Source organism: Microbacterium sp. NRRL B-14842, assembly GCF_050470785.1.
This window is the reverse complement of the sequence record NZ_JBFLUM010000048.1, coordinates 1-55,846: the sequence shown is the minus strand read 5'-3', so window position 1 is coordinate 55,846 and position 55,846 is coordinate 1. Positions and strand designations below refer to the sequence as shown.

63 protein-coding genes (1 of these 63 cut by a window edge) are annotated in these 55,846 nt (G+C 67.5%); 47 read left to right on the top strand and 16 right to left on the bottom strand.

Annotation, left to right across the window (positions count from 1 at the left end):
* Positions 1-41, bottom strand: the beginning of a protein-coding gene (locus AB1285_RS21890; RefSeq protein WP_061682430.1) for a MerR family transcriptional regulator. The gene continues 340 nt to the left of window position 1, outside the view; only the first 41 of its 381 coding nucleotides appear in the window; it begins with the start codon at positions 39-41; its stop codon lies beyond the left edge, outside the window.
* A gap of 159 nt (positions 42-200) precedes the next feature.
* Between AB1285_RS21890 and AB1285_RS21885 the strand changes: the two genes are divergently transcribed.
* Positions 201-1,724 carry a SulP family inorganic anion transporter gene (locus tag AB1285_RS21885; protein WP_061682431.1) on the top strand — a complete coding sequence of 508 codons (1,524 nt, stop codon included), beginning with the start codon at positions 201-203 and terminating at the stop codon, positions 1,722-1,724.
* On the opposite strand, the gene AB1285_RS21880 is transcribed toward AB1285_RS21885, so the two are convergent.
* On the bottom strand, positions 1,721-2,188 hold the full coding sequence (locus AB1285_RS21880; RefSeq protein ID WP_061682440.1) for a hypothetical protein: 468 nt from the start codon (positions 2,186-2,188) through the stop codon (positions 1,721-1,723). The genes AB1285_RS21885 and AB1285_RS21880 overlap by 4 nt on opposite strands.
* 99 nt (positions 2,189-2,287) lie before the next feature.
* Between AB1285_RS21880 and AB1285_RS21875 the strand changes: the two genes are divergently transcribed.
* From AB1285_RS21875 to AB1285_RS21840, 8 genes are all read left to right on the top strand, one after another.
* Positions 2,288-2,533, top strand: coding sequence for a hypothetical protein (locus AB1285_RS21875; RefSeq protein ID WP_217585032.1), 246 nt, complete (start codon positions 2,288-2,290; stop codon positions 2,531-2,533).
* Between the two features lie 455 nt (positions 2,534-2,988).
* A complete protein-coding gene (locus tag AB1285_RS21870) occupies positions 2,989-3,864 on the top strand; it encodes an ArdC-like ssDNA-binding domain-containing protein (RefSeq protein WP_193599309.1) in 876 nt (291 codons plus the stop codon).
* A 105-nt stretch (positions 3,865-3,969) separates the two neighbouring features.
* Positions 3,970-4,173, top strand: coding sequence for a hypothetical protein (locus tag AB1285_RS21865; RefSeq protein ID WP_193599308.1), 204 nt, complete (start codon positions 3,970-3,972; stop codon positions 4,171-4,173).
* A 10-nt stretch (positions 4,174-4,183) separates the two neighbouring features.
* The gene (locus tag AB1285_RS21860; protein WP_193599307.1) at positions 4,184-4,924 is read left to right on the top strand and encodes an HNH endonuclease family protein; all 741 of its coding nucleotides are present in this window, start codon (positions 4,184-4,186) and stop codon (positions 4,922-4,924) included.
* A 27-nt stretch (positions 4,925-4,951) separates the two neighbouring features.
* Complete coding sequence (locus AB1285_RS21855; protein WP_251448554.1) at positions 4,952-5,362, top strand: hypothetical protein; 411 nt, start codon at positions 4,952-4,954, stop codon at positions 5,360-5,362.
* 10 nt (positions 5,363-5,372) lie between these two features.
* Positions 5,373-5,615: a hypothetical protein gene (locus tag AB1285_RS21850; protein WP_370428834.1), complete on the top strand. Its 243-nt coding sequence runs from the start codon at positions 5,373-5,375 to the stop codon at positions 5,613-5,615.
* Positions 5,612-5,896 (top strand): hypothetical protein, encoded by a 285-nt coding sequence (locus AB1285_RS21845; RefSeq protein ID WP_251448551.1) that lies wholly within the window; start codon positions 5,612-5,614, stop codon positions 5,894-5,896. The genes AB1285_RS21850 and AB1285_RS21845 overlap by 4 nt, the downstream gene beginning before the upstream one ends.
* A complete protein-coding gene (locus AB1285_RS21840; RefSeq protein ID WP_251448548.1) occupies positions 5,893-6,168 on the top strand; it encodes a hypothetical protein in 276 nt (91 codons plus the stop codon). The genes AB1285_RS21845 and AB1285_RS21840 overlap by 4 nt, the downstream gene beginning before the upstream one ends.
* Positions 6,169-6,647: 479 nt before the next feature.
* Here AB1285_RS21840 and AB1285_RS21835 read toward each other — a convergent pair whose 3' ends face one another.
* Positions 6,648-6,983 (bottom strand): hypothetical protein, encoded by a 336-nt coding sequence (locus tag AB1285_RS21835; RefSeq protein ID WP_251448546.1) that lies wholly within the window; start codon positions 6,981-6,983, stop codon positions 6,648-6,650.
* Positions 6,980-9,784, bottom strand: a complete 2,805-nt coding sequence (locus tag AB1285_RS21830) for a DNA methyltransferase (protein ID WP_251448543.1) — start codon at positions 9,782-9,784, stop codon at positions 6,980-6,982. The genes AB1285_RS21835 and AB1285_RS21830 overlap by 4 nt, the downstream gene beginning before the upstream one ends.
* Before the next feature lie 168 nt (positions 9,785-9,952).
* On the opposite strand from AB1285_RS21830, the gene AB1285_RS21825 reads away from it, so the two are divergent.
* The 4 genes from AB1285_RS21825 to AB1285_RS21810 are packed head-to-tail and all read left to right on the top strand — an operon-like array spanning position 9,953 to position 11,877.
* Entirely contained in the window at positions 9,953-10,468 is a 516-nt protein-coding gene (locus tag AB1285_RS21825; protein ID WP_193599299.1) for a hypothetical protein, read from the top strand.
* Entirely contained in the window at positions 10,465-11,418 is a 954-nt protein-coding gene (locus AB1285_RS21820) for a DUF3560 domain-containing protein (RefSeq protein WP_251448541.1), read from the top strand. Before AB1285_RS21825 ends, AB1285_RS21820 begins: the two co-directional genes overlap by 4 nt.
* Positions 11,415-11,636: a hypothetical protein gene (locus AB1285_RS21815; protein ID WP_251448539.1), complete on the top strand. Its 222-nt coding sequence runs from the start codon at positions 11,415-11,417 to the stop codon at positions 11,634-11,636. The genes AB1285_RS21820 and AB1285_RS21815 overlap by 4 nt, the downstream gene beginning before the upstream one ends.
* A 7-nt stretch (positions 11,637-11,643) precedes the next feature.
* Positions 11,644-11,877 (top strand): hypothetical protein, encoded by a 234-nt coding sequence (locus AB1285_RS21810; protein WP_251448537.1) that lies wholly within the window; start codon positions 11,644-11,646, stop codon positions 11,875-11,877.
* A gap of 69 nt (positions 11,878-11,946) precedes the next feature.
* Here the strand turns inward: AB1285_RS21810 and nrdH are convergent, their stop codons facing one another.
* From nrdH to AB1285_RS21755, 11 genes are all read right to left on the bottom strand, one after another.
* Positions 11,947-12,207 carry a glutaredoxin-like protein NrdH gene (nrdH, locus tag AB1285_RS21805; protein WP_193599295.1) on the bottom strand — a complete coding sequence of 87 codons (261 nt, stop codon included), beginning with the start codon at positions 12,205-12,207 and terminating at the stop codon, positions 11,947-11,949.
* 51 nt (positions 12,208-12,258) lie between these two features.
* Positions 12,259-12,537 carry a hypothetical protein gene (locus AB1285_RS21800; protein WP_193599294.1) on the bottom strand — a complete coding sequence of 93 codons (279 nt, stop codon included), beginning with the start codon at positions 12,535-12,537 and terminating at the stop codon, positions 12,259-12,261.
* A gap of 55 nt (positions 12,538-12,592) precedes the next feature.
* Positions 12,593-14,698, bottom strand: coding sequence for an FtsK/SpoIIIE domain-containing protein (locus tag AB1285_RS21795; protein WP_193599293.1), 2,106 nt, complete (start codon positions 14,696-14,698; stop codon positions 12,593-12,595).
* 416 nt (positions 14,699-15,114) lie between these two features.
* Positions 15,115-15,708, bottom strand: coding sequence for a hypothetical protein (locus tag AB1285_RS21790; protein ID WP_193599394.1), 594 nt, complete (start codon positions 15,706-15,708; stop codon positions 15,115-15,117).
* A 125-nt stretch (positions 15,709-15,833) separates the two neighbouring features.
* Positions 15,834-17,081 carry a M23 family metallopeptidase gene (locus tag AB1285_RS21785; RefSeq protein WP_251448531.1) on the bottom strand — a complete coding sequence of 416 codons (1,248 nt, stop codon included), beginning with the start codon at positions 17,079-17,081 and terminating at the stop codon, positions 15,834-15,836.
* Positions 17,082-17,086: 5 nt separating this feature from the next.
* Positions 17,087-19,123, bottom strand: coding sequence for a hypothetical protein (locus AB1285_RS21780; RefSeq protein WP_251448528.1), 2,037 nt, complete (start codon positions 19,121-19,123; stop codon positions 17,087-17,089).
* A complete protein-coding gene (locus AB1285_RS21775) occupies positions 19,120-21,648 on the bottom strand; it encodes an ATP-binding protein (RefSeq protein ID WP_251448523.1) in 2,529 nt (842 codons plus the stop codon). Before AB1285_RS21775 ends, AB1285_RS21780 begins: the two co-directional genes overlap by 4 nt.
* Positions 21,649-21,763: 115 nt before the next feature.
* The gene (locus tag AB1285_RS21770; protein WP_062635269.1) at positions 21,764-22,339 is read right to left on the bottom strand and encodes a hypothetical protein; all 576 of its coding nucleotides are present in this window, start codon (positions 22,337-22,339) and stop codon (positions 21,764-21,766) included.
* A 9-nt stretch (positions 22,340-22,348) separates the two neighbouring features.
* The gene (locus tag AB1285_RS21765) at positions 22,349-22,672 is read right to left on the bottom strand and encodes a hypothetical protein (protein ID WP_062635271.1); all 324 of its coding nucleotides are present in this window, start codon (positions 22,670-22,672) and stop codon (positions 22,349-22,351) included.
* Positions 22,673-22,688: 16 nt separating this feature from the next.
* Positions 22,689-23,678: a conjugal transfer protein gene (locus tag AB1285_RS21760; RefSeq protein WP_062635273.1), complete on the bottom strand. Its 990-nt coding sequence runs from the start codon at positions 23,676-23,678 to the stop codon at positions 22,689-22,691.
* Positions 23,678-23,914 carry a hypothetical protein gene (locus tag AB1285_RS21755; RefSeq protein WP_005052720.1) on the bottom strand — a complete coding sequence of 79 codons (237 nt, stop codon included), beginning with the start codon at positions 23,912-23,914 and terminating at the stop codon, positions 23,678-23,680. The genes AB1285_RS21760 and AB1285_RS21755 overlap by 1 nt, the downstream gene beginning before the upstream one ends.
* 312 nt (positions 23,915-24,226) lie before the next feature.
* Between AB1285_RS21755 and AB1285_RS21750 the strand changes: the two genes are divergently transcribed.
* The 19 genes from AB1285_RS21750 (at position 24,227) to AB1285_RS21660 (ending at position 41,542) form a co-directional block, all read left to right on the top strand.
* Positions 24,227-24,991 (top strand): hypothetical protein, encoded by a 765-nt coding sequence (locus AB1285_RS21750; RefSeq protein ID WP_251448520.1) that lies wholly within the window; start codon positions 24,227-24,229, stop codon positions 24,989-24,991.
* 855 nt (positions 24,992-25,846) lie between these two features.
* The gene (locus AB1285_RS21745; RefSeq protein WP_062635277.1) at positions 25,847-26,521 is read left to right on the top strand and encodes a ParA family protein; all 675 of its coding nucleotides are present in this window, start codon (positions 25,847-25,849) and stop codon (positions 26,519-26,521) included.
* A 1-nt stretch (position 26,522) separates the two neighbouring features.
* Positions 26,523-27,122: a hypothetical protein gene (locus AB1285_RS21740; protein ID WP_062635279.1), complete on the top strand. Its 600-nt coding sequence runs from the start codon at positions 26,523-26,525 to the stop codon at positions 27,120-27,122.
* Positions 27,123-27,241: 119 nt separating this feature from the next.
* A complete protein-coding gene (locus AB1285_RS21735; protein ID WP_062635282.1) occupies positions 27,242-27,934 on the top strand; it encodes an SAF domain-containing protein in 693 nt (230 codons plus the stop codon).
* 6 nt (positions 27,935-27,940) lie between these two features.
* Positions 27,941-28,768 (top strand): hypothetical protein, encoded by an 828-nt coding sequence (locus tag AB1285_RS21730; RefSeq protein WP_062635289.1) that lies wholly within the window; start codon positions 27,941-27,943, stop codon positions 28,766-28,768.
* A complete protein-coding gene (locus AB1285_RS21725; protein WP_062635291.1) occupies positions 28,765-30,372 on the top strand; it encodes a CpaF family protein in 1,608 nt (535 codons plus the stop codon). Before AB1285_RS21730 ends, AB1285_RS21725 begins: the two co-directional genes overlap by 4 nt.
* 1 nt (position 30,373) lies before the next feature.
* On the top strand, positions 30,374-31,240 hold the full coding sequence (locus tag AB1285_RS21720) for a type II secretion system F family protein (RefSeq protein ID WP_062635294.1): 867 nt from the start codon (positions 30,374-30,376) through the stop codon (positions 31,238-31,240).
* Entirely contained in the window at positions 31,237-32,118 is an 882-nt protein-coding gene (locus tag AB1285_RS21715; protein ID WP_062635296.1) for a type II secretion system F family protein, read from the top strand. The genes AB1285_RS21720 and AB1285_RS21715 overlap by 4 nt, the downstream gene beginning before the upstream one ends.
* A 98-nt stretch (positions 32,119-32,216) precedes the next feature.
* A complete protein-coding gene (locus tag AB1285_RS21710; RefSeq protein WP_005052697.1) occupies positions 32,217-32,411 on the top strand; it encodes a hypothetical protein in 195 nt (64 codons plus the stop codon).
* Between the two features lie 15 nt (positions 32,412-32,426).
* Positions 32,427-32,840 (top strand): TadE/TadG family type IV pilus assembly protein, encoded by a 414-nt coding sequence (locus AB1285_RS21705; RefSeq protein WP_062635298.1) that lies wholly within the window; start codon positions 32,427-32,429, stop codon positions 32,838-32,840.
* Positions 32,841-32,842: 2 nt separating this feature from the next.
* Complete coding sequence (locus AB1285_RS21700; RefSeq protein ID WP_062635300.1) at positions 32,843-33,292, top strand: hypothetical protein; 450 nt, start codon at positions 32,843-32,845, stop codon at positions 33,290-33,292.
* Entirely contained in the window at positions 33,289-33,699 is a 411-nt protein-coding gene (locus AB1285_RS21695; protein WP_062635302.1) for a pilus assembly protein TadG-related protein, read from the top strand. Before AB1285_RS21700 ends, AB1285_RS21695 begins: the two co-directional genes overlap by 4 nt.
* A gap of 11 nt (positions 33,700-33,710) precedes the next feature.
* The gene (locus AB1285_RS21690; RefSeq protein ID WP_062635304.1) at positions 33,711-34,325 is read left to right on the top strand and encodes a hypothetical protein; all 615 of its coding nucleotides are present in this window, start codon (positions 33,711-33,713) and stop codon (positions 34,323-34,325) included.
* On the top strand, positions 34,319-35,332 hold the full coding sequence (locus AB1285_RS21685) for a hypothetical protein (protein WP_062635306.1): 1,014 nt from the start codon (positions 34,319-34,321) through the stop codon (positions 35,330-35,332). The genes AB1285_RS21690 and AB1285_RS21685 overlap by 7 nt, the downstream gene beginning before the upstream one ends.
* A gap of 16 nt (positions 35,333-35,348) precedes the next feature.
* Positions 35,349-38,672 (top strand): LysM peptidoglycan-binding domain-containing protein, encoded by a 3,324-nt coding sequence (locus AB1285_RS21680; protein ID WP_251448570.1) that lies wholly within the window; start codon positions 35,349-35,351, stop codon positions 38,670-38,672.
* A gap of 2 nt (positions 38,673-38,674) precedes the next feature.
* Positions 38,675-39,277 (top strand): prepilin peptidase, encoded by a 603-nt coding sequence (locus AB1285_RS21675; protein WP_062635310.1) that lies wholly within the window; start codon positions 38,675-38,677, stop codon positions 39,275-39,277.
* A 115-nt stretch (positions 39,278-39,392) separates the two neighbouring features.
* On the top strand, positions 39,393-40,148 hold the full coding sequence (locus AB1285_RS21670; protein WP_251448573.1) for a hypothetical protein: 756 nt from the start codon (positions 39,393-39,395) through the stop codon (positions 40,146-40,148).
* A complete protein-coding gene (locus AB1285_RS21665; protein ID WP_062635313.1) occupies positions 40,142-40,642 on the top strand; it encodes a hypothetical protein in 501 nt (166 codons plus the stop codon). Before AB1285_RS21670 ends, AB1285_RS21665 begins: the two co-directional genes overlap by 7 nt.
* Before the next feature lie 18 nt (positions 40,643-40,660).
* The gene (locus AB1285_RS21660) at positions 40,661-41,542 is read left to right on the top strand and encodes a hypothetical protein (RefSeq protein WP_062635315.1); all 882 of its coding nucleotides are present in this window, start codon (positions 40,661-40,663) and stop codon (positions 41,540-41,542) included.
* Positions 41,543-41,545: 3 nt separating this feature from the next.
* Here AB1285_RS21660 and AB1285_RS21655 read toward each other — a convergent pair whose 3' ends face one another.
* Positions 41,546-41,710, bottom strand: coding sequence for a hypothetical protein (locus tag AB1285_RS21655; RefSeq protein ID WP_157523972.1), 165 nt, complete (start codon positions 41,708-41,710; stop codon positions 41,546-41,548).
* A 90-nt stretch (positions 41,711-41,800) separates the two neighbouring features.
* On the opposite strand from AB1285_RS21655, the gene AB1285_RS21650 reads away from it, so the two are divergent.
* The 15 genes from AB1285_RS21650 (at position 41,801) to AB1285_RS21580 (ending at position 55,698) form a co-directional block, all read left to right on the top strand.
* Complete coding sequence (locus tag AB1285_RS21650) at positions 41,801-42,079, top strand: hypothetical protein (protein WP_062635317.1); 279 nt, start codon at positions 41,801-41,803, stop codon at positions 42,077-42,079.
* Complete coding sequence (locus AB1285_RS21645) at positions 42,076-42,441, top strand: hypothetical protein (RefSeq protein ID WP_062635320.1); 366 nt, start codon at positions 42,076-42,078, stop codon at positions 42,439-42,441. Before AB1285_RS21650 ends, AB1285_RS21645 begins: the two co-directional genes overlap by 4 nt.
* Positions 42,438-42,596 carry a hypothetical protein gene (locus AB1285_RS21640; protein ID WP_157523974.1) on the top strand — a complete coding sequence of 53 codons (159 nt, stop codon included), beginning with the start codon at positions 42,438-42,440 and terminating at the stop codon, positions 42,594-42,596. Before AB1285_RS21645 ends, AB1285_RS21640 begins: the two co-directional genes overlap by 4 nt.
* 10 nt (positions 42,597-42,606) lie before the next feature.
* On the top strand, positions 42,607-42,759 hold the full coding sequence (locus AB1285_RS21635; RefSeq protein ID WP_197462131.1) for a hypothetical protein: 153 nt from the start codon (positions 42,607-42,609) through the stop codon (positions 42,757-42,759).
* 2 nt (positions 42,760-42,761) lie between these two features.
* Positions 42,762-43,808, top strand: a complete 1,047-nt coding sequence (locus AB1285_RS21630) for a hypothetical protein (RefSeq protein WP_062635321.1) — start codon at positions 42,762-42,764, stop codon at positions 43,806-43,808.
* A gap of 479 nt (positions 43,809-44,287) precedes the next feature.
* Positions 44,288-44,554, top strand: a complete 267-nt coding sequence (locus AB1285_RS21625) for a hypothetical protein (protein WP_157523976.1) — start codon at positions 44,288-44,290, stop codon at positions 44,552-44,554.
* Between the two features lie 223 nt (positions 44,555-44,777).
* On the top strand, positions 44,778-49,805 hold the full coding sequence (locus tag AB1285_RS21620) for a CHC2 zinc finger domain-containing protein (RefSeq protein ID WP_251448576.1): 5,028 nt from the start codon (positions 44,778-44,780) through the stop codon (positions 49,803-49,805).
* Positions 49,805-50,380 carry a DUF1804 family protein gene (locus AB1285_RS21615; protein WP_251448581.1) on the top strand — a complete coding sequence of 192 codons (576 nt, stop codon included), beginning with the start codon at positions 49,805-49,807 and terminating at the stop codon, positions 50,378-50,380. Before AB1285_RS21620 ends, AB1285_RS21615 begins: the two co-directional genes overlap by 1 nt.
* Before the next feature lie 157 nt (positions 50,381-50,537).
* Positions 50,538-50,966, top strand: coding sequence for a hypothetical protein (locus AB1285_RS21610; protein WP_062635328.1), 429 nt, complete (start codon positions 50,538-50,540; stop codon positions 50,964-50,966).
* 96 nt (positions 50,967-51,062) lie between these two features.
* Positions 51,063-51,785, top strand: coding sequence for a hypothetical protein (locus AB1285_RS21605; RefSeq protein ID WP_062635330.1), 723 nt, complete (start codon positions 51,063-51,065; stop codon positions 51,783-51,785).
* A 7-nt stretch (positions 51,786-51,792) separates the two neighbouring features.
* Positions 51,793-52,005, top strand: coding sequence for a hypothetical protein (locus tag AB1285_RS21600; RefSeq protein WP_062635331.1), 213 nt, complete (start codon positions 51,793-51,795; stop codon positions 52,003-52,005).
* Positions 52,002-52,670, top strand: a complete 669-nt coding sequence (locus AB1285_RS21595; protein ID WP_370428835.1) for a hypothetical protein — start codon at positions 52,002-52,004, stop codon at positions 52,668-52,670. The genes AB1285_RS21600 and AB1285_RS21595 overlap by 4 nt, the downstream gene beginning before the upstream one ends.
* The gene (locus tag AB1285_RS21590; RefSeq protein WP_251448585.1) at positions 52,667-54,367 is read left to right on the top strand and encodes an ATP-binding protein; all 1,701 of its coding nucleotides are present in this window, start codon (positions 52,667-52,669) and stop codon (positions 54,365-54,367) included. The genes AB1285_RS21595 and AB1285_RS21590 overlap by 4 nt, the downstream gene beginning before the upstream one ends.
* A gap of 21 nt (positions 54,368-54,388) precedes the next feature.
* On the top strand, positions 54,389-55,105 hold the full coding sequence (locus tag AB1285_RS21585) for an SOS response-associated peptidase (protein WP_285814521.1): 717 nt from the start codon (positions 54,389-54,391) through the stop codon (positions 55,103-55,105).
* Between the two features lie 5 nt (positions 55,106-55,110).
* Positions 55,111-55,698, top strand: a complete 588-nt coding sequence (locus AB1285_RS21580; protein ID WP_251448588.1) for a hypothetical protein — start codon at positions 55,111-55,113, stop codon at positions 55,696-55,698.
* Positions 55,699-55,846 lie beyond the last annotated feature (148 nt).

Here is a 55,846-nt window from a genome sequence, read left to right as displayed (position 1 = left end):
CGCTCGGCCAGTTCACCGATGTGCATCGCCGCGTCAGTCATGATCCCCGATTTCCTTCAACCCTCACGTTACGTTAGAGTCTCGTTGTTCGCTCGCACCCTGTCGTGCAGCATCCATCCTCTCCCGAATCTCTGAGACTTCCCGGCGCAACGGAGCGCCTTCCTGCGGGCTTACATCCCCGCCGACCACGAAGGAGCACCGTGACCGCCGTCGTGCCCACGCAAGATCCCGCCGCCCGCTACCGGATCGAACCGACCGTTCTGCAAGCGCTGCGCAGCCCCCGCATTCTCACCCGCGAAGTCCTCGCCGGACTGGTCGTCGCGATCGCGCTGATCCCCGAAGCGATCGCGTTCTCGATCATCGCCGGGGTCGACCCCCGGGTGGGGCTGTTCTCGTCGTTCGTGATGGCGGTCGCCATCGCATTCCTCGGCGGCCGGCCCGCGATGATCACCGCCGCAACCGGCGCCATCGCGCTGGTCATCGCCCCTGTTGCCCGCGAGTACGGGATGGACTACTTCATCGCCACCGTGATCCTCGGTGGGCTCATCCAGATCGTGCTGGCACTTCTCGGGGTGGCGAAGCTAATGCGGTTCATACCCCGCAGCGTCATGGTCGGGTTCGTCAACGCCCTCGCCATCCTCATCTTCATCTCGCAGATCCCGCAGCTGCTCGGGGTGCCCTGGATGGTCTACCCGCTCGTGGTCGCGGGCCTGCTCATCATGTATCTGATGCCGCTGCTGACCCGTGTCGTCCCGGCACCGCTGGTCGCGATCGTTCTGCTCACTGCCGCCGCTGTCGTGTTCGGTATCAGCGTCCCCACCGTCGGCGATCAGGGCCAACTCCCGCAGAGCCTGCCCGAACTGTTCATCCCGAACGTTCCGCTCACCCTGGACACCCTCGGCATCATCTTCCCGTTCGCCGCCGCGATGGCCATCGTCGGGCTCCTCGAATCCCTCATGACCGCGAAACTGGTCGATGACATCACCGACACCCACTCCCGAAAGACCCGCGAAGCGTGGGCTCAGGGGGCGGCGAACATCCTCTCCGGCGCGTTCGGTGGCATGGGCGGCTGCGCGATGATCGGGCAGACGATGATCAACGTGAAGGCATCCGGAGCCCGCACCCGCATCTCCACCTTCCTCGCCGGCGTGTTCCTCCTCGTCTTGGTGCTTGTGCTCGGCGACATCGTCGCCGTCATCCCCATGGCCGCCCTCGTCGCCGTGATGATCGTCGTCTCCGTCGCCACGTTCGACTGGCACAGCATCCGCCCCACCACCCTCAAGCGCATGCCGCTCAGCGAAACCCTCGTCATGGTCGTCACCGTCGGCATCACCGTGTGGACCCACAACCTCGCCATCGGCGTCGGCGTCGGCGTCATCGCCGCGATGATCCTCTTCGCCCGCCGCGTCGCGCACTTCACCACCGTCACCCGCGAGATCACCGACCAAGACGGCCAGCCCACCGCCCGTTACACCGTCGACGGAGAACTGTTCTTCGCCTCCAGCAACGACCTCACCACGCAGTTCGAATACACCCACGACCCCGACCGCGTTGTCGTCGACCTGACCCGCTCCCACGTCTGGGACGCATCCACCGTCGCCGCGCTCGACGCCATCCACACCAAATACGAACACCTCGGCAAGACCGTCACCTTCACCGGCATGAACGACGCCACCGCCCGATTCCACGGCCGCCTCACTGGCGGACTCGGCAACGCGCACTAACTGGACTCCAGCGACCCCGGCACTAAATCAACACGCCCTAGGGAGTTCACGGCGGATTGAGGATCGTGTGCGTCGGTAACGGCTGGATGCCCGCTGAACCGCCAGCTTCCGGCATCCTTCATTGAGTGCCTGTCGAACCGGCCGTACACCAGCACGTTCCGGACCGCCTCGCTCAACTGCTCCTTCTCGAGGGCTTCGTGCTCGCCATCTATGTATGCGATCGAGTCCGCATCGTGTCGTGAAGGCTCGCGCTCGTCGGGGAGCCAAGTGTCGGTGATCGCAAACGCAATCCCAGGACCAACAGCCAGCTGAATCGAGATCTCATCCCGATCATCGCGGTAGCCCGAGACTGGCCAGACTGCAGAGCGCCCCGCGGCCATGAAGTCGTGCGCTGCTGTCTGAAAGGTCGAGGCCAACTGATCAGAGATGGCTATAACGATCGAGCCGTAGTGCAGGTGCTTCATGTGTGCACCATATCGGCGCACGGCGACCCGCTTGGCTCGTGGGTCGGCTCGGTAGCCTGGCTCAACAAGCAAGTGCAACCAGAATCGAGCTTCATCTTGATGAGCGACGAACTCATTCGAATCGCGCTGACCTGGCCAGTGAGCACAATCGACGGAGAGCCTTCACTGACAAGCGGCATGCTCGTCGTGCTCCGAGAACCCGGAGGCGACTTCCTCCTGAGCGTCAGTGCTGGGGATGAGAACTTTCCAGACTGCGATGAGATCCAGTTCCCGTTGTCCGCAGAACATGCGCGGCTCGTCCAACGAGCTCTCGCCGGGGAACAACTAGGCGACATCGAGGACTGACTCTGTCAGTCGTAGCTCTTGTTGCTACAGCGAGTGCCGTCGGCGTTGAAATTCTCTCTCGCAGCGGTGATGACGCGGAACCCTGGACACGTCTCGAGTTAACGGCCAGCCCTGACGCGGCATCGGTCTACCCGTCGTACCGTTCCTGCACGGTTCTCACGATTGCGCGTCGAAGCCTTGCTGAATCCGGCTACACCGCAAGTGAGAACTGATGAATAGTGCTCCCTGCAAGAAGGTACTTGCACCAGACGCCTTCCCGCTCGGCAGCAGCACCCAGCGCCGGCGCATACCGATCACGCTGCCTCGCACCGCGTACCCCAAGTCGGCCACCGACATTCTGCAGGGCTGACCGCCTCCCGCTGGCCCGCTCAGAACCGGTGTTGACGCATTGTCCGCCCACCCCTTAGAGTAGTGAATGTCACATTCACTACTTGTCCACTTTGAGGGAGGACTCCATGCCCACCAAGACCCGCCGTTCCAGCACCACCCGGCGCACCCCGGAAGAGCGCCGCGCGCAAGCCGAAGCGCTACACGCCCAGCTCACCGCCCAGGTCACCACACTCGCCGAGAGCGAGAACTGGAAGGCCTGGCTGCGGTTCGCCCGCATTGTCCGGCGCCGCTCATTCTCCAACCAGATGCTCATCCTCGCGCAGGGCGGCACCTACTGCCTCGGCTACCGCCAGTGGGAGAGCCTCGGCCGACACGTCGTCAAGGGCGCGAAGTCGATCAAGATCTTCGGCTACTCCACCAAGCGCATCGTCGAGGTCGACGAGACCACCGGCGAGGAGTCCACCAGCAGCCGGGTGATCTACCCCGTACTCTCCGTCTTCGACGTCACCGACACCGAGGGAGAGCCGCTTCCCGAGCAGCCCGCCGTCTACCTCGAGGGAGACGACGTCGCCGGGCTGTTCGACCAGCTCGCCGTCTACATCACCGGCCAGGGGTGGAACGTCGCGCTCGAGGACATCGAGCAGGACGGACTCAACGGGTACACCGATGGCCTCACCCGACAGATCCGCGTCGACGCGAAGATGGCGCCGGCCATGCGAGTCAAGACCCTCCTGCACGAGATCGGCCACGCACTCCTGCACTTCGACGAGGGCAGCACGCGCGAGCACCGCGGCGTGATCGAGACCGAGGCCGAGTCGGTCGCCTACTGCGCCGGTGGACTCCTCGGACTCGACACCAGCGCGTGGTCGATCGGTTACGTCGCGGGATGGGCCGGCGGCGACGTCGACCTCATCCGCAGCGTCGCCGGCAACGTCCTCCGCGCCGTCAACGCGATCGCCGACGCCATGCTCGGCGAGGAGAGCCAGGAAACGGCCGCGTAGCCGGATCCGGGGACGGGCCCGCCCATGCCCGTCCCCGGATCACCCCTGTCCGCGAACACCCCCAACCGCGGCCTATACCCCTAGACGCACTCACCCGGAGGAACCATGGATCTCGCCCTCAGCACCGCGCGCGACTTCGCTCCCCTGCTGCTGGGCAGTGGTGGTCTCGTCGGCATCCTCGTCACCCTCGACACCATCCGGCGCGCCGAGCGCACCGTGCGGCGCACCCTCAAACTCCTCGCCAGCCTCGCCATCAGTGCAGCCGCGCTCGTCGCGGCCGTCGTCCTCGGCGCCATCCTCTTCCTCTGAACGGACCACCATGACCCGCCGCACCACCCGCACCGCATCCGCCGCCGGCGCCCTGGTCGTCGCACTGCTCGCCGGCGCGATCGCCCTCACCACGCAGGCCGCCAGCAGCAGTCCCGCTGCGACGATCGAGACCCCACCCCCCGCATCCGCCGCACCGCCGGCAACGCCATCGGCTGACCTCACGGCAGAAGCCACCGCGAGCCTCGAGCAGCTCGAGCAGCTGGACATCGCCGAGGCTGACAATCAGGACACCTATCAGCGCGACGCCTTCGGGCAACGCTGGGCCGACATCGACCGCAACGGCTGCGACCAGCGCAACGATGCGCTCGCGGCCGCGCTCGAGGACATCACCACCAAGCCCGGCACCCACGACTGCGTCGTCCTCACCGGAACGCTGCACGACCCGTACACCGGGCTCACGATCACCTTCCAGCGCGGACAGGGCACCAGCGAGCTCGTGCAGATCGACCACATCGTGCCCCTCGCCTGGGTATGGCGCCAGGGCGCCGACGAATGGGACGAGACGCAGCGCGAACACTTCGCCAACGACCCGCTCAACCTGCAGGCCACGGACGGCAGCGCCAATCAGTCCAAGAGCGACCGCGGGCCCGCCGAGTGGATGCCCCCGGCCGCGGACTACGGATGCGTCTACGCATCCCGCTTCGTCGACGTCCTCGCCGCGTACCAGCTGACGGTCAATCCGGCCGACTACACCGCCCTCCGCGCGCAGCTCACCAGCTGCGCCGCTTGACCCACACACCGAGAGGACCAGACACCGATGAGCACGCTCAACAACATCGTCATCACCGACGACACCGGCACCCGATACAACGACCTCTTCACCGACATCCCGCTCGACAGCTACGAGATCACCCGCTCCTCAGTCGGATTCCATTCCGTCGACGCGATCGTGCCGGCAGACCCCTACTCGCCCCGCGCCTCCGAAGAGGGCCCGCTCGGCGCGCTGCTCCTTCGCTGGGCGCAGGCGCACGTCGCCGGCCGCAACTACATCATCAGCTGGCAATACATCGACGCGCACGACGTCCATACCGTCGCTGTCGCCGACACCGCCACCCGCGAGCTGCACTTCGTCAATCTGTTCGGCCACGTCATCGCCGGCCGACGTAGCTATCGTCTCCGCGAGCTCGCCGACGCGCTCGACCTCCTGATCGACGCCACCTTCGACTGAGGAGCCGGCGATGCTATCCGACGAGGTCGCCAAGAGGATCGTCCACGGCAGCCCCGAGGGCTACGACCTCGGATGCCAGACCCGCGCCGGATGCGCCAACCACCACCACCCCACACTCATGACGTGCTTCGCCGCCGCCATAGCCGTCCGGGACGACTGGCTCCTCGCCAAGCTGCCCCGCAACGAACCCATCCCCAAGTCCGCTCGACGACTGCGTCGCCCATCCCCCGCCGCACGGAAGGAAGTCCCATGACCGACCCCGAGCTCGCCCCGTGGCCCGCGCTGCACATCGGAGACCGCACCCTCATCAGGGAACGCGGCACTGCACGAGAGCTCACGGTCGACGTCGTCACCCTCCTCGAACCGATCGAGGGTGAGGGAGCAGGTTTCGTCGACGACCGCGGCCGCGTCATCCGTCACCACTTCTACGACGCCCGCCCCATCGCTCCTGACGCCGACCTTGCCGACCCGCGCGACGTCGACGCGCGCTTTGCCCAACTGACCGCCGAGCTCCTGAACATGAGGACACGATGACCACGCCGTTGACCACCGCCGAGATCCGCCTGCTGCACCAGGCGCTCGAGCTTGCCGCCGGCTACGCGAACAACGAGCGAGACGAAGCCGCGATCCTCGAGCTCAGCGCCCGCATCCGCCGGGCACAGAAGACCATCCCGGCCGCACCGGACGCGCACACCACGATCCTCGCGACGATCGACGCCATCAAGCGCGCCGGCCGGCACGAACAGCTCACCCCGCAGCTGCTCGACAGAGTCGCGGACGAGCTCCTGCAATCCCCCCCGCTCTGACCGCCCCGCGCGGTACACTAAGGCGCGGCACCCGGCTGTTGAGCAGGTTCCCTCCCGCCCCTCGGGGCGATGGCTCCTCCTCAGTTGGATCGTTGGTGAATGTGACAATTTCCACGCTCCGGCCGGGTGCCGTTTCTCTTGCCCCGGCGGCACGCGATCATCGACGATTACTAACCGGAGGGCCGGTCGCCCTCACATACTCAGACCAGGTGCACTCAACCGCGAGACGCATCGCATCGTCCGGGAAGTAGCCGATCAACACTCGCCGATCGGGATCTCGATCAAACGTCACCGACCGCAACAGCCTGCGGCCGCGGATCTCGACATGGCGGATAATCGCGATCCGCTTACTGTGATCGAACACGTACCAGATCCCCGGCTCCGGTGACGCCTGCAGCTGAGACATCGGAGACCAGTGCTGCACCACAACAGCGAACCTTATGCTGACGCACTGACAACCGCGCGCTGAGCCGCTGCCGTCAGCTCGTCAACGGCGCGCCGGATCCGTAGGCATCGTGGTCATACCGTTGTAGCGCAGCAACGACCTTGGCGCTCGTGATCTCATAGCGGGCGACAGCCGCCGCGGCACCCCGGAACAGCGCAGCGTTGGGATACACGCGGCCGCACACCGGGCACACCGCGAACTCGTTCGGATCGGACGAACCCGCCGCATCGAAGGTAAGGCACCCGTGACGATCGGCACTTCGCCAATCCTGGGTAGCCGAATCATTGCCGCAAGCGCAGACCTGATTTTCGCCGTCCTCATCAACCGTCGCGATCCCGTCGACGGGGACGGTCGGGTACGGCCAGTTCACGACGCCGCGCTCACGGCTCTCGCCTTACGGGGACGCTTCTTCGGCATCGCGAGCTCATTCGCTGTAGTGAGCTTCGCGAAGCTGGCGAACAGCGCTCGCAACCGGTCAGCTTCCGTTGCTGCTCCACGCAGCCCCAGAGTCTTGTCGACAGCAGCGTCGAGTTCGCGGTGGGCACGGAGCAGCTCGGGCGACATCGCCAGGGGGTTGTAGTGGTCTGCGAGCGAGCGTTCTGGGCGTAGCGCTCTCGCATCCAGAACGGCTCGGCCGCCGGCGATGATCGCGGCACGCTGTGAATCGGTGATGGCAGGCAGCGGGAAGGTGTTCCACGTCAGGGTGCTCGAGAAGCGCAGACGAGACTCGAGGCGGCCTCCGATGGTGCGCTGCCAGGTGATGAATGCCGAAGACGAGATCACTGCGAACGCGAGGCCGTCCGGGTCATCTGCTTTGAAGTTGGCGTCACCGCAGATCACATCCGGGGTGAACAGGGCTGTCGGGAAGAACTTGCGGGTCTCGCTCGCATGCCGCGGCACGCAGACATAGGGCGTGTCGGGCTGCGACCTTTGACCGAATAGGTGCGGCGTTTCCGCCATCTGCCGAGTGGACTCGGCCCTCGATGCTGCGCGGAACTGGCGCACGGCATCCAGCCGCCGGCGGAGTATCGGTGAGCGGGCAATGTCGCTGGGGTCCAGATCGACGAGCCACAGACACCACCGGGGCTCGTTGTGGATGAGCTGCCGGGCGCCGACGAACGGTCGGACGTACTTCGCGGCGATCGGATCCGCCATGACCTCCGCGTAGTCGCCTGGCTCGATCAGGAGGTTGCCGTCGTCACGAGCCATGTTCCCGAACACCATTGGAGGAAGCGCCGAGGCCAGTGGGCTTCGGCGCTGATCGACCAGGACAATCGGGCCGTCCACCAGGTAGCCGTTGAGCTGATCCACCACGGGGATCTCGACGGGCTCGCCTTTGAGGTTTCCGGAGTAGTCAAACAGCCGCGCCCTCTTCCTCGACGGCCGGTCGAATCCGATCACCGAACAATGCACTGCCGCGGCACCGGGCGCCTCACTGGACCAGGCGAATGTCCGATGTGCGAACTTGACTCGCCACCCTGCGGCGAACACAGGGCCGAAGAGCGCCGGCACAGGCTCCCCCTGCGCGATCGAGTTCGTCGAGACGAAGGCGAACTCGCCCCGGTAGCCGGGACGGCCGAGCAACTCGAGCGCCTTCGCATACCAGCCGGTGACGTAGTCCAGCCGCCCAATGTCGTCCCGCCGCCACACGTCGCGCAGTTCCTGCGCTTGCTCTGACGAGCGGGTGGCGTGGCCGAGGAAGGGTGGGTTTCCCATGATGTACAGGTGCTCGGTCGGTCCTAGGACGGTTGCCCAATCGACGCGCAGCGCGTTGCCGACGACGATGCTCTTGATCTTGTCCAGTGGCAGCGGATCGGGCGCAGATCCTAGCGCCAGCTCCATCGCCTGGTTCGCCTGGTGCTCCACCAGGTGCAGTGCCGTCGCTGCGATCTGGGCAGGCCATTCCTCGAGCTCAATCCCGTGGAAGCTCGATAGCCGCACGGCCAGGTGCTCCTCGGTGAAGAACATCGTGCGGGCCGTCTCGCCGGACAACTCCTGGATCCGCAGCAGAACCTCAAGATCGAGTGCTCGCATCTGCCGGTAACCGACCACCAGAAAGTTGCCGCAGCCGCACGCTGGATCCAGGAACCGCATCAGCCCCATGTCGGCACGCAACTTCTTGAGCTTGGCGGTGTCGTGATATCCGTCCGTGAACCGCTGCCGCAGTTCATCGAGGAACATCGGGCCGATGACCTTCATGATGTTGGTCTCGGTTGTGTAGTGTTCACCGAGCTCACGCCGAGCTGCCTTGTCTTTGACAGCCTGGAAGAGGCTGCCGAAGATGGCCGGCGAGATCGCAGACCAGTTGAACATCGCCGCCGAGATCAGCCGGTCACGCATGCCGGCATCGAACGACGGGATCGACACCGATTCCTCAAAGACCCCGCCGTTGACGTAGGGGAACCGCGAGATTAGCTCGTCGAGGTTCGACTGCCGACGAGACGGCTCGCGCCCCATGACCTGGTACAACAACGACAGCTGAGGCCCGAGGTCGGAACCATCCGTCGCGGTGCGGGTCTCGAGGAACTCGAGGAACAGATCGCGATCCCACACTCCGGCGTCATCAGCGTAGAGGGCGAACAAGGTGCGCACCAGGAACACCGACGCCTCGTGATCGTCGTACCCAGACCCCTCGAGAGCCTCGTAGAGGGACGCCATCAGCTTCGCCGCTTTGATTGACGCCGACTCCTGCGCCTTCGATCCGAAGGTGCGCTCACCGTACCCGGCGAGGAACGCCAGCGCGTCGGCACGATCCCGCATCTGGGTCAGGGTGAACTCCTGCACGCCCTCGCTCTCAGCGTGAAGGTCGAGCAGGCGGAACCGGCGGAAGTCGCTCGTGATGACCCACCGAGGAACCTCCGGGTCGGGAAGGTCGTCGATGTAGTCGAGCGCCTGCTGCTCGGCCGCAACGAGATCTTTGCCGGCCGACTTCATCTCGATAAGTGCGAGACCAGGGATCAGCGCGTCGATGTATCCGCGCGAGCCGGTCGATGAGCGCTTGACGCGCTTCTCGTAGAACGCCGCGCGGGTCTGGGTGATCCCGTACACGCCGAGCAGATCCCGAACGAAAGATTGCGCTTGCTGTCGCTCGTCGCCGGGCTCATCCTGCCAATCGCGGGTGAATTGCGCAGCGCGGGCTCGGATCTCATTCATCGACAGTGACTTCGGCACGATCCCAACGGTATCCGCCCAGGCCCCTCTCGCCTCATACCACCCACCCTGCCCACGGCGTGGCTGGGGATGCTGCGGCGGCATCATCATCATCATGCATTGACATGGGTGACTACCGGCCCTAGGGTAGTGAATGTCACATTCACCACCTACCGAGGGGGTCTCATCATGCGCGCGTTTCCCGTGAACCGCGACACCATCGACCTGCTGGTCACCGCCGCCTACATTTCCACGCCCGCCTACCGCAGCAACACTCCGCGCGAGCTCGCGGAGAACGCCGACCGGATGGGTCAGAGCCTCTGGGACGAGAACTACGCGAGCGTCAGCTACGCGATCAAGCAGCACATCGCCGCACCGCGCTACGAATGGCAGCCGGTCGCCGAGATCGTCCCCATGGCCGATGACGAGCAGGCGTTGCAGATCGAGCGCAGCCGTCTCTTACTCGCCGAAGTCTCCTGCCACCACCCCGGATGGGATCAGTCCCCTGCGCGTGACCTCGTCGAACGCCTCGGCGACGCGATCGCACGTCGGTTCGCCCACCGGACGCTCGTCGACTCCCCCGACCACCTGGGCGTGAAGGAGTACGAGGGCCTGCACCGCGCCGCGGAGGTCTGGGAACGGGAGATCGGGTTCCGTCACCCGCTCGCCCACGACGCGGCCGCGCGGGAAGGGAGCCGGCCATGACGCTCACGATCATCCACGCTGCCGCGGAAGGCACCCTCATCGAAGGGACCAGCCGGGGCGACGGCACGGCCGATGCTCTCAAGGCCAACGGCTGGCGGTGGAGCCGGGCGCTCGGATCCTGGTACATCCCCCACTCCCGCGACCGCGAACCGAAGACCGCGATCATCAACCGCACCGCCGAGCAGCTCACCTCTGCCGGGTTCGTTGTCGAGATTTCGATCGACTATGAACGCCGGGCTGCGGCCGTCGTCGAGGCTGACCTGGTCGACCGCAGGGACGACCGCGCTGCCGCACTGTCGGAGCGCGCCGCTCGGCGCCAACAGGACGCCACAGAGGAGGCGGAGCGCGCAGCACGCGCGCTGCGACGTCTCCCTGAAGGTGGCGAGCCCATCAAGGTCGGACACCACTCGGAGGCCGGCCACCGCCGAGCGATCGCGAAGGCGGACGCGGCGATCCGCCGCTCGATCGACGCCGACGCGGAGGCACGGCGCGCCCAGGTGCGTGCCGACATCGCGGCCGCGTCGAACGATGCGCGGTACGCGCCGATCACTGTGGCGAACCGGATCGAGAAGCTCCGTGCAGACCTTGCCGGGATCCGTCGACGTCTCGACGGTTCCCGACGCACCCTCCCCGGCGGGTATGTCGAGGTCACGGTCGCAGCGACCGGCGCCTACGCCGAGCGGCTCGAGCGGGAGCTGGCCGCGACCGATGATCAGCTCATCTACTGGCAGGAGGTCCGGGCCGAGCAGATCGCGACCGGTGTCGCCACCGACCACAGCAGGGACACCATCGACGTCGGGGACCAGATCAAGTACTTCGGTAGCTGGTGCACCGTCACGCGCACAAACCCGAAGAGCGTCACGATCGTCGACGCCTACGGCCACCGTGGCACCGTCCCGTACACGCATATCCGCGAGCACCGTGCCGGCCAGAGCGGGGCGAGCTCATGACCATCGCCGCCCGTCCCCGCACGATCCCGGAGCCCACGACTCGTTGGCTCCGCCGGCTCGCGATCGCGCTGCTGTACATCGCGGCCGCGGTCCTCGCTGGGTGGCTCGGGATCCTCGCCGCGCCGATCCTTGATCGCATCATCATCACCGCTGTAGCGGTGATCCTCGTCCCCCTCACCATCGCGCTCGTGATCGACTTCTTCCGCAATCCTGATTGAGCGTCCGATGCCCGCCTACAAGGTTCAGTGGCAGCAGCGCGTTGACGTCACCGCCACCGTCACTGTGGAGCTCGACGAGCTCGCAGCATGGGCCTGCGAGCATCTCGGGCTGCGCACGCTCGACGTCGGCACGCCGACGGATGCAGCGCCGGTCGGGGTTCGGCGGATGCTCGAGCTGAACAGGCCTCTCCGGGAGGAGCTGCTGCAGCGGTGGGCAGCGGCGCACATGCCGCACAGATGATGTCCCACTCGGACGAGCAGAGCAGAGGCCCCGCCGGCGAAGAGCTGCCGGCGGGGCCTCTGCTGTCAGTCACGCGAGCCGCTGCGCGAGCTCGTCGATCTTGTCGGGACGGAAGCCCGACCAGTGATCCTCATCCGTGATGACGACCGGCGCCTGCAGATAGCCGAGCGACTTGACCTGCTCGAGCGCCGCGGCGTCCTCGCTGAGGTCGACGACGTCGTAGTCGATGCCCTTCGCATCCAGTGCGCGATACGTCGCGGTGCACTGCACGCACGATGGCTTCGTGAACAGCGTGATCGACTTGTCGCCGTTCGTCAGTGTGGTTGTCATGGGTGATCTCTCCTCCTTTCTGGGTCTCGTTTGCTGAGCATGGCGGACAGCTCAGACACGGGCAGCCGCGCGGCGCTTGAGCCACACGATGAGCGCGATCGCACCGATCAGGATCGCGAGAATGACGAGGATCTGCCCCCAGCCGAGCCCAACGCCGTCGACGACAGCGATCGCCACGGCATCGCCCTGCTCGAGCAAGTGGTACTGCAGCATCCACGCGCGCAGCGGATCGAGGAACATCCCCAGCGACACGGCGCCGCTAGCCAGGACGAGCACGGCGATCAGCAGCAGCGAGATCCAGTCGTCTTCCGACACGCTCTGGTTCGACATCCGGCTCATCCCTTCTCTCGGGGCCAGGTGGCCCGCAGCGTCATGGCGGCCACGATCACGCAGCCTCGGGTCGGCGGTAGCTGACCACCGAGTTGTCGAAGACCGTCAGCAACCCGTCCTCGCCGTTGTCGAGGTCGCGGTACTCGATCGCGAGGTACTCGTCGTCGACGACATCGGGCTCCACACCCTCGATCACGGCCCACAGGCCCAAGGCCGAGTCGACGAGCAGGAGATCTCCGACCTCGAGCTCCACCGCGGGCCCCTCGAGCGATTCGCCGTACCCGTCGCCGTCCGCGGCCGCGTCGACGTCAGGTGTCTCGTCGTCGACATCGGGGACGAACCTGACTCGCTCGCGCGGGTCCAGCGGAGTGACGTTCGCGGGGCGGAGGGGTTCGTGCTTGCTCGTCGACGAGGCCGCGGGATCCCACGGGACGATCTCGGCCGAAGCCCACTGGAAGTAGTCGGGCTCGATCTCCTCGCCCTCGCCATCGTCGGTGAGCTCCGCTTCCGGGTCGCGCACCATCATCCGCTCGTAGTCCGCGACCTCGGGGCGCAGCGCCGCCAGGTGATCCCAGTCGCCCTTGTCGGTGGAGTCGAGCTTCGCTGGATCCGGCGTGTAGAACGCCTGGATCTCAACGGGGAGGGACTCGGCGTTCAGGGTGACGCCACGGCCGCGCTTGTTGCGCGGGATCGCGACACCGACCGCGAAGCTGTCCCACATCATGTTGGCGCCCTGCGGAGAGAGACGGCCGAAGCTGACGCGGGCGCCGAAGTTGTCTCGCATCTCACCGCCGAGGAACTCGACGTCGGGACGCTGCAGGCCCAGCAGGATGTGGATCTTCGCGGATCGCGCCAGGCGGGCGAGGTCGGAGAGCAGATCGAGGACGGGAGCCTGCGCTGGCGCCCCCTTGGGCTTGACCGTCTTGTACCACCGCTGCACGCGCGCCTTGAACGTCGCGTACTCGTCGATGATCAGGGCGAGCGGGTCGAAGTCCTCGAGACGGGCCGTGCCGTTCTCGAGCTGCGAGTACCGCTCCTCCATGAGCTCGTGCGCGGCATGCAGCATCCGCACCTGGTGCTCCACGCGCGCGCCGACGAGCTCGACGTTGGGCCAGTCCCGGAACCCGGCGAACTCGATCCTCTTCCCATCGAGTACCCACACCCGCCAGTGCGCGTGCGCCAGGTGGGTGAGCACCGTGTGCTGAAAGCTGGTCTTGCCCGATCCGGTGCCACCGATGACGAGGCAGTGCGGAGAGACCGCCGGATGCCACGACTGGATCTGGCCGTCCTCGTCGGGGCCGATCGGGATCCTGAACGCCTTGTAGGCGGCATGGGTGAGCGCGGCTGCGGGCTCCACTTCGTGCAGGACCATGTCTGGCATCGTCGGCCGGACCTCGAACGTGATCTTGTCGCCTTCGAGATCCCAGTGCGCCCGCCACCGGCCGGGAAGCATCGAAGAGACCACCTTCTCGACCTGAGAGCGTCGGGCGGCGATGGCCATCTTCGGCCCCACGTTGTGCTTGACCTCGATCTTCGAGACCGATCCGTCCTCGGCGCTCTTCACAGAGACGTTCGCGCTCGGGTCGATGACCAGCTTGACGACCTCGATCGCGCGCTGCTGCTCGCGGGAGATCGGATCGCTGGCTGGGGCGAGCTCGACGACGAGCACGCAGCGCCTCGAGTTGTGCTTGCGCACCCGGTACTCCGCTCCGAGCCGGCGGGCCAGGCCGGCGAGGATCTGATCGACGAAGCGAGGATCGGTGTCGTCGACGTGTGAGGCGTATCGGATCTTGATGCGCTCCGGGAGTCCCACCCATCCGCGGGTCCACTTCACCGGCTCGACGAGCGCGCGCGTCGGCTGCGCCGCGCCGAGCAGTGGAAGCACCGCCTCGATCGCCGGGTCCATCCGACCCTCACGCTGGAAGGTGCGCACACCGGACACGACGGCGGCGGCGGCGAGCAGCACCGCGACGACCCACAGCAGCGGAACCAGATCGGTGAACGGCCGCACCGCGTTCAGCCCCGTCACTGCCGTCGCCAGAGCGATGCACAGCAGCGCCGGGATGATCCCGGTCAGCTGACGTCGGGGAAGAACACCCAACGCCACCGCTGCCGGTGCGGGCGGTCGTGCCGGCGGACGTGATGCCACACGAGTTGCCATTCGAGCCTCCTGAGCGGGCCGAGTACTTCACGACCCTCTTGCGAGGTATAGGCCGGCGATCGGCTCCTTCGCGGACATCGCGGATTCTCCGCGTGCCCTGACGCACTCGTGATGTCCCCTACGCCAGAGTGAGCCCGAGGAGATCGAGACGGTGGACTGGAAACGGGTATTGCGCCACATCGCGGCGCGCATGAGCGCAATACCTCCGCTACACCCGCGCTTGACACGGGTGATAGGATCAAGCCCGATTGGCGTTCTGCCGCAGGCACGGTTGTCGAATCGAGCTTGACCCCCTCCCCCTGGGAAATATTTCCAGCAGCAACCCTCGCGCAGGTATGGCGCAATATCGCGGCGCATATCGGCGGCATACTGCGGCGCATACTCCCTGCAACACCCCGGAGCTCGCCGGGGTGAGGTCAGTCGTCGGTGGCGTCGGGCGGGGTCTGCGCCTGCCGCCGGCGCTCCCATTCGCCGCGGAGCCACTCGCCTTGACGTTGCGCTGCGGCACGACTGATGCCCCGTGCCTTGGCCGGCGCCGGCGGGAACGGGACGCCTTCGTTGTAGAGCTGCTCGAGATGGCTCGCTTCGCGCTCGAAGGCGACCTCGACGAGACCGGCCAACGCTGGGGCGCCCTCCGGCTTATCCTTCGTCGCCCACCACGCAGCCTTGAGCCGCGCATGCAGGGCAACCGGCAGGTAGTAGGTCTGGTGGCGGTACCCGGAAGCCCCCTTGGGGTTGACCCCCTGGGCGCGGGTGGGCGCGGCTTGGAACGGGACGCCCTCGTTGTAGAGCTGCTCGAGACGGTCGGCCTCGTGGCCGATCGCGACCTCGACGAGACCGGCCAACGCCGGCGCGCCCTCCGGTTCGTCTCTCGTCGCCCACCACGCAGCCTTGAGCCGCGAGTGCAGGGCAACCGGGAGGAAGTACGCGATTGAGCGGTAGCCGGTGGCCGAGACTGACCCTGCGGGTCGGTCGGCGTCGCCAGTGGCGCTGACATCTGTTGAGGGCACGAGTCACCGTCTGAATGGGGGAGGCTTCGGCCCCGTTTCGGGCCGGGGCTGATCCCCACACTACAGGCCGGTTTCCAGGTCGTCAGTAGGGCGCAAACCGTGATATCGCGCGGGTTTCCAGGGGGCTAGAGGCGCCGGCAGGTGCCGTCTGTGGGGCAGATCTCGATGCCGTAGAGGCGGAGGAACTCTTCGGGGTCCACGAAGCCGGCGTACTGGGCGGGAGCACCCAGAGCAGGTGCTTCCCGCAGCGCGGCGACGGCCGCGTTGGTCGTCCCGTTCTTGTTGATGCGCAAGTCCAGGTGGCATCCTCCGCTGGGCGGCACGTTCCCGACCGCACCGATCTGCTGGCCGGCAGTGACGGTGTCCCCGACGTCGACGAGGCGCTCGCTCTTGTACATGTGCAGGTAGGAGACCACGAACCCATCGGGGTGTTTGATTGACAGCCACAGCGAGCTGCTGAGGGTCACCGTGCCAGGCAGGATCGCGTAGACGGGGTCGCCGCACGGGTTCGGCCAGTGCTGCAGGTCGATCGCAACATGCCACGAGGAGGCGCCAGGGACCGAGATGTCGCGGGGACCGTAGCCGGACGTCATCTGGTAGCCCGGAGAGAGCGGGAATGCGGCCTGCCCGACGACGGTGCTGCTGTCGCAGCTGACCGACCCGCCGACCGCGGTGATGATCTGCTGAGCGGCGGGCTCCCACTTGTCGTAGGCGGTCGGGTACGCGGAGACCTGCACGGTCTGCGCAGCCTCTCCCAGCCCCATCTCCTCCCAGCCGGGGATGTCGAGCAGTCCTCGAGGAGATCCGCCGTTGGGGCCCTCCTCGCCGCCGAAGAACGCCTTGGCGGCGTAGACGGGGTCCATGAGATCCTCGACGGTGCCCCAGCCCGACACGCGCTGCTGGAAGTAGTTGACCGAGTCGTGGTCGCTGCCAACCGCGTCGTGGGGGTAGTCGAGAGATTCGGGCACCGAGGAGTTGGCATACATTTTCAGGCCGGACTCCTGCAGCGCGGTCATGATCGCGATCTGCTGTCCTCGCGCGGACACACCCAGGGATCGAGCGACCGCGAGGATGGTGGCCGCGTGGCTGAGCTCGGTCGCACCGAGGGTGCGGGTCGATCCTCCGGTGGTCTGGACCTCGAGCTTGTCGGTTGTCAGCGAACCCGCTGTGCACTGCGACGACCCGCCGCCGGAGGCGCCGGCGATCGCCATCATCAGGAACATCGTGTAGCCGGCGAAGATCACCACCGGCACCAGCACGAGCGCGATCACCCAGAGGATGACCTTGCGCGAGCCGCCTCCGTCCCCGTCGTCTCCACCGCTGGCGGCGCCTGCGACGTCAGCGGTGCGCTCGAGCACTCCCGATGCGGACATGCGGACTACTTCTGCGCGATCGCGAGCCGGGCACGCATCTCACCGCTGCGCGGGGATCGAGGGGCGCGCGGTGGCAGCGACGTGATGTCGACGACCCCGGAGGAGGAGGGGCGCCGTTCGATGTGCCCCATGCCCGAAGAGTCCACGACGATGCGGCGCGGGCCGTCCGGGGTGCGCGTCGACGTCGGCGCCGGGTCGACGACCATCGGAACCACCTTCGGGTCACCGGCAGCTCGTGGCGTGCTGCTACCGGCGGACGCGGCCGCGGAGACCGCCTTGGATGCCCCCTTGGTCGCCACCCGGCCACCGACCTCGAGCGCCGCGGCGCCGGCGGCGCCGGCAAGACCGCCAGCTGCGGCGCCCTTACCGATTCGCGCGGCCGTGAACACCAGATCCGCCGTCTTCGATGCCTTGGCGGCGGCACCCGCCGCTGATCCGCCCCCAGGGCCCTTCTGCGGCGACGGGAGCGCCGGACGGCCCGACGAGCCGCCGGATGGCGAAGAGGGCGGCATAGGCGTCGCGGGCGGGCGTGTGGCGGTCATTGTGCCGATGTCCTGCGCGGCCGCAGCGCCGAAGTTGATGGAGCGCGCGTCGACCGTGTTGTCAGGGCGGCGCAGAGCCGCGGCCGCGATCGTCGACACGGCGCCCATCGCCGCGACGGTCTTGACCCCGTCGCGCTGCGTCGGGCCACCCTTGCCGATGCCGTACCGCGAGAGCTGCTCGGCGATCGACTGGCCTGTCTTCTTCGCGATCCGGCGCGCCCGGATGATCAGGAACAGCAGCACGATCATCACCAGCGTTGCGAAGGTCATCTGCGCGACGAGCGGGATCCCCAGGCTGCTGAGCCCGGTGATTGCTGCGACGGTCAGCTTGAGAACGGCAGCCATGACGACCGCCATGAAGACGATCGCGACCAGGCCCATGAAGGTGTCGGCGAGGGACTTCCAAAGCGGGTATCGGTTGACCGGGAGGATCCCGATGTAGACGTTCCACATGGTCTTGATCGCGGAGATCAGGAAGCCGAGCACCGTGACCAGGAACAGCACGGCGAATGCCATCGGGAGGATGAACAGGGTCAACGCGCCGGGGGTCATCGTGACAGCCGTGAGCACCTGGCCGAAGTTGGGGTTCTGGTTGAACGTCTTCGCTTCCTCGTCGCAGCCGCCGACCGCGTCGCGGACCTCGTTGCCGCCGGTCTGGATAGGCGCCGAGCTGGTCATCGTGTCGGTGAAGGTCGTGGCGCACTGCCCCTCGAGGGCGTGGCCGAACGCGATCGTCTGCGCAGGGATCTTCACGAAGATGTCGACCAGCTGCGATGTGACCGCAGCGGACAGCAGGTTCTCGGAGTCGAGCTCCGTGCTGTTGATGTCGTCGGTGACGACGACGGCGGCGATCTGACCGCCGTACTCCTGGGCGGTGTCGAAGGCGCCGCCGGCGGCGGTGAGCGAGGCGATCGGGTTGGCGAGCAGCCCGGTTGCCAGCACTGCGCAGCACGCCGAGATGAACAGCTCCGCCCACCCGGTGGAGTGCCGGCCGAGCATGATCGCCAGGCCTGCGACTCCGCCGGCGATCGTCAGCGCGAACGGGATCCACGCGATCTCGCCGAGGAAGTCCTGCAGGAGGTCGGCCAGCGCACCGAACGGTGCCGCGACGATGTCGACCCACTCGAAGGAGAGCAGCCAGTCGCAGAACCAGATCATCCACGACACCAGACCCAGATGCCCGGTCCAGATCGGGTCGATCCACATGGAGATGAAGAACTTCCCCATCGTGAACACGTCGCCGCGGTCAAGCGGGAGCACCGTGTAGTTGGTCAGGGGGACGCCGTCGCTGTCGGTGATGTCGCCGCCGAGCATGAACGGGGACGAGCCGCCACCGTCAGCGGCGAAGGCCCAGTACGTGTTGCCGAACAGGACCAGGAACAGGTCGATCAGGATCACGGCGAAGACCTTGCTACACCGGGGGTGATCATGCACCCAGAACCGGATCCGCCAGAACGCGCCGCCCAGGGTCTCGAAGGTGTGCCGGTAGAACCCGATCATGGCGTCACCAGAGACGGAGTCGACAGCACCGCTTCGCGTCGGTCGGGGCGCTCGGGGAGCGTCTTGCGGAACTTTCCGATCCGGCCGCGCTGGTCACGGACCAGGCCCTCACCGCGCCGCTCAGGGGCGACCTTGCCGTCCGGGCCGAGCGGCGACAGATCCTCGGTGACCACCTGGACCATCGCCGGGTCTGCAGGCTCGCCGGTCAACCACTCGATCGCGCGGCGCGCCAGATCCTTGTCGGTCTGACGCATCACGTAGCGGGTCTTGAGCAGGCCGCGCGTCTGGGTCTCACCGAAGTCGGCGGGATCGTGGGAGCCAAGGGCGAAGAACGCGCGGTGCTTGCGGCCATCGCGGATGCCGATGCGCAGGTCGCGCTCACCCTCGGGTGACTGGGTGATGTGGTGGCATTCGTCGAAGTAGGCGCCGGCGAGCTCGCCGGGGTTCATGAAGCAGACCTCGCGGGAGATCCCCATGAGCATCGCGTACATCGCGCGGCCGTAGATCTTTTCCAGGGGCATCTCCTCGAACAGGTGCGCGTGCTCGAGCTCGGTCTTGTCCGGCAGCGACAGCCCATGGGTGAGGAAGACCAGGGCACGCGATTTCAGGTCGACAGCGGTCAGCCCGTCGTTGAAGAGGACCTCGCCGATGTCCTTCGACGCGACCAGGTTGATCAGGCCCGACAGCTCATCGCTCTCCGCGGAGGAGATCGTCTTGAGATGTGCCCGCAGGCGACCGAGGCTGGTGATGTCGTGCGCGGCGACGTACTCCGGCTCGAGGAGGCGGGACAGGGCAACGCCTCGGGAGTCGCGAGCCCGGATGCCGAGCATCACCGCGAAGAGCGACTGCACCATGCGTGCGCCGACGAGAGGGCCGAACACCCGCAGCGGGTCCAGCGAGTACTCCGGGGTCATCAGGTCGACGATCGTCGTGGTGTCCGGCCGGAGGCTCTGCGCGAAGACCGCGTACTCCTTGGCCTCTGTGCGGTCGATCGCGACGACGCGGCCGTTGCGGTCGACCGTGTCGCCCATGTCTCCCTTGAGCAGCACACTCTTGCCGGCGCCGAGCTCGGCGACCACGCCGAAGCTGGCGCTGGTGTCGGCCTGGATACTGCCGTCCGCGTCGCGGAGGATCGGGGTGTGGCGTGCGGTGCTGATGTTCTCGCCGAAGCGGGCGCCCTTCTCGTCTCCGAGCTCGTTGCTGGAAAGCGGCACTCCGGTCGCGAACTCCCGGCCGGTCGTGATCTGGGTGAGCTCACGGACGATGCGCCCGGTGGGCGTGCCGGGGATCATCGCCCACCAAAGCTCCTCCTGACCGCCCAGGGGCGCCTCGAGGAGGAAGTCGGCGCGCTTGTACTCGTCTGCCACGAATCGGCCCTTGGCCTTCGCGAGATCGGCGGTATCTGCCCCCACAGCGAACAGCACCGTCGCCTGAACCTCGACCTCCTTGTCGGAGCGGTTGAGGGAGGCGTGGTACGCGGCCAGCGTCTCTGCGATCTCGCCGAGGTCGGATCCGCCGCCGGTGATCGTCGCGGTGCCCTCCTGATGCTTGTACTGCTCCTCGATGGCGGTTTCGGCCTTCTTGTTGCGACGCTTGACCTCGTCGGCGCCGGTGACGGTGAAACGGATCCCCCAGTCGACGTCGAGGGGGAACTGGTCGACGTGTGAGATCCACTCGACGCCGGGCGAGACCCAGCCGGCCTTGGGCGCGGCGACCATGGCCTGCACCACCTGGTAGGACGACGTCTCGTCCGCGTAGGGGCTGTGCACCTTGAGGTAGCGGCGCTTGAACGGGAGGAACTGCTGCCCGGACTTGGGGGCGATGTCACTCTGCCCGCCCTCGTCGAGCCAAGGGTTTGGCATCGCGGAGGGCATCTGGAAGTGCGCGAGCTCGTCGGCGCCGAATCCGTCCTCCGTACCCTCGGCAGGCGGGACAGGGGCGGCGAGGTCTGCGGAGAGGCCGCGCTGCTGCGAGTGAAGGGCGATCCAGATCTGCTCGGCGGGCGTTGCGCGGGTCGGCTGGAACGCGGCGGGGATGCGGACCTCGATCTCCTTGGCCATCCGCGCAGCAGCGGCGATCTCGGAGTCGGTAGGCAGCTGACGGGGAAGAGCCAGCGTGTCACGCAGCTTGGTGTCGGCGGCGCGCAGTGCCGACATCGCGCGCGCCTTCATCGAACCGGCCGCGAGCGGGACCGAGAACCAGAACGCGCGCGTTCCGAGCGGGATCTGCTCGAGCGCGTCCAGGGTCAGCTCGACCTCGCGCGCCCAGTCGGGGCACTCGTCGATGCGAACCCCATCCAGCATCCGCTCCACGATCGACACCGGGTCCAGGTCAGCGCACAGCCCCAGCAGCAGCCCCTCGCCCCGGTGGGCCTGGAAAAGCGCCTGGTGGTGCGCCTTGACGAGCTGCTTTGCGGCCGCGGTGGCGTAGGCATACGGGAGCGGCTGCAGCCGCCACGTCGCCCAGACCACGCCCGAGCGGGTCCACATCAGGTTGCTCGTCATCGCTGTTGCCGGAATCTGCATCGTCGTCTCGTTTCTCAGTCGGTCGGCGTGGCCAGCAGCAGATCGCGACCGCCGCTGAGGGGGACCGTGATCGGCGTGCCGCCGAGGATGGGGAGGAGGGATGAGTAGCTCATGGTCAGTTGCCTCCTCGGGCTTGCTGCAGCAGGCGCTCGACGCCGCTGACCGCGTGTGCGGGTGCGTGCGCCGGCAGCGGCGTCGAGCGCGGCTGCAGGACCGGCTGCGCCACGACGGGCGCTTCCGGTGCGGGTGCGGTGTTCTCGCTATCCGGGCGGGCGAGCGTGGCTCCGACCGGCTCGGCGATCGTTGTTCCGCCGCCTGCGAAGTGGGGCGGGCGAACCCGCATGGTCACTCCGCGGTAGCGGCCGGCTGCGGGGCGGGTCATCGCGGACATGCCGCTAGTGATGATGCTCAGCAGGTTCCGGCGTGTGGCCGGGATCCTTCCGGCTCCCCACGCTGCTCCCCAGGACACGAAGGCAGCGACGGGAATGTCGACGATCGGAGAGCCAGTCCCCCACACGCTCTGCGTCATCAGCGCGACGACCAGGACGATCGCCAGGACGACGCCCTGCGTCAGCGTGTAGGGGCCCCCAGGGATCTTCGTGCCGTCGTGGAGACGGCCGATGAACTTTGGGAACCGGCGGCTGCGCGTGTAGAAGCGCGCAACCTCTCTCTCTTCGTCGCGATCGGCCACGTTCGCCCCTTACGCGACCAGCCGGTAGACCGTGTCGCCGGCCGCGGTGGTGGTCTCGTTGAGCACCAGGACGTCCGCCGGAGCTGCGATCTGGTGGATCGTCACTCCGATGGCGTCGACGGTCTCGGTCTGGATGAGGCCCATGACCCACTCGCCACCGCCGGCGGCGAGGAACATGGCCAGGCCGCACGCGATGCCGGTGATGATGGTCGTCGCCATGGCGAACCGCACCTTGGCGGCGACGACGAAGAAGATCACTGCTGCTGCGAGAAACACGACCGCCCGGAAAGCAGTCGTCGCATCAGCGGTGATCCCGTTGATCCAATCGAACATGGTTGGTGTTCCTTCCTTAGTTGCCGTTACCGGACGGTGTCGGCGTGGGGGTTGTCGATCCCTTGTCGGAGACCGCTTGCGGTGCAAGATCAATGGCGCTGACCTCCCAGCGGGAGGCACGCGCGGTGAGGGTGAGCGTGTACGTCGAGGTCACTTGCTGGTCCAGCGGGCTCAGCAGTGAGACGGTCGCGAGCACCTTGAGGGTGTCGCCATCGCTCGGGGACTCCGTGGGCGTCAGGTCCGACCGCAGCTCCTCGACGTTGACCATCACGTAGGGGGCGGGCGAGATCGCCACGAAGGATGTGTCCGGGGCGCTGTATCGGGACAGGTCGCCCGAGCCGGCAAGGTACGCGCCGAGGAACGCCGACACCGTCTCCGCAGACGGGTCAGAGGATCCGATGGTCTGCTTGTAGACCAGCGACGTTGTCTCGCCCTGGACGGGAGCGGAGATCTGGGCCGGGAGACCGACTGCCCGCACCGTGTCTCCGTTGACCGCGATCGCCACCTGGAAGTAGCGGCGCGGCCAGCTCGTCGTGCTGGTGTCGTCGGAGTCCGTCACCGACAGCTCCTTGATGTTCGCCGCGACGACGACGTTGACGAAGTCCGAGCCGTCGACGGGTGTGATGGAGACCACGGACAGGTCGCGGTACTCCCAGGCCGTGACCGACAGCTGCCGCAGCGCCGCCAGGTCGACGTAGGTAGCCAGGTCACCCGGCGCGTCCTTCGTCGCGCTCAGCCACGAGGAGACGAATCCCTCCGCGTAACCGCCGGCAGCCTGCTGCTGCGTGCTCAGCCCCGCTGCCTGCGCCTCGGGCGCTGCGGCGACGACGGGCGCCGGACGTGCGGCCGCGGCGAAGAGCGCGATGGGCCCACACGCGATCGCGGCGAACAGGAGTGCGGACAGCACCTTGCCGCCCAGCTGCCGACCATGGGTCCAGCTGCTCCCCTGTGCCGGGACGGTCTTCGTCTCCTTGGCTGGCTTCGACGTCTTCTCGCGGCGCGCCATTATGCAGCTCCTCCCACTCGCAGCTGCGCCACCCGCAGAGCTGCCGGCACCGCTGCCGAGAGCTCCTCAACCGCCTTCACCACGCGGCCATGCGTGGAGGGGTCGAAGGGTGCGTCGAGGGTGCTCGCCACCGCTTCCTCGAACCCCTGGCGCGCACGGATCGCGCGTGCAGCGTCGGGCTTGAATCCTTCCCACATGGCGTCGTCGGCGCTGTCTGCGGTGCTGCTCTCGCTCACGTTTCTGTCCCTTCCGCGGAGTCCTGATGCCTCCCGACCAACGGGGGCATATCTGTATAGGCCGGGTTTTCGGCCCTTCGCGGACATCGCGGATCGAAGAAATCTTGCGTGGATATTGCGCCCATGCAGCGAGACATGGAAACCACCCCTGAACGGGCATTTACAGCATCGGATCGCGACTCAGACCCACCGAAGCCAGCATCCGCCGGTCGGGCACTCTCCTGCCCGCCCGGAACTTTCCAGGATCTGAACCAGGGGTGCTGAGGAACGTGGCCCTTCGTCAACCGACGTCACGACGAAGGGCCATTTCTCATGACTGCTTGGGCGAAGACATCACCTCTTGCCGACCAGCTGTTCGACGAGTGGAACAGCTTCCACTCCCACACCACTCACCACTTCGGAACGCTCGGCGAGCTGACCGGCGATGAGGCCGTGAACCTCATCCGGCAGCCGCAAGCTCCCGAACAGCGCGACGCGCTCTTGCTCGAGCTGCTCACCCTCGAGCACGCCGGCGATACCTTCGCCGGCCGCGTCCTGCTCAAGTCGTTCATGCCGCTCGCGCTGCGGCTGCCGAGCAGCTGCAGCAGCATGCGCAGCCTGTGGCAGCACTCCCCCGCCGACGCCCGCACTGCGACGATCGGCGTGCTCTGGGAGGTCATTCACACCTACCCGCTCGAGCGCGTCCACTCCGTCTCCGGAAACATCCGTCTCGAGACGATCAAGAACCTCGGAGTCTGGTTCGGCAGCGAGCACAGCGTCGACGCGATGCCGATCGAGGACGAGCTGCTCGAGAAGATCGCAGGCCCCGACGAGAGCGACGACGTCTTCCGGGATCTGGTGACGATCCTCACCTGGGCGATCGACTCCGGCACCCTCCGCCGCGACGAGGTCCAGCTGCTTGCACGCATCGAGCTCGCAGAGGGTGACCCCGGTGTGGCGCGTGAGGAAGCAGCGGCCGAGCTCGGCGTCAGCCGGGAGACGCTCAACCGCCGAGTGTGCCGAATCCGCACCAAGCTCATGCAGGCCGTCAGTGGCGACATGGAGGCCAAGGTCTCCTACGCCCCGCGCCGCAGCTGAGCCAACCCGCCATCCAGGGGCAAGCGCAGTCGACGAGTCGAGCGCGCCCCACAGGCCGGAGCACACTAACCGCTCCGCCCCCCCAGACAGACAGGGCCTCTGGATGGCCCCCAGGGGCCCTGTCTTCCCCTCCGCCTCACTCGGAGCCCTCCTCATGGCCGAAATCGCCTCAGCAGGCCGCACAGGCCCGCTTACGCCCGCATCCATCGTTTGGATGCCCCGCCACGACTCCCCTACCAGCCCTCGCGACACGCGCACTCCACCATCGCCAGCGCGGCGCCACACACGCGCTACCCCGCCGCGATGCTCTGCGCTGTACCCACGCAGCAACGTCGCGATAGCCTCCCGCCACTCCCCCGCCAGATCACCGCATCACTCGCGCGATACGCTGAGCAACCCCCGCGCCACACCCGCGCTAGTCATCCGCAATAACACTCGCAATACTCGCGCTAGCTCATCGCCCTACCCGCGCATGATGTTGCGCTCTAACATGCGCACTACTAGCGCGAGTCGGTCGCCTGTACTGCTCTTTGATTGCGCATTGCTTGTGCCTGTACGTCGCGACTTTGGCGCGTTACATGTCGCAGATAGAGCGCAAGTACACGCGCACTGCATGCGCCGTCATTGCTCCAATACAGCGCGTCTAGTGCACGGCGCTAGCGCGGTTGCATCGCAACCTCTAGCGCATGCGCCGCGCACGACACGCGCGATTGTTGTTGCATATAGGCGTGAATGTGACGCTATACTGACGCCCATGAACCCGCCACAGTTGCCCCATACCCGCGCCACACATCCGCACATCGCGCGCTCGACTGGCGCGACCGCTGTCAACACCCTCGTCCGTGGAGGCCGATCGTGAGAATCATCGGCGTCTGCAACCAGAAGGGCGGGGTGGGCAAGACCACCACCGTCATGAACCTCGCGGCCGCGCTGTCCCGCGCCAACAATGTGCTCGTGGTCGACGTCGACCCGCAGCAGTCCGCAGCACGCTGGGCCGAGCGAGCGGGGGATGACCTTCCGTTCGACTTCGCAGCCGACGTCGATCCCAACAACATCATGGGATTGCGTGACCTCGACGGCTACGACATCGTCCTCGTCGACACGCCTGGCAGCCATGAGAACACCGGCGTCCTCACCGCAGTCCTGCAGGTCGCCGACTTCATCGTCCTGCCGCTGGAAGCCGCCACCATGGCGATCGAATCGGTCGCGGACACCTTGGTCGAGCACATCATCCCGACCGGGGTGCCCTACCGACTCCTGCTGAACAAGATCGACACCCGCCGCGGCGGTCGGCGACTCGAGGACTGGGAAGAGCAGCTCGACACCGTCGAGTTCATCGAGGGGCAGATCGGACTCCCGCGTTTCCAGCGTCACATTCGTCTGTCCGCGAGCGTCGAGGACGCTCCCTTCGACGGCAAGGTCGTCACGCAGTACACCGATTCCCGCAAGAACCAAGCAGCGATCTCCGACTACACCAGTGTCGCGTTGGAGCTCACGTCGCTGTGGGCCAACCAGATGAAGGAGGCCTGACATGGCTCGTCAGGATCTCGGAAAACTCACCCGCCGCACCGCGCCGACGCCGGCTCCCGCAGAACCCGTGGAGCCCCCCGTCGACCAGGCTCCGCCCCCGGAGCCCGCCCCTGCAGCGGCGGTCGAACCCGCGGCCGCTCCTGCGAAGAAGCAGGCGCCGCGCAAGCAGCCGACTCGCACGACCCGCACGGAGGACGAAGACGGGGGAGAGAGGGAGGAGCGGGAGACCGCGACCAAGGGCGTCCCCGTCCACCTTCCGGTCCCACTGAACGACCGCCTGCAGGCGTACATGGCCAAGACGCGCAAGAGCCACCAGACGGTCCTCCTGGACGCCGTCTCGGCTACCTATAAGCGTCTTCCTGAACTGATCCGCCAAGCCACCGCCGGCGGAGAAGAGACTGACGAGGACTGGACGGATCTGTTCAACAGGCAGAAGCGTCCCGCCCCCGTCTCCGACGCGGGGCCCCGCGTCAAGCACACCGTGCGCGTTGCCCCGTCGTACCGCGCGATCCTCGATCGCGTCACCGCTGAACTCGATGCTCCCTCCCGGAACTTCGTCATCATCACCGCCTACGAGGCATTCCTTCCGCCTCTCGACTAGACGGTGCGGTGTCCAGCTACAGCAGAAGACCAGCTGTCGCTACAGCGGTATATGAGACACTCACCGAACTGCTTAGACACCTACCCCACATCCGCCCCACGATGAAGGATTGACCTCCAATGACCACCACCACTGACCGCAAGAGCAAGCGCACGAAAGAGACCACCGAGCCGGGCGAGCAGAAGCAAGGACTCACTCCTGCAGTCCTGCAGCCGACGAAGTCTCGCCGGCGCCCCGCGATCATCGCCCTCGGCATCGCGCTTGTCCTCCTCGGCGGAATCGGCGTGTGGTGGGTCACCACGAACCTCACCCGCACCGTCAGCGTCATGGCGACCAGCGTCGACGTCTCGCGCGGGGAGACGATCACCACGGACGACCTCACGACCATCCAGCTCGCCGGCGGGCAGCAGGTCGACGCGGTCTCCGCCGCGGATGCCGCCGACCTCGTCGGAACCACCGCGCTGGTCGACCTGCCCGCCGGCACCCTCATCACGTCGGCCAACACCGGCGACACCCTCGCGGTGCCGGCCGGCTCCTCGATCGTGGGCGTCACGCTCACCCAGGCACAGATGCCCGGCTACCAGCTCGCAGCAGGCGACAAGGTCCGTGTCGTCGAGACCCCCGTCACTCAGGGCGACCCGCCCGTCGAGACCCCCAAGAGCTTCAACGCCACGGTGTTCACCGCCACCTACGACACTGAGACCCAGGTGTGGGTTGTCGACCTGGTCGTGCCGAACCGTGAAGCACCCGACATCGCCGCTCGTGCCGCCACCGGCCGCGTCGCGCTGGTCATCGACTCGACGGGGGAGTGACCCCGCATGGCGATCATCTTCCTTGCCAGCGCGTCCGGCGCTCCCGGCGTGACCACCGCCGCCGGCGCCCTGGCCCTCAACTGGTCCAAGCCCGTGATCCTCGTCGAGGCCGACACCACCAAGACCAGCAGCATCATCCCCGGACTCATCCGCGGGCAGGTCTACCACAGCACCGGACTGACCGAAGCGGCCGTCGCCGACCAGTACGGCGCTCTGACCCCTGACAAGCTCTGGGAACAGACCGTCGAGCTCAGCCCCCGCTCAGTGCTCATCCCCGGCTTCAAGAGTCTGCAGGGCGCCGCCGGCGCGGGCCCCCACTTCTGGCGGGCACTGCTCGACGCGCTGCGCCCCTACGAGTCCGCCGGGTACGACATCCTCGTCGACGGCGGGCGCCTCCACGTCAACGACCCTCGACTCCCGCTGCTGCGCGAGGCGGACAGCATCACCCTGTTCACCGATCGCACGCTGCCCTCCGTGGCAGCCGTGCTCGCACACTGGCGCTCCCTCGACGAGAACCGCAACACCGTCCCCGAGTGGCTGCTGAACACGCTCAACGAGATCGGGCACGCCAGCTACGTCGATCTCCTCGTCACCGAACGCCCCACCACGCAGGAGACCTGGCCTCTCAAGACCGTCACCAAGCAGATCGGCATGAACCTGCTGGGCACCATCCCCTGGGATCCGAAGGGCGCCGCCATCTACTCGGTCGGCGCACCCACCCTCGGCGCCCAGCGCACCCCCTACGCGCGGGCCATCGGCGCGCTGCTGCTCAGCTACAGCGATGTCCTCAACACCCGCACTTACACGACCACCGACTGGGAGGGACAGCAGTGAGCGACCCCACGCCCGACCCCGCAGACCTGGGAAACATCCCGTTCTTCACCGCGCCGGCACCGGCCACCCCGCAGGCGCCGACGACCGCACCGGCCGACACGGGCCTGCGCAACCTGGGCCACGCCGCCGCGCACCTGACCCGCGCGGCACAGCGGAACGCCCCGGCCGAGGCAGTCCCCACGGCACCCGCAGCTCCGATCGTGCCGGCACCGCCCACCATCCCCGAGCGGCCGGCACCCGAGGTCACCCCGCCAACCACCCTCGACGCCCGCAGCGATCTGCCCTGGGCCGACATCGCCGCCATTCGCGACGAGGTCTCCCGTGAGCTCGCCGCAGTGTTCAGCGAGTCCATGGACATCACCGCCGAGCAGCGCGAACAGACAGCGCAGGACCACATCGTTGACCGGGTCCGAGCTCGCGTCGACGACCAGACCCGCCGCCCCGGCGAGGGGCGCTGGCCGGCCCCGATGCAGACCGCCATCCGGCAGGCCGTCTTCGACCAGCTGTTCCGCCTGGGTCGGCTGCAGCCGCTCGTCGACGAGCCCGACGTTGAGAACATCCACATCAACGGGTTCGACGACGTCTGGATCTCCTACGCGGACGGCCGCGTGGTCAAGTACCAGTACCCGATCGCCGAGAACGACCGTGAGCTCGAGCGAGAGATCAACCTGCTCGCCGCCCGCTCGGGGGAGGGCGGCCGATCGTTCACGAGCGCCCGGCCGCGACTGCACATGGACCTGCCCGGCGGGGCGCGTCTGGCAGCGATCGCCGAACCCGTCGCCACCCGACCGACGATCGTCATCCGTATCCACCGCCTCGTCGACGTCACCCTCGACCAGCTCGTGGAGCGCGGCACCATCACCCGCCAGGCGGCAGCCTTCCTCCGCGCGGCCGTCATCGCCGGGGTCTCCGTCGTCACCAGCGGCTTCCCCGGCGCAGGCAAGACCACACTGCTGCGCGCACTCGCCGACTGCATCCCGGCCGAAGAGAAGATCGTCACGATCGAGATGGAGCGTGAGCTCTACCTTCACAAGATCAACGACCGCCACCCGCGAGTGGTCTCACTCGAGGCGAAGCCGGGGGAGGGGGAGCGTGGCGCCGATGGTCGGCTGCCCGGTGAGATCACCCCCGAAGACCTGGTCTACGACACCCTCCGACTGGACACCCAGCGCTTCATCGTCGGCGAGGTCCGTGGCCCTGAGATCTACGCCATGATGCAGGCCATGCAGTCCGGTGTCGGGTCGCTGTCCACCCTGCACGCCGCCAGCGCAGACGACTCGATCGACCGCATGTCGGCGCTGATGCTGTCCCGCGGCAACAACACGACCCCCGTGTACGCCTACCGGATGATCGAGCAGAACATCAAGATCGTGGTGCAGATCTCGAAGATCATCGACCCCGCGACCGGCAAGCCCCGCCGCGTCGTCACCGAGATCGCCGAGATCCTGCCCGGCGAGGAGCAGAACAACTCCCGCCCCGTGGCCTCTCAGGTGTTCCGCTTCGACCGATCCAGCGGCAGCCTCATCACCGCTGACATGCCATCGCCGCGGCTCCTCGAGGAGCTCAAGTTCTACGGCTTCGACCCCGCGAACCTGGGAGTGTGAGATGACTACCGCAACCCTCGCCCTGTGCATCATCGTCGCGGTCGCCGGCGCGATCCTGGTCATCCTCGGCGCCGCCCACAAGCCCAGCACCAGCGGACTTCCCACGCGCAGCGCGCTTCGCGGGAAGGCGACACGCGACTTCACCCGCACGCAGCAGATCCAGCTCGTCGGCGGCGCCGCGGTCGGTCTGGTGTTCGCGCTGATCACCGGATGGTGGCTGCTCGTGATCGCCGTGCCCGTCGCCGCTGTCGGCCTGCCATGGCTGCTGCAGAAGGGCCCCGAGGAGAACACGATCGCCAAGCTCGACGCCCTCGAGTCCTGGACCCGCAGCCTCGCCGGCCTCACCGTCTCCGGCGCCGGCCTCGAACGCACCATCGCCGCATCGCTGAGCAGCTGCCCCGAAGCGATCCGCCCGCAGGTCACGCAGCTCGTCGCGCGCATCAACGCCCGGTGGACCACCACCGCGGCGCTGCAGGCGTTTGCCGACGACCTCAACGATGAGACCGCGGACGTGCTCGTGATGCACCTTCTCCGCAAGGCCGAGCTCCGCGGATCCGGCCTCGCCGCCTCGCTCGAGGATCTCGCCAAGAGCATCTTCGAGCGGGTCAAGATGCGCCGCCAGATCGAAGCCGACCGCGCCACCCCGCGCAACGAGGCACGGTTCGTCGTCTACTTCACCGTCGCGCTGCTCGTACTCCTGGTCCTCGCCCAGCAGTACTCCGCCCCCTACGGCACCCCGATCGGTCAACTCCTGTTCGCCGCATATCTCGTCAGCTACGCCCTCGTATTGCTGTGGATGCGACGCATCAGCCGCGGCGTGCCGGCACCCCGTCTGCTCGTTGCCACCGAGAAAGCTGGTGAGAAGTGAACCTCGCACTGATCGTCCTCCCTGGCCTCGTCCTGGGGCTCGGCTTCGCGCTGGTCATCGCCGCACTGGTGCCCACCCAGCCCAGCCTCTCCGCAGCGCTCGATCGGATCGGCACCACCACCGTCGCCGCCGACCCCGCCTACGCCGCCACCCTCGAGAACCGGGTGGGCTCAGCCGTCCTCCGTCGCGTCGGCGACAGCCCCTCTCTCAAGATCCCCACCCGCGATCTGCGCCTGATCGGCATGAGCGTTAACCGGTTCCTGTACCAGAAGGTGCTCTCCGCCGGCCTCGGCCTCATCGCCCCCATCGCGATCGGACTGATCTTCCAAGTCCTCGGCCTGACCGCGTTCTACATCCCCGCGCTGTTCGGCATCCCCCTCGCCATCGGCGGCTGGTACCTGCCCAACCTGCTCGTCCGCGACCAGGCCGAAGCCGCCCGCAAGGAGTTCTCCCGCTCGGTCGCCGTCTACATGGAGCTCGTCGGATCCGAACGCATCAGCGGCGCCCCTCCCGGCAAAGCCCTCGAGTCCGCCGCCCAGGTCGGACGCAACTGGGCATTCGTCCGAATCCGCCAAACCCTCACCGAAGCCCGCTACGCCGGCACCGCACCCTGGGACGCGCTCGAGCAGCTCTCCCTCGAGATCAACGTCCCCGACCTGGGTGAAATCGCCAAGGTGATCAGGCTCTCGGGGGAGCAAGGAGCGTCGGTATATGAGACACTCAGGGCACGGGGGCAGAACCTCCGGGACCGACTTCTGAATGATGAAGTGACGGAGGCGAACAAAGCGACCAACAAGATGACCATCCCGATGACCCTCACCGGCGTCCTCTTCATGCTTCTGCTCGGAACTCCCTTCGTGCTCAACGCATTCTTCTGAGACGTTGGAAGTCGATTGTCCGCGAAGGCCCCAAACCGAGGCCTATACCTAATAGACCAAGCACCACCCACCCAGAGAGAGAAAGGAACCAGGATCCTATGTCGACCCTGAGCCGAGAGTTCCTGTCCCGCATGCGCGGGCGGGCAGCTCGCTTCACCGAAGAGCCCGAACGTGGCTCCATCACCCTCGAGCAGGTCATCTGGACCGCCGGCATCGCGCTCGCCGCCGTGGCCGTCGTGGCGATCATCGTCACCGCGATCAACGCCTACGCCGGCCAGATCCCCACCGGCTGAAAGAGCCACCCGCAGATGGTCCGCACCTCCAACACCGGTCACCGGCAGCGCCTCAGAGAAGCGCTCGCCGGTGATCGGGGTGCGGCCACGCTGCAGAACACGATCATCGCCCCGGTGCTGCTGCTCGTCCTCGCGGTCTTCCTGCACCTGGGCATCATCCTCCACGCCAACAACCTCGCCCACGCCGCCGCCACCAGCGCCTACAACGCCGCCCGCGCCTACAACGCCAGCGGCACAGACGGCTCCACCGCCGGCCTCGCAGTCCTCAACCAGTCCGGCTCACCGATCAGCGGCGCATCCGTCGCGGTCGACCGCGGCGCCAACACCGTGACCGTAACCGTCACCGGCACCGCCCCCTCCTTCGTCCCCGGACTGACCACCAACATCGACGTCACCGTGACCGGCCCCACCGAAAGGTGGGTGAACTGACCATGCGCGCCATCCGAACCCTCATCGCCAAGCTCCGCGACGAACGCGGCTCCGCCGGCCTCGAGATCGCCATCCTCGCCCCGGCGCTCGCCGCGGTGCTCGTGCTGCTCGCAGCTTCCGGACGTCTCGCGCTGGCCGGCAACGCCGTCGAGTCCGCAGCGTCGGCCGCGGCCCGCGAAGCATCGCTCGCGCGCACCACGGCCCAGGCGCAGGAAGCAGCCGAAGACATGGCGCGGATCTCGATGGAACAGTCCGGCGTCAACTGCACCACACTCTCCGTCAACATCGACGCCTCCGGCCTGAGCGCCCCGATCGGCACCACCGGCCGAGTCAGCGCGACCGTCTCCTGCACCGTCGCACTCAGCGACGCCGCCATGATCGGCCTGCCCGGCACCCGCGTCCTCACAGGCACCGCCGCCTCTCCCGTCGACGCCTACAGGGAGCGGCGATGAACACCATGGTCCAGAGGCTCCGAGCCAAGTTCCGCGACGACAAGGGCGTCGCGACGATCTACTTCGTCATCATGACCGTCGCGTTCCTCGCGATCGTCGGACTCGTCGTCGACGGCGCCGGCAAGGTGCAAGCCAACCAGCAGGCCTACACCACCGCCGCCAGCGCCGCCCGCGCCGCAGCGAACGCCGTCAGCGGCCAAGCGATCAGCGACGGCACCACCGCGATCGACAGCAGCCGAGCCGTCAGCGCCGCCAACGGCTACCTCGCCGCCGCCGGCGTCGGCGGAAGCGTCGCCGTCAGCGGCGACCGCATCACCGTCACCGTAGACACCGACTACTCGGCCACCTTCCTCCCCGTGCCGTTCCCCGTCCAAGCCACAGCCACCGCAGAGCTGATCACCCAATAGGAGCCCCCACCATGAGCATCAAGCGCCTCGCCGTCGCCGGCATCATCGCCGCCGCACTGACGCTGACCGCATGCACGGGCACCGGCAACCCGACCCCCACCGGCAGCCCCACCAACACCCCGACCCCCACGCCGACTGTCGCGCCTATCACCGGCGAAGCACCCGCCGACGAGGATGAGGCGATCACCAAGGCACAGCAGACGATCACGCTCCTCCTCGATGTGTGGGAGCAGGTCGACGCCACAGGTGGAAACAGCCCCGAGCTCTTCGACATCGTCGCCACCGGCCGCATGCTGAGCCGGGTTCAGGAAGACGCTTCACGGACCGCCAACGGGCCGATCCTGAACGAGGACGGAGAGAGCATCGAAGGCCAGGCCACCGTTGAAGGTCGCATCGAGTTCGAGCCGACCACGGCCTACGGCCAGGAATACGAGGGCATCGCCAATGGCCTCGTCATCGTCCCCGGTTGCCAGGATGCCTCCGGGCGCATCACCACGACAGCTGATGGCAAGCCTGCAATGCAGAACCCGACCCCGCGCAACGAAGTTGAGTTCCACGTCATCTACGACGCCGAGACCAAGACCTGGCTCGTCAACGATCGAATCGACTTGGGGACCACATGCTGAGACGAGGAATCGCAGCGCTCGCCGCCGTTATCGCCCTCATCGCGGCCTCTCTCGTCGCCGCCCTGCCCGCGCAGGGCGCCAACGGCGTCTACTGCGATGCGGACAACAGGTGCTACCTCACGATCTCGATGCCTTCGGATCCGGCGCCGAACCCGGACAGCAACGGGTGGACCCCTGGCGCACCGACCTGCTACTACGAGAACTCGCAGTCTGGCCTTCTGCAGCTGGGCTGGACGGATGATCAGATCCGCGTTTTCGATGGCGGCACCTACCAGCGCTTCTACGCGATCATCGACTGCGGTGGCTCGACCTCGTACTGGTCGAACACCCGGCAGTGCTACGTCTTCATGAAGGACGGCGTATGGCCGGCCCGCCCGCCGGGCTACTCGCAGGAGGCCGGCTACTACGGCTGCATCATGTTCAACCCGTCGCCGGGTGGATCGCCTGGTCTGGGCACGGAGAGCAACTTCTGGAGCGAGACGGTCCCGCCTGGGCTGCGTGTGCTCACTCCGGGTGCCGCGGCTCAGCAGCTCATCTCCACGTTCGCCCTGCGCGGCATCGACATCGGCATGGCTCCCGAGGTCAACCCCGAATGGGGTCACCGTCGCGGCTACGTCGGGGTTCCGATCTGGCTCTGGGTCAACAACCCCGAACCGCTGACCTGGGGCCCCTACACGGAGACCGCGACGCTGGGTGGGCAGACGATCACGGCGACAGCTCAGGCCACGTCCGTTCGCTGGCAAATGGGCGACGGTGCGTCGACGACCTGCGGCAACACTGGCACTCCGTACAACGTCGGCTACGGCATGACGACGTCGCCGACCTGCGGTTACCAGTACACGTCGACATCGAGCCGGAACCCCGGCGATCGCTTCACGGTCACGGCCACGACGAACTGGACCGTGACGTGGACCTCTCTCGCCGGCCCTGGCGGCACCGTCAACCTGACCACCAACAGCGCAGTCGACCTCGAGGTCAACGAGCTGCAGACCGTCATCGTCCCCTGACCCCCAAGGAGGCATCATGAACCGCATCGGAAAGGGCCTCGGGTCGCTGATACTGCTCGCCGTGCTCCTGGTCGGTATCCCCGCCGGGCTCGTGTTCTTCGCCGGCAACCCGCTGCCGTCGTGGGACGAGCTCGTGGCCGGGTTCACGATGCGCGACTACACCGGATCCTTCCTGATCGGGACGATCATGCCGATCGTCGCGTGGATCGCGTGGGCGACCTTCGCTGTCGGCTTCCTCGCCGAGCTGCCCGCGCAGCTGCGCGGTGTGCCGCGGCCTCGGATCCCCGGCCTCGGCGTCCAGCAGAAGGTCATGGGCGGTCTGCTCGCCGCAGTCATCGCGCTGTTCTCGCCTGCGGCCGCGTTCGCGTCAGAGGTACCCACGCAGCCTTCGGTGTCCATGAGCGCCTCCGTCGTCTCGGTCGCGACCACCGAGGCTGCGGCTGAGGAGGCCCCTGTCGTCGAGGCAGGCCCGCAGTACGTGGTGACGGGTACGGACACACTCGCCCGGATCGCGGAGAACACGCTGGGCGACCGCAGCCGCGCTGCGGAGATCTCCGCGCTCAACCTCGGCGTGCAGCAGGCCGATGGGGGAGCGCTGACCGCGTCGGGATGGCTGCAGGAGGGATGGGTGCTCACCCTGCCGGCAGACGCCGTCGTGCCGGCCGCAGCGGATGCCGCGGCCGCGCCTGCCAGTGCCGAAGCGGAGACGGTCACCGAGATCACCTACGAGCAGCGTGACATCGTCTCCGGCGACACCCTGTGGGACATCGCGGCCGAGGAACTCGGCGACGGTGCCCGCTACCCCGAGATCTTCGAGGCCTCGAAGGACATCGCTCAGCCTGGCGGCGGCACCATCACCGACCCGAACTGGATCTACCCCGGCCAGCAGGTCAACATCCCCGTGGCCACCGTCGTCCCCATCGCTCCGACCGACGACGCGGCGGGCACCACCGGCAGCACTGGCTCGATCGACACGGACGAGGGCGCTGCCGGCGCCGTCGACGTCGACGTCGACGAGGGTGCGGGTGCCGCGGGTGCTGGCGGCGGCGCTGACGAAGGCGCTGGCGCGTCGGGTGCGGATGCCGCGGCCGAGGACGAGGCCACGAGCGGTCTGGGGTTCACCACGGATGCCACCCAGGCGCCCGCCGACGAGGCGCCCGCCGACGAGGCTGCAGCTCCGGCCGCGGCCGTCGACGTCGACGAGGACGACACGAGCGGCATCGAGGACTACTTCCAGGTCGCCACCATCGGAGGCATCGGCGCCACACTCGCCGCCGGCCTCCTCACCCTCCTCGGGTGGCGGCGTCTCAAGCAGCGCCGCGACCGCAAGCCCCGCCAGCGGATCGCGATGCCCGACGAGACCGTGTCCTCCGTGGAGCTCGAGCTGCGCGCCGTGGAGAACCCGCTGGGTGCCGAGGCGGTCGACACAGCCCTGCGCCACCTGGCCGTGTGGGCGCAGGAAACCGGCAGCCGGCTCCCCGCGCTGTACGCCCTCCGCCTCGATGAGAGCTCGGTCGCCGTCTACCTCGACGAGCCGACCGACCTTCCGGCACCGTTCACCCAATACGACCCCGAAGACAAGCTCGCCTGGATGGTCGCGCTGACCGACCTCGAGCCTCTCGACACGGTCCCGTCCGCGCCGTACCCGGCGCTGGTCATGCTCGGCCACGACGACAACAACGGGCACATCTTCGTCGACCTCGAGCGGATCGGTGCGCTCAACGTCACCGGCGCCACCGGAGAGCTGCGCCAGGGCGTGCTCACCGCCATCGCGATCGAGCTCGCCGCGAACACCTGGTCTGAGGACGTCCAGGTCACCCTCGTCGGCGTCGGCGATCGCCTCCCGCTCGCGCTCGGCAGCGGCCGCGTGCGTCACGTCGAGGACACCGACACTCTGCTGCGCAACCTGCACGGACAGGCCGCGGCGGTCGAGGCTGCTCTCGATGAGCTCGGCGTCGACGGGCTCGAGCAGGCACGCACTACCGGAGCGGATGCGGAGGCCTGGGCGCCGGAGATCATCATCCTCGGCGACAACCCGGACGAAGCCACCCGTGAAGCCATCAGCGAGCTGGTCACCCGGATCCCGCGTGTGGGCATCGCAGCTGTCAGCGCCGGCCACCTGACAGGCAGCTGGAACCTGGCACTCACCGAGGACCGCCGAGCCCAGCTCGAGATCCCCGGCACCGGCGTCGCCATCCCGATCACCCCGCAGCTGGTCGGCGCGCGCGAGTACAACGAGATCCTCGCGCTGTTTGACGTCGCCACAGAGGGCGCCGCTACCGGCGTCGCGCTCGACGACGAACTCGAGCTCGACGAGATCCCCGCCGCCGCAGTCGAAGCCGACGAGGTCGAAGCCGAGCAGCTCCCGCTCGTCGACGAGCCCGACGTCGAAATCTCCGAGCCCATCGCCGACGAGACGGAGGCGGAGATCTCCGAGGCGGACGAGGCAGCACCCTCCGCCGTCGACGAGGAGCCGGCGGAGACCGTCACGGTCAACCTGGTCGACGAGGAGGCCGCGGCCGAGCACGACGAGCCGCTCGCGGCGATCACACCGCTGCACCGTGGGCCGTACCTGCAGCTGCTCGGACCCGTCGAGGTTCGCGGCGCGCGCGGAGAGGCGCCGGTGAACCCGAACACCGCCGCGCAGTGGCGATCAGCAATCCGCAAGGGGACCGAGCTGGTCGCGTTCTTGTCGGTGAACCCGAACGCCACCGCCGAGCAGGTACACGCCGTGTTCTGGCCCGGCCAGATCGCCTCGGGCAAGAAGGCAAACGACGACCGCAACGGGCTGACCTCCAAGACCCGCCGCTGGCTCGGACAGAACGATGACGGCGAGCTCTATGTGCCGCTCGTGACGACGGGGGAGTACCGGCTGCACGAGGACGTCCGCTCCGACTGGCAGGACTTCCTCGGTCTCATCGGTGACGAGATCTCCGACACCCCCACCGACCGGCTGCTCGCTGCGCTCGAGCTCGTCAAGGGACAGCCCATCAGCGGCGTCCCCGACAAGCGCTACGTGTTCGCCGACCGGCTGCGCAACGAGATGATCGCGACCATCGGCGACGTCGCCCATGAGGTAGCCACCCGCAGCCTGTCCACCGGCAAGGTCCGCCACGCACGCCTCGCCTCCGCGATCGGCCGGATGGTCGACCCCGTCAACGAGGTCTTCTGGCGCGACGGGCTGCGCGCCGAGCACCAGGCCGGCGACCACGCCGGCGTCGAGCGGCTGATCACCCAGCTCGAGCAGAGCCTTGCCGCCGTCGACGAGGACTACGAGCCCGAACCCGAGACGCAGAAGCTCATCACGCAGCTGCGCCAGCGGCACGCGATGGCCAGCTGATCATGACCACGACCCGCGAGGCTCCCCAGAGCGTGCGTGCGCGACGATACCCGGCGTTGCGGTACCCGCTCGCAGCTCTGGGGGGCTTCGCGCTCTCAGCGGCCCTCACAGCGCCTCTGAGCCCCGATCTGCGTCTCACGGTGGGCGGTTGGGCCATGATCGCCGTCTACGCCGCCTACGGAGCGTTCCTGACGCGCACAGACCTGCAGGAGCGTCGCCTGCCTGACACGCTCACCCTCACCCTCGCCGCGATCCTCACCGGCGCCGTCCTAGCCCTCGCTCTCACCGCCGGCGCCGGCACCGAAGCGATCGCCGCGATCAGCGGCGCGATCGGGCTCGCCATTCTGCTGGCCGCGATCGGACTGGCCGGGCAGGTCGGATTCGGGGACGTCAAGCTCGCCCTCAGCGTCGGACTGCTCACCGGCTGGCACACCTGGTACCTCCCGTTCGTGGCGATCGCGCTCGCGTACGTCCTCGCGTTCCCGCACGCGATCACCGCGGCGATCCTCAAGAGCCGCGGACGCGACACCCACGACCTCCCCTTCGGGCCATATCTGCTCGCTGCCGGCGCGGTCGTCGCGATCGCCGCGATCGTTCCCTCGTGATCTGTCTGGACAGATGCACCGCGACCGCAGAGGCCGCCTCAAGCCCACACTCATGAACCCGAAAGGGCAGCTTGTGAAAACACGGACCCGCACCTGGCGCCTCACACTGTCTGCGGTGGCCGCGGCACTCATAACCGTCAGCTCTCTCCTCGTTGCAACACCGGCGCAAGCTGCAGGCTCGTTCTCTCTGAACAATGGCCATTTCTTCGTCGCTCCGCCGGTCGTCTACCCAGGGCTGATCGCACCCGTCAGCGCGGGCCTGGGTAACAACTCGAACGCCAGCGCAGCCACCGTCACCATCACCTTCGGCATAGTGTGCAACTCCCCGGGTCGGCCAGTGGCGGAAAGCTCAGCGCAGACCATCGTCATCCCGCCGGATCCATCGCGCCCTGCGGGAGGAAGCCAGCTAACTCGGGTAGCAGCTACGGTCGCCGTCCCCACCGCCTGCACCAAACCGACCGGGCCAATTCCGCTCTCGCAGGACGGCTACTTCTGGGTCAAGATGACCCAGGCCGGGATGCCGGACCAAATGAAGATGGTTCCGATCTGGGTCGGCAAGCCGTTCACCGCAGCCAACTTCCGCGAGAACCTAGTCACCCTCACCAAGCAGAACGATCCCGACTATCAGGCCCACCATCAGCTGCCGCAGATGTATCGCGCCACGTTCGAGCAAGCAGGCCTCGCGATCGACGATCCGCGATACGGGCTCTGGTGGTGCTCGAAGGCAGGGGTTCCCACCAACCACTCGAGCCAAGCAGCGAACTACAACGCGAAATGGGAGCAGTTCTTCGCGACCACAGCGAGCCCGTCCCAAGACGAGATATTGGCCTACATGAAGTCACTCGTCGGCTTGTACGTCTACACATGCTGAACTCGGTCCTCATTCAGGCCCCTTCACGCCGGGGCTACGCCTGGGTCAACGTCAAGTCCTCGCCCCGCCTGAGCTCCGTCGATAGATCGGAGATGTTTCGCGCGCTCCAATGGGGACGGCTTGACGAGCTTCCGGTGGAACCCCGGTTCGCTCGCCAGAACAAGGGTCGGAAGTTCGGCGACCTCCTCTGGACGACTGGCCCCACGAAGATCGCCAGTGACCGATTCGTGGCCGTCCTCGAAGAATCGCGCGCCACGGGGTACTCGACGTTCCCGGTGGAGATCGAGAACCCGCCTGGCATCGTCCTGCCGCGGTATCACGGACTGGTGGTGTTCGGGCGCCCCGGTGATGATTGCTTCTCCATCATGCCGGCGGAACAGCATTGGAAGTTCGGCATAACCGGAGCCCTCCTGCGCGACCTGCGAACTGCGGGAGCCGACGACTTCGAGATCTTGGATGAATCCTCAGTCGCCGCGGCTCCCTTGCCCCGTTGACCTCCCCAGGACGAGTGAATGTCAGGCGAGTACTACAGCCCCGAAGGGGAGTACCTACGGCGCGTGCTGGATCGCCGGCGCGCGCGGCGCGAGGTCGCGGCCGCGGGCTGGTGGTCGCGTCGACGAGCGATCGGCCAGCTCCGCGAGCTCGAGCAGAGCGATGGCCTCGAGGAGGTTGCACAGCTGTGGGCGCGCGAGCTGCTGCGCACCGAGATCGCGAACGCCTGGGCCCGAACCTCCCGACACTCCAACGAGTGGCATCCGCGACTGCTCGAGCATCTTCCCGACCTCGCTGAGGAGGCCGCGGCCGAGGCGGTTCTGCAGGCCGGCGATGACGAGTTGCTCCACCCGTTACTCACCGCCGCGGCCGCGGAGCAGATCGCGCGCGAGAACGTCGACCGGGTCAGGCTCGTGGCCGACGACCCCACGATCTACCTGCTGCACACCACGACACCCGAAGGGGGCCCGATGGTCGTGCTGCAGCACGCCGCGAGCGGGCTGCGCGGCCGCTTCGCCGTCGATCCTGTCGACGGCTTCGGCGACGTGTTCTCCAAGCCCTACGACATCCCGTCGATCAACCCCAACAACCCGCACGACGACGGCAACCGATGGGAGCTGTACGCGGGTCTCGGCATCGGCCGACGCCTGTACCTCGCCGCGGGCGAGCTCCACCCGCACATCCGATGGCGCGCCGGCATCCAGAGCCCCTACGCGGCGCCGCTGCGCACCAGGCTGCACAACGCCGATCCGTACCACTGGGCAGGGCACTGCGCCTGGTGCAACGAGCGACGGATCATCTGGCGTGAAGCCGAGCCGGCAGAGTTCAGCGAGCACCCGATCACTCCGGCGCCGGCAGCGATCGAACCCCGTCTCATCGAGGTCACGACGAGCTCGAGGTAGGGGTCACCCTCCATGGATGCTCGCGCCGACGAAGACCGGGGGAGCGGGCACCATTCGCAACACGTCCTCGCGGCCGCACACCACGCACACCAGCACGCCGGGGCGATCGCGCATCACTACGCCGCAGCAGTGCGGCTGAACGCCGATCGCCAATCCGTCGTCGACCATTCCGCGACGCTACGCCTCCGGCCCGATCGCGCGGGCCATCTCTCCACAGATGACCTTTCCTGGGTCTAAGTTTTGTGGCACAATACCTGTATGGGGATCGAGTGGCCGAAGTCAGCTGACAAGCACGACATTCCCCACGCCGATGCGCTCTACGCCATGCAGAACGCGATCTACACGAGCACCAAGGTCAAGATCAACGAGGGCGACTCCCGCAACCAGCGTCGCGTCTTCGTCGGCCCGCAACACGCGCAGACCGATCGGCTGATCGAAGTGCTCATTGAACTCAAGCCCGGCGGCAACTTCGTCGTCTACCACGTCATGCCGCTGGGCGCCTACTACCGCCGACAGATGGAGGAGGAGAACGGATGACCCTCAGCAAGAAGGACCAGGAGCGCTACGCCACCCTCGCCGCGCTCGAGGAACAGCCCACCGGCACGTCGACGCCGGGGGAGAGCGCCCACGGCGCCGACGCCGCAGCCATCGGGCAGCAGATGCTCCTCGACGCCCTCGGAAGCACGCAGGCCGTCGCGCGAGCGGTCGGTGGACGGCCCCGCGTGGGAGGGACGGCAGCAGGCGCCGGCTCCTCCCCGACGATCCGCACCCGCGTCACCCCGACCCGCAAGCGCGAGGTCGACCAGCTGCGCGCCCAACTGGGGATGAAGAGCGACTCCGACGTCGTCCGGGCAGCACTCGACGAGTACGTGCAACGGCATCTGCAGGCCAGCGCATGAGCCGCCGGGGACCGCTCGAGGCCGAGCTGTACGAGCAGTTCATCGACCAAGGCCTGGACGGGATGAGCGCTGAGATCATGTCATCCGAGATCGCGGCCGACTCTGGCGAGCGGGTCTCGGAGTACGAGCGCGTCGATGTCGGAGACACCGACTAAGGTCCGCGCCATGCGTGTCATTGGGACCATCCGCAGCACCGCCACCGAGCGGATCACCGTCGAGGCGAGCAGCTACCAGGAGGCGCGCGAGCTGCTTGAGACACAGATCCCCGAAGGCCACGAGCTCATCGCCATCCGCACAGACACAGACGCCGACACCTGACCATGGACACACTCGCCACCGACCCGATCCCTGCAGCTCACGCGCGAAGCGCCTGGGCCGCAGGGATCGAGCCCCTGCGCGAAGCATTCCCCCTCCACGCCGACAGGCTCATCCGCGCGATCGCCTACTCACACATCGAGCCCCTCCCCACCCCGATCTTCATCGTCGGCGGAACACCATCGACAAGAGACACCCTTGCCGATGCGCTCGCCGAGCTCGCCGGTGAAGTCGAACGACCACGCATCGACCCACTCACGTTCGCCGGGATCCGCCGTGCCGTAGTCCCCAACAAGCCACTCGTCCTCAACAGCGCCCCCCACGTCAGCCCCCGCTCTCCCCTTAGCGGGCTCGACGAGATCGAGGTAGAGAGCTTCATCTCGTTCTCAACCCCACTCAGCAAAGCATCCGCCCTGATCGTCGCCAGCTCTCAGACAATCCAGCCACTCAGCGCGAATCGCTCCATCACGATCGAGCTGCCCCAGAGACCGCGCAGCGTTCAACCGCTACGCGCCATGGCGAGCGAACCTGCAGCCGCCGGCCGACGCATCATCGCGAGCTACCTGCAACAGAGCACACGCCACCTGGACCTCAACGAGCACGCGATCAACATCGCCCGCCATCCCGACTACGACAAGCCCCGCCGCCTCGGCGCAGCGTTCTACCTCGGCGACACGATCCTGCGCTCCCTCGGGCTCGACACCCCAGCTGCCCCGGCGACCTCATGGCTCAGCCCAGACGACCAGATCGTCTGGGCTCTGCGCGATGCCGTCAGGTATCTCCTCGCAAACGGCGGAGAACTCGCCGACAACGCCAGCGACAGCAAGGAATGGGTGATCGGCCGTGCCGATCGCGACTACCTGTACATCCGGCCAACCGAGGCGCTGCCATTCATCCGAGCCGCCCACGGCGACCCGAATCTCAGTATCAAAGCAATCACCGCGGCGCTGCGGCGCCTGTACCTGATCACATCCAAGACCGGGACTGTGAGCGTGCGGATCGGTGGGGAACCGACCCGCGTCTGGAAGATCCCCACCGACCGCGAGCTCTAACGCGACACGCCGAACAGCAGGGCGGGATCTCTCCCCGACGGGGCCAAAGAGCCCCTCTCGAAGCGACGCCGTCGATATCCCCACGGATCCCGTGCGAACGTAGACGTAACGGGAACCTGCCCCGCCACGCGCATCGGTACACTTTTGAGGTGTACCAACGAATAAGCCATTGATCTGGGGTTTTGCTTCTCGCGGTACACCTGTGATCTGGCAAGGTGTACCAGCAATTTTTGACTCTTGACCAGGCTATTTTCCGTCTCCGGTACACCTGGTACACCTTTTCAGCGCAAGCCCTCACACATGCGCGCCCGCGCGAGGCGAGAAAGGTGTACCAACGGCGATGTCGAACTTTTTCCGGGAACCGATGTCCGCGAAGGGTCCGAGGTTGGGCCTATACCTGACATGGGCGAGAAGACACGGCGGCGGGACACTTCGCGGCAATCCGTGATTCTGATTCAGGATCGTGCTAGAACGGGGACATGCCAGCGACAGCTAACAAGCCGGGACGCCGCAACTACGGCCCTCGTGCGACGAGCACCGTGCGGTACCCGCAGGCGTATCAACCGATTCTTGAGCGCCTCGCCGAGGAAGCAGGAATCCCTCTCAGCAGCTGGCTCGCGCTGGCTGTTTCCAAGCAGGCCGGCCTCGAGATCCCTGACTACGTCCAGGACGAGCTCAAGAAGGCCGAGCATGAGCGTGCTATCCGTGCGACAGAACAGGAGCTTGAGTTGCCACGATCGGCATAAACGACTCGACCCCCTCTGGTCTGCAAACCATCGGGGGTCTTGAGTGCTTTTGGGTCACAGCCTCCTGCAAGAGGCTGATCAGATTTCTGATGCTGCATCAGAGTTCGTCAGTTAGGACGTTCATGATTATAGCCGCGATATTGCGGATGTCTAGCGTTGGTGTGGCCGTCGTGTCGCACCCGCTGGGCGATGCAGCGTGCACCCGAGGGGGTGTGCTGCAGCGATGACGCTTGAGTACACCGGCACGGCGACGGCTACGAACTCCATGGACCGCGTTCTCGAGGCGCTCGAGCGCGGTGGGTGGAAGCCTCGCCGCAACGGGAGCCAGCACATGGCGCTGTGCCCCGTGCACGGTGACGCGATGCCGTCGCTGAGCATCCGTTACGACCGGGCCGGCGGCAAGGTGATGATGCACTGCTTCGGCTGCGGTGATGCCTTCGACCTCCGTGACGTGTGCGGCGCGATCGGCCTGACCGTCAGTGACCTGTTCGACGCGCCACTGCCCGCCGACCGCCGCACCAGTCAGCGCACCCCGAGGGCGAAGCGGCCTTCGCTGCCCCCGCGGCTGACGCAGGATGAGCTCGCCCCCAAGACCCCGGACCTGACGGGCGCGACGTGGCGCCAGGTGAAGGTCTACGAGTACGTCGACGACAACGGCGTCGTCCTGCAGCGGGTCCACCGCGAAGAGACCACCCTGGACGGGCAGCGGCACAAGCGGTTCACCCAGAGCTACCGTGGCGCCAATGGCCGATGGGTCAAGCGCAAGCCGGAAGGCTTCGCCCCCCTGCTCTACAACCTCGCCGCGATCCGCGCAGCGGTCGCCGCCGGCGGGGATGTGTGGCTGCTCGAGGGGGAGAAGGACGCCGACAGCGCGATCGCCGAGGGCCTGGCCGCGACCACCAATGCCGGCGGCGCTACGGCTTTCCCCGCCGAGCTGCTCGAGCACTTCCGGGGCGCCTCGGTCAACCTGGTCGTCGACAACGATCCCGCCGGCGCACAGCGTGCTGCGGGTGTCGGTGCGCAGCTGGCCGAGCTCGGCATCCCGGCGCGGATCTTCCTGCCCAACCTCGACGATCGCAAGTCGGACTTCACAGACCACATGGACGCTGGTGGGACGGTCGCGACGCTCGTCGAGATCACCGTCGACGACGCCCGTGCGATCGTCGCCGCGGCCGAGGCCGACAAGCTCGTGCACGGGCGCACCGGCGTTGCGGTGTGCCTCAAGGAAGCGACCGCGCAGCTCGAGCAGAGCCAGCAGGACCGGGCGACTTCCGAGCAGCACGCCGAGGCGTGGGCGCGGGAGTCCCTCAACCGCCTCGAGCGGATCAAAGCGATCGACCCTGTCCTGACCCCGGAGCAGCTCGGCGATCGCGGCCGCACCGCCCTGCAGGAGTACGCGGCCGCGGTCGCCGAGGGTGCGCGGATCTCCCGTGACACCTACATCGTCGCGGGCCTCGACGTGCCCCAGGCGGTCGCTTCGTCGATCGTCGCGATCCGTCCCGACGTCGAGGAGCAGCCGCCGGCTGAGACCGTCGAGATCACCCCTGCCGCACCCCGCACGCAGACCGGCAGCGGAGGCGGCAACGGGGGAGTGTTCTTCGGGAACGACAACCCCGAGGACCAGCCCGAGAAGCGCCCGTTCATCCAGGGCAACCACTACGACGTCGTCGAGGGGCAGACCGTGCTCATCAAGCACACCCCTGGCGACGAGGACGACAAGTACTTCCGAGTCATGCGCGGGTGGGCGGAGGTTCAGACCGTCGCCATCGAGGACGACGGCACCGACAATGAGATCGCCCGACCCCCGCACCTGTACGTGATCAAGTTCTCCCGGTGGGTTCCGAACGACCGCGGCTACCCGACCCGCGACCCGGACACGGGCCAGTTCAAGACCGAGTCGGTCACCCTGAAGTACACCGAAGACCAGATCCGCGACGGGTCATGGTCAAAGGCGATGCCCTGGCCGGGGTTCCTCGAGTCGAACAGCCGCCGCGGCGCGGATCAGGCGTGGGATGCGATGAACGCGATCAAACCGCCGCGGAACAACAGCATCGTCCACACCACGGTCGGATGGCGCACCGCCGAAACCGGCGACTACTTCGTACACGCCGCAGGCGCGATCGCCAAGGGCGGCGCGGTCGACGTCGACGTGGACGTGGCAAAGACCTCCGACATCTATGCAATGCCCGCCCCCACCACAGACCGCGACGCGCTGCGTCAGGCATGGATCGACGGCACCGTGGCGCTGCGCGAATCTGAGCTCCCGGCCCGCGTGATCGCCCCCCTGCTCGGCCACTCCTGGACCGCCCCGGTCCTGCCCGGCCCGATCCTGCTGCACCTGGTGGGCGGGTTCGCGTCCTACAAGACCTCCCACAGCCGTCTGGCCGTGCAGTACTTCGCACCGAACCTCACCCACAACACCAAGGGCCTGATCTCCGGCGCTGCCGGCGGATCCACCGCGATCGGCCTGCAGCGCACCCTCTCCGCGATCAGCAACGTCCCGGTGATTGTCGATGACTTCGCCCCGGACGGCAACGCCAGCGACGCGATCCGCCGCATCAGCACCCTCGGCCGCACCGTGTTCAACGGCATCGGACGCATCCGCGGCAAGCAGCGCGGCGGCGCCGAGGCCGACCGTCCGATCCTTGCCAGCATCATCACGTCCGGCGAGTTGTCCGCCCAGGGCTCCGCCGACTCCCGCATCGTCAACCTGCCGTTGGACCCCGCCACTCTCAAGAACGGCGGTGAGATCTTCGGGCGCCTCGAGTCCCGCCGTGCCCGCCACGCCCGCGCCCTCATCGGCTCCTCACTCGTGCAGTGGACCGCGGCGCGGCGGCAGCAGCTCGTCGACGACTTCACCGAGGCCGAGGAGGACAGCGAGCACCGCCTGTGCACGCAGGCCTACTGGCGTAAGACCATCCCCAGCCAGAACGGGCACGCTGGCCTCCACGACCGCCTCGTGCAATCCGCTGTGGTCCTGGATCGCGGCATCGTGATCATGCTGATGATGCTCCGCGACCTCGACGTCATCACCGCCGAAGAGGCCAAGGACTTCTACGCCTGGGCGCGTGCCGGCATCGCCGAGGCGATCAGCCTGCAGGACTCGTCCGCATCCGACCCCGCCGAGCAGCTGATGGAGTATCTGCGCGAGGCGATCGCCAACGGCAACGCCCACCTGGCCGGCATGGATGGTGCAGTCCCCGAAGACGCGAGCTCGCTGGGATGGACCGACCATTCCACCGGCATGCACCCGCAGTGGCGCCCCAACGGCCAGCGGGTCGGCATCATCCGCGACCAGCGCCTCTACCTGTTCCCGACCACCGCAGTCGCCGTCGCCCGCCAGATGTCGCAGCGCGCCGACGAAGCATTCAGCGACACCAAGACCTCGCTGTCCTCGTCGATGCTCTCCCACGGGTGGCTCCTCGTCGACGGCGCCGGCAAGCGCAGCGTCGTCCGTCGCACCGGACGCTCGATGCAGCACCGCGTGTGGGACATTCCGCTGTCAGCCCTCACCGGCAGCAACCCCGATGAGCCCTCCGGTGGACCCACCAGCGGAGACGGGGGAGCAGGCCCGGACGACTCGCCCGTGGACTTCCCGGCGCTGTTCGACGCCTCGACCGTCGACGAAGCGCCCACGCCCACTCAGCCGGCGGAGCAGACCCCGCAGTCGGCGCCGCCGGCCCCGGCCGAGCCCGAGCCCGAGCCCGAGCCCGAGCCCGAGCAGCCTGCAGCTGCAGATTCCCCCGTCCCGACCGCGCCCGCACGTCCGAGCACCACGACGTCGGCCGAGGACTTCCGTGCACCGCTGGGCGTGCTCCACACGGACGGGCTCTGGCTGTCCACGGGTGAGCTGATCACCATCCGCGGTCAGCTCGAGCACGCCGGCCAGCTCGCGCAGCTGGCCACGGACCTGAACCTGGGCACCCGCATCAACCAGGGCACGAACGGTGCACGCAAGACCGAGCGCGGCCAGATCTACCTCACGATGGAAGCCGCCCTCGCGCTTGGCCTCCCGCTGGACACCCTGCCCGAATCCACCGACTCCGACTACGGCAAGCTGCTGCGCGAGGCCACCAAGGGGCACCCGTTCATCACCCTGGCGACCGAGGCCGGATTCTCGCTCAGCGGTGACGGCTCCATGACCGGCAGCATCGACGTGTGGCGCGAGGACAACCGCGGCATCGGTGCGCACATCGCGCTCCTGCCCGCCCAGGACTTCCGCTTCATCAGCACGATCCTCGACGGCGACCCGGACCCGGCCACGATCGCCCGCCGCCTGGGCAAGTTCACCGCGGCGCTCAAGTTCCCTTACCGCAGCAGCGCTGGCACTACCGGCACCAAGCTCATGCGCGCACTGCTGCCCCGCGACAAGCACGACGAGATCTACTACCCGCAGGACCGGCCTGCGCCCGTCAAGGACCAGATGATGGCCGAGGGCGACTTCAACTGGCAGCGCAAGCTCTTCGGCGACGAGATCGAGCAGAAGTGGGCGCATGGGTTCGACCGGGGCGGTTCCTACCTCGCCGCTGCAAGCACCGAGGTCGGCGTCGGCGCGCCCACCCACTACGACGGGCCGCTGCAGTTCACCAAGGCCACGAACAAGCCCGGCTACTGGCTGATCACCGCCCCCGAACCGGGCAGCTGGCTCATGCCCGACATCTTCGCCGCGCAGGGCATCGTCCGCGAAGGGTTCGCCGGCTCTCAGATCTGGGTCAGCACACCCACCCTCGAGCTCGCGAGCGAAATGGGCCTCGAGCTCGAGATCCACGAAGCCTGGCTGTGGGATCGCAAGGCCAAGGTCTTCGAGGCCTGGTACAAGCGCATCCGCGACGCCCGCACCACCCTCGACACCACCGACGTCGACGACCAGGCCGCCCGCGACCTGCTCAAGATCGTCTACGCCGCCGCGATCGGCATGCTCGACTACCGCGGCGACCACGACACCCTCGCCGTGTGGGCCCCGCACCGCCACGACATGATCGTCGCCAAGTCCCGCGCCAACATCATCCGCCGCGTCCTCGCCAACGCCGAGCGCACCGGCCGGTGGCCCGTCGCGATCGAGAAGGACACCGTCGTCTACACCAGCGACCACATCGACCCGCTCGAGGCCTGGCCGGGAGACCCCTCCTGGTTCGGCCGCGGCCTGGGGCAGTACAAGTACGAAGGATCCGACCCGCTCGCGCATCACGCCGAGTTCCTCAACGGTGACGGCTCCTACAAGGGCAAGAAGTACCTCGAGGAGCTGATCTGATGGCACTGAGCAAGGTCGCCCAAGCCCGCCAGATGAAAGCGATGTTCGAGGGCCTCACCGGGCAGAAGATCCCCGACTACACCGCCGAGCACCCCGACACCCGCGCCATGCTCCGGTTCCTCTTCCCTGGCAAGAGCGACCGCTTCCCGATCGCGACCGGCCTCGCCGCCAAGAAGCTCGGTGTCTCCCAGGGCACCGTCCAGCGCTGGATCCGCGGCGCGCAGAACCCGCGTGCCGTGATCACCAAGGAGATCACCAAGCGCGTCCGCCAGTCCGTGACCACCCAGCGCGGCCGCGGGCAGCTCGCCAAGCGCGTACAGGCGCAGCTCCCCACCCGGCAGCGCACCATCCGCATCAACGCCCTGCAGGGCCCCTCCTCCGACCCCAACGACAAGAAGTACGTCGCCGAGCGGTTCAGCAACCTCGACATGTCCCCGTTCGAGCAGCAGCAGCTCTACGACGCATGGGTGCAGGGCGGCGACGCCGGCGCAACCGACTACCTCACCGGCATCTACGACACCCGCTACGTCGACGGCTGGCAGTTCCACGGCATCAAGGGCGTCGAGTGGCGCTGATACCGCCGGCCTCCGCGAGACGAACCACCCCTCCCACTGCGTAGCTCCCACCCGCGCCGTTGCTCGAATCCGTCGACCGGCGCGATACGCTCTATGTAGTGAATGTCACGCTTTTATCAGGCGTGACCGGACTGACGATCAGAGAGAGGACCAGCCGATGGCAGCCACCATGCCCGAGCTCGTCGACTACGCCTACATCGCCGAGAAGCTCAACGTCTCTCAGCAGACCGTGCGCGTCTACGCCACCGGCACCAAGCAGCGCAAAGAAGGGTTCCCCAAGTCCGCGCTCCCCGAGGGCGCACGCTCGCCGCTGTTCCACAAGAAGGACGCCGACGCCTTCATCAAGCGGCGCCTCGAGGAGACCGCCGGCAACACCGAGCAGGAGGAAGCCGCGAAGCAGGCCTACGCCGAGCTCGGCCGCGAGATCAACCTGCGCAGCCGCGAGCAGCTGCAGAGCGCCCTCTTCGACGAGCTCGGCCTGCCGAAGACAGAAAACCTCTCCGTCTCCACCCCGGCGCTCAAGAAGCTGTACGACGAGACCGGCTCAGCCTTCGTCGGGCACGTTCTCCGGTTCCGCGGAAAGTAGGCCGCAGCGACAGCACGGGCACCCGCGCGTCGTTGACCACGACTGCCGCCGTCGCCTATGCTGTGAATGTCACATTCACTAGGTAGGAGGTTGGTCATGGACGTCTCGTCGACCTACACCGACCCTGCCCCGCTCTGGTTCACCCCCGAAAGCGCCAACGTCGAAGCACTCGAGAAGGCCTGGGGAGCCCGCAAGCTCGGCCAAGTCATGGGCGCCGCCCTCGGCAGCTTCAACCGACTCGGCCACGTCGACGCTGGCACCGCCTCCGAGACATTCGGCGTCTCCGAGGGCACCATCCGCCGATGGATCCGTGACGGCGTCCCACCGCGCCGGATCGGACACGTCATCAGCCTCGTCCGCCCCCCACAGGGCGCCTTCGAGCAGGAGCGGAAAGATCTCGTCTACGCCCGCAGCGCAGTGACCAAGATCTCATCCGACCCCAAGAACGCCGTCGCGCTGTGGGGATACAAGGGGTACCTCGAGCAGTGGGATCTCGCAGTCATCAAGATCAAGGACATGCCGGTCCTCACCGTCCGCATGGCCCGCACCGACCGCGATCGCGCCGCCGACAAGCGCCTCACCGCCGGCGGCAAGCTCGTGGAGATCTCGACCTTCCCGAGCTACTGGGCCGCGGTCGTCGCCCGCAGCGAGCTCCTCGAAGACGTCTACCCCTACCGGGTCCAGCTGCGTAACACCAAGCTCGCCAGCGGCGCCGGCAAAGCCTTCCTCGACGAAGCCCCCCGAAAGCCGCTGCGCTCCTACCGGAAGCAGGCACGCACAACCGTCCGCAAGACCACCGCGGCTGAGGCCAGGGGGTGACCGCCGGATGCTCGCACAGATCCCCATCGACCTCCCCGACGATCACGAGCTGCTCGCCGTCGCCACGATCGCGCTCGACGCGGCAGGGGAGTACAGCCTGAGCATCCACAACATCGTCGACGCCTCGATCAGGATGACTCCCACACAGCAGGCCAACGCGCTGCGGATCCTCGCTACCGGCGCCGAAGCCGAAGCGGTCGGCAGAGAGGACATCCCATGAGCGAACGGATGCTCGTCGCGCTCGCGGGCCTCGTCGCGCTCGCGGGTCTCGCCGCGGGCGGCGCGATCTTCGCCCCGCTCACCGGGATGCCCTGGGCTGATGCTCTCCTCGCTCCCGGCATCTTCCTCGCCGCGATGGCCATGATCATCGGTGTGTGGTTCCTCGTCCTGCACATCATGTGGCGCGCGGACCCAATCTGGGAAGCTGGCGGCGCGATCGCCATCGACGACAGTCACAACCTCACCCTCTCCGCGAAGAGGTTCCTCCGACCCGCCGAGCCGGTCACCACCGTCAATCTCGACCAGGCCACCGTTGCGACCTGGTACATCAGCCCGTTCAGCAGATCCGGCACGCTCAGGATCCAGCTGTGGGACCACGATCCGCAGATCACCTTCGGGATCTTCGGTCTCACGCCCCAGGCCGGCGCGGAGCCGCTCGTCGAGATCTCCACCCGCATCCTCGACGCCTCACCCACCGCCACGGCGCTGCAGTACTACCTCGAGCACCGCATCGACGCCGGCACCCTGGACTGCAACTTCACCCCTCACAACTTCCAGCCCATCCCCGAGCTCCTGCCTCCCCTTGAGCCAGGCGTCACGTTCAGCGCAGACGGCCGCGAGATCCGCTACCGCAGGCCCGACCCCGACCCCGACGAGACATCATGAACGGCCTGCATGTCGCCGAGGGCGTAGACCTCCCGCTCGAGCTCATCACCAGCTCCAACGGCATCCTGGCCAAGAAGGGTGCAGGCAAGACCAGCGCAGCCGTCGTGCTGCTCGAGGAGATGCACCAGGTGGGCGTGCCCGTCATCGTCGTCGACCCCAAGGGCGACTGGTACGGCATCCGCACGTCGGTAGACGGGGATCGGCCAGGATTGCCGATCCCTGTGCTCGGCGGGCGTCACGGTGACGTCCCGCTCGACTCCACCGCCGGCGAGCTCGTCGCGGACCTGCTCGTCGACCAGAAGCTCTCCGCCATCCTCGACGTCAGCGAGTTCACCAAAGCCGAGCTGCGGCGCTTCCTCAGAGCGTTCGGCGATCGCTTCTACCGCCGTGCCGATCGCACCCCCACACATTTCTTCCTCGAGGAGTGCCACGAGTACCTGCCGCAGCAGGTCCGCGGTGAGAACGCTGCGCTCGTCGAGACCTGGCAGCGCATCGTCAAGCAGGGCCGATTCAAGGGCCTCGGGATCACGATGGCCTCCCAGCGCAGCGCAGCGGTCAACAAGGACGTCCTCACCCAGATCGACAACCTGTTCGTGCTGCGCACCACCGCACCGCAGGACCGCGACGCGATCAAGGCGTGGATCGACGTGCACGCCGACTCCAAGAGCATCCTCGCCGACCTGCCCACGCTGCAGACCGGCGAATGCTGGCTCTGGCAGCCCGAGCGCGGCGAGCCTCTCAAGTTCCGCTTCCGCATGCGCCACACCTTCGACGCCGGCACCACACCGCGTATCGGCGAGATCGCGTCCTCGCCCACCCGAACCACGCTCGCCGACGTCGACCTCGACGCGATCGCCGCGGCGATCACCCCCCAGCGAGAGACCAGCAGCGACGACGCCGCACACCTGCGCGCCGAGAACATCAGACTGCGCCGTGAGCTCGCAGCCGCGACGTCGGCGCCGCCGCGCGAGAGGATCGTCGAGATCCCCGTCCCCGCCCCCGTCGACGCCGCCACGATCGACGCCCTCCGCCGCGCGATCGCCGACCTCTCGGCCGCGGTCGACCAGCTCGCCGCCGATCCTCCCGCCGGCCCCACGCCGCGCGCTGTGCGCGCGGTTCCCCCAACCACGAAGCCAAAGACATCTCCGGCCGAAGAACCGGCCTCGACGAACGGCACCAAGGCAGACGCGCCAGCGCTGCGCAGCGGCGCGCAGCGGATGATCCTCGCCCTCGGCCGCATGGCACCGCTACGCCTCACCAAGAGCCAGTGGGGGACCGTCGCCCGCCTCAAGACCACCGGCGGAACCTGGTCTACCTACCTCTCCGACATCCGCCGCGCCGGCTTCCTCGACGAGAACACAGCCGGCTACACCCTCACCGACGCCGGCTTCGACTACCTCGGCGGTCGCCCCGACCCCCTCACCCCACGCGAGCTCCAAGACCACTACCGCTCCGTCCTCCGCCGCGGCGCAGCCGCGATGCTCGACGCGCTGATCAACGCCTACCCCGACAGCCTCAGCAGGGAAGACCTCGGCGCCGCGGCCGACATCGCCACGACCGGCGGCACCTTCTCCACCTACCTCTCCGACCTCACCCGCAACGGTCTCGCCCGCAAGACCGACACCGGCCTGGTCGCCACCGACATCCTCATGAACGGTGCCGAGCTCGAGCACGCGACATCCTCGCCAGGTGTCTGAGACCGGAGATACGCTGCAACGATGTGCGGGCGCTTCGCGATGGACTCACGGGTGAACGAAGAGATCACCGATTTCGTCACGCGCACCGGCCGCAAGCCCGAGGACTGGCGCGCCGACTGGGAAGCCAACTACAACATCGCACCGACACAGCGGATCCCCATGCTCATCGACTCCGCGAAAACCGGCGAGCTCCGCTTCGAGCAGGCGCACTGGTCCCTCGTGCCGGCATGGAGCGACACCCTCAAGCTCAAGTACCCGACGTTCAACGCCCGCGCCGAGACGCTGACCAGCAAGAGCACCTGGCGTAAGCCGCTGCAGACCCAACGAGCGATCATCCTCGCTCGCGGATTCTACGAGTGGACGGGGGAGAAGGGCTCCAAGCAGCCCTGGTTCATCCACGACCCGCACAGCGAGCTCCTCGGCCTCGCCGGTCTCTACTCCTGGTGGCCCGACCGCACCAAGCCTGACGACGACCCCGACCGCTGGGTGCTCACCGCGACCATCGTCACATCGGATGCCGTGCAGACCCTCGCTGGCATCCACGATCGCAACCCCGTCATCCTCCCCGAGCACATGTGGCTGCACTGGCTCGATCCGTCCCTCGTCGGCGACCAGGGCCTCGTCGACGAGGCCGTGCACGCCGGCGTCGCCGAGGCATCCGGCCTCGAGTTCGACGCCGTCGCCCCGTTCGGCATCCGTGCCAACGGTCCCGAGCTCCTCGAGCCCCTGCCGCAGTAAGCCCCATGACATCCGCACCGACCTACTGGCACGGCGGCTGCCCAGGACTCGAGATCGGCACTCGACTGCTCAGCCCACGCGACGCCGCGGCCGCCGGCCTGCGGATCCCGTACACACCCCGAGAGCGCCCCGAGCTCGGCATCGTCTCACGCACCGACCGCGTCTACTTCTCCACCAACCAGGACTTCGCCCGCGCCTTCGCATTCCAGACCGAGATCACCACACCCTCCGGCACGCTCACATCCCGCGGCACCCTCTACGCCGTCGCCCCCACCGGCCCGGTCGACGAAGATCCCGACTTCGCCGGCCACAACGTCTCCTGGCGCGCGCCCGGCGCCATCATCACCGAGATCGTCGAGACCAACGTCCTCATGCGCACCCGAGACGCCACCCGCGCCATCGGCAGCTACGCCAGCTGGGACGACGGCAGGCCGATGTACCTCGAGGACGGCCGACTCTGCGTCACCTGGCAGATGGAGAGCCACGGCATCACCCAGGCCACCGTCGACGAGATCGTGCGCCCGTGGACTCCCGTCGAAACCGCACTCGAGCGCATCCACGCGGCCACCACCCGCAACCGCCACACCCGCTGACGCGGGGGAGCAGCCGACCGCGATCCGAGGCGTCGGCCGAGCGCAGCGAGCCGGCGCCGGGCCCTGCCACGACAAACAGCACCCACGACCGCGGCCGGCTCGCCGGCTGCCCGAGGCCAGCGGCGCAGCCGCTTGCCCTCCCGGAAAG

Coding starts and splice junctions, on each gene's coding strand:
- AB1285_RS21690 (WP_062635304.1), top strand. CDS start 33,711: ATGAGCATCAAGCGCCTCGCCGTCGCCGGCATCATCGCCGCCGCACTG.
- AB1285_RS21590 (WP_251448585.1), top strand. CDS start 52,667: ATGAACGGCCTGCATGTCGCCGAGGGCGTAGACCTCCCGCTCGAGCTC.
- nrdH (WP_193599295.1), bottom strand. CDS start 12,207: ATGACAACCACACTGACGAACGGCGACAAGTCGATCACGCTGTTCACG.
- AB1285_RS21815 (WP_251448539.1), top strand. CDS start 11,415: ATGACCATCGCCGCCCGTCCCCGCACGATCCCGGAGCCCACGACTCGT.
- AB1285_RS21585 (WP_285814521.1), top strand. CDS start 54,389: ATGTGCGGGCGCTTCGCGATGGACTCACGGGTGAACGAAGAGATCACC.
- AB1285_RS21635 (WP_197462131.1), top strand. CDS start 42,607: ATGCGTGTCATTGGGACCATCCGCAGCACCGCCACCGAGCGGATCACC.
- AB1285_RS21800 (WP_193599294.1), bottom strand. CDS start 12,537: ATGTCGAACCAGAGCGTGTCGGAAGACGACTGGATCTCGCTGCTGCTG.
- AB1285_RS21740 (WP_062635279.1), top strand. CDS start 26,523: ATGGCTCGTCAGGATCTCGGAAAACTCACCCGCCGCACCGCGCCGACG.
- AB1285_RS21735 (WP_062635282.1), top strand. CDS start 27,242: ATGACCACCACCACTGACCGCAAGAGCAAGCGCACGAAAGAGACCACC.
- AB1285_RS21705 (WP_062635298.1), top strand. CDS start 32,427: ATGGTCCGCACCTCCAACACCGGTCACCGGCAGCGCCTCAGAGAAGCG.
- AB1285_RS21665 (WP_062635313.1), top strand. CDS start 40,142: ATGCTGAACTCGGTCCTCATTCAGGCCCCTTCACGCCGGGGCTACGCC.
- AB1285_RS21605 (WP_062635330.1), top strand. CDS start 51,063: ATGGACGTCTCGTCGACCTACACCGACCCTGCCCCGCTCTGGTTCACC.
- AB1285_RS21660 (WP_062635315.1), top strand. CDS start 40,661: ATGTCAGGCGAGTACTACAGCCCCGAAGGGGAGTACCTACGGCGCGTG.
- AB1285_RS21655 (WP_157523972.1), bottom strand. CDS start 41,710: ATGGTCGACGACGGATTGGCGATCGGCGTTCAGCCGCACTGCTGCGGC.
- AB1285_RS21865 (WP_193599308.1), top strand. CDS start 3,970: ATGGATCTCGCCCTCAGCACCGCGCGCGACTTCGCTCCCCTGCTGCTG.
- AB1285_RS21680 (WP_251448570.1), top strand. CDS start 35,349: ATGAACCGCATCGGAAAGGGCCTCGGGTCGCTGATACTGCTCGCCGTG.
- AB1285_RS21685 (WP_062635306.1), top strand. CDS start 34,319: ATGCTGAGACGAGGAATCGCAGCGCTCGCCGCCGTTATCGCCCTCATC.
- AB1285_RS21780 (WP_251448528.1), bottom strand. CDS start 19,123: ATGATCGGGTTCTACCGGCACACCTTCGAGACCCTGGGCGGCGCGTTC.
- AB1285_RS21810 (WP_251448537.1), top strand. CDS start 11,644: ATGCCCGCCTACAAGGTTCAGTGGCAGCAGCGCGTTGACGTCACCGCC.
- AB1285_RS21775 (WP_251448523.1), bottom strand. CDS start 21,648: ATGCAGATTCCGGCAACAGCGATGACGAGCAACCTGATGTGGACCCGC.
- AB1285_RS21860 (WP_193599307.1), top strand. CDS start 4,184: ATGACCCGCCGCACCACCCGCACCGCATCCGCCGCCGGCGCCCTGGTC.
- AB1285_RS21595 (WP_370428835.1), top strand. CDS start 52,002: ATGAGCGAACGGATGCTCGTCGCGCTCGCGGGCCTCGTCGCGCTCGCG.
- AB1285_RS21825 (WP_193599299.1), top strand. CDS start 9,953: ATGCGCGCGTTTCCCGTGAACCGCGACACCATCGACCTGCTGGTCACC.
- AB1285_RS21620 (WP_251448576.1), top strand. CDS start 44,778: ATGACGCTTGAGTACACCGGCACGGCGACGGCTACGAACTCCATGGAC.
- AB1285_RS21700 (WP_062635300.1), top strand. CDS start 32,843: ATGCGCGCCATCCGAACCCTCATCGCCAAGCTCCGCGACGAACGCGGC.
- AB1285_RS21875 (WP_217585032.1), top strand. CDS start 2,288: ATGAGCGACGAACTCATTCGAATCGCGCTGACCTGGCCAGTGAGCACA.
- AB1285_RS21785 (WP_251448531.1), bottom strand. CDS start 17,081: ATGTCCGCATCGGGAGTGCTCGAGCGCACCGCTGACGTCGCAGGCGCC.
- AB1285_RS21750 (WP_251448520.1), top strand. CDS start 24,227: ATGACTGCTTGGGCGAAGACATCACCTCTTGCCGACCAGCTGTTCGAC.
- AB1285_RS21850 (WP_370428834.1), top strand. CDS start 5,373: ATGCTATCCGACGAGGTCGCCAAGAGGATCGTCCACGGCAGCCCCGAG.
- AB1285_RS21765 (WP_062635271.1), bottom strand. CDS start 22,672: ATGTTCGATTGGATCAACGGGATCACCGCTGATGCGACGACTGCTTTC.
- AB1285_RS21640 (WP_157523974.1), top strand. CDS start 42,438: ATGAGCCGCCGGGGACCGCTCGAGGCCGAGCTGTACGAGCAGTTCATC.
- AB1285_RS21580 (WP_251448588.1), top strand. CDS start 55,111: ATGACATCCGCACCGACCTACTGGCACGGCGGCTGCCCAGGACTCGAG.
- AB1285_RS21720 (WP_062635294.1), top strand. CDS start 30,374: ATGACTACCGCAACCCTCGCCCTGTGCATCATCGTCGCGGTCGCCGGC.
- AB1285_RS21630 (WP_062635321.1), top strand. CDS start 42,762: ATGGACACACTCGCCACCGACCCGATCCCTGCAGCTCACGCGCGAAGC.
- AB1285_RS21840 (WP_251448548.1), top strand. CDS start 5,893: ATGACCACGCCGTTGACCACCGCCGAGATCCGCCTGCTGCACCAGGCG.
- AB1285_RS21610 (WP_062635328.1), top strand. CDS start 50,538: ATGGCAGCCACCATGCCCGAGCTCGTCGACTACGCCTACATCGCCGAG.
- AB1285_RS21855 (WP_251448554.1), top strand. CDS start 4,952: ATGAGCACGCTCAACAACATCGTCATCACCGACGACACCGGCACCCGA.
- AB1285_RS21760 (WP_062635273.1), bottom strand. CDS start 23,678: ATGGCGCGCCGCGAGAAGACGTCGAAGCCAGCCAAGGAGACGAAGACC.
- AB1285_RS21870 (WP_193599309.1), top strand. CDS start 2,989: ATGCCCACCAAGACCCGCCGTTCCAGCACCACCCGGCGCACCCCGGAA.
- AB1285_RS21730 (WP_062635289.1), top strand. CDS start 27,941: ATGGCGATCATCTTCCTTGCCAGCGCGTCCGGCGCTCCCGGCGTGACC.
- AB1285_RS21820 (WP_251448541.1), top strand. CDS start 10,465: ATGACGCTCACGATCATCCACGCTGCCGCGGAAGGCACCCTCATCGAA.
- AB1285_RS21880 (WP_061682440.1), bottom strand. CDS start 2,188: ATGAAGCACCTGCACTACGGCTCGATCGTTATAGCCATCTCTGATCAG.
- AB1285_RS21615 (WP_251448581.1), top strand. CDS start 49,805: ATGGCACTGAGCAAGGTCGCCCAAGCCCGCCAGATGAAAGCGATGTTC.
- AB1285_RS21710 (WP_005052697.1), top strand. CDS start 32,217: ATGTCGACCCTGAGCCGAGAGTTCCTGTCCCGCATGCGCGGGCGGGCA.
- AB1285_RS21695 (WP_062635302.1), top strand. CDS start 33,289: ATGAACACCATGGTCCAGAGGCTCCGAGCCAAGTTCCGCGACGACAAG.
- AB1285_RS21625 (WP_157523976.1), top strand. CDS start 44,288: ATGCCAGCGACAGCTAACAAGCCGGGACGCCGCAACTACGGCCCTCGT.
- AB1285_RS21645 (WP_062635320.1), top strand. CDS start 42,076: ATGACCCTCAGCAAGAAGGACCAGGAGCGCTACGCCACCCTCGCCGCG.
- AB1285_RS21795 (WP_193599293.1), bottom strand. CDS start 14,698: ATGGCAACTCGTGTGGCATCACGTCCGCCGGCACGACCGCCCGCACCG.
- AB1285_RS21650 (WP_062635317.1), top strand. CDS start 41,801: ATGGGGATCGAGTGGCCGAAGTCAGCTGACAAGCACGACATTCCCCAC.
- AB1285_RS21675 (WP_062635310.1), top strand. CDS start 38,675: ATGACCACGACCCGCGAGGCTCCCCAGAGCGTGCGTGCGCGACGATAC.
- AB1285_RS21845 (WP_251448551.1), top strand. CDS start 5,612: ATGACCGACCCCGAGCTCGCCCCGTGGCCCGCGCTGCACATCGGAGAC.
- AB1285_RS21600 (WP_062635331.1), top strand. CDS start 51,793: ATGCTCGCACAGATCCCCATCGACCTCCCCGACGATCACGAGCTGCTC.